This window comes from Dactylosporangium sp. NPDC050588 (genome assembly GCF_040654975.1).
Taxonomy (GTDB): domain Bacteria; phylum Actinomycetota; class Actinomycetes; order Mycobacteriales; family Micromonosporaceae; genus Dactylosporangium; species Dactylosporangium maewongense.
Genome location: NZ_JBFAJA010000015.1, coordinates 111,092 through 154,763, shown reverse-complemented (window position 1 = coordinate 154,763; position 43,672 = coordinate 111,092). Strand labels below are relative to the sequence as shown.

Genomic DNA, 43,672 nt, shown 5'->3' with positions numbered 1-43,672 from the left:
GGCGGCGGGCCGCCGGGCCCCCCGCCTCCGCCGCGGCCCGCAAGCCTTGGCGGTCGGCGCCGACCTCGACATCCGCGGCCTCGTCCGGCAACGATGGGCGCAGGGCATCCGCGTGGACTACCTCATCTGCGACGAGGCGAGCTTCTACACCGTCGCGCAGATCGAACAGCTCGCCGACCTCGTCGACACCTCCGACGTCGACGTGTACGCGTTCGGGCTCGCCACCGACTTCCGCACCAGCCTGTTCCCGGCCGCGCAGCGGCTGTTCGAGCTCGCCGACGAGGTGACCCGCGTCCAGGTGGAGGTGCTGTGCTGGTGCGGCCGGCCGGGGCTGCTCAACGCCCGGGTCGTCAACGGCGGCATCGCCCGCGAAGGCGACCAGGTCGTCATCGGCGACACCGACACCACCAGCACCGACGAGCACCCCGCGGAAGGGTCCCCGGAGGTCGACGTCCGCTACCAGGTGCTGTGCCGCCGCCACCACCGCGTCGGTGACCTCGGCCCCGCCGCCCGCGCCGAAGGGCAGCTCCGGCTCGTGTGAGCGGCCTCGACCCCGACGATTACCGGACGGTAACCTTCGGGGTATGACGCGTTTCGTGCAGACCCGGCCGGCGTTGCGGGACCCGTACACCAGCGACTGGCAGCTGCAAGGCTGGCTGGACCGGCTCCTCGGCCCGGGCGGGCACGCCGCCGCCAAGGCCCGCCTCGCCGCCGTGTCCGCCGACGTCCTCGGCCCGCTCCGCGCCGCCCACCACGACGCCGAAACCCACCCGCCGACCCTGACCCGGTTCGACGCGTGGGGCGCCCGCATCGACCGCGTCGACACCGCCACCGGCTGGCAGACGCTCCGCGCGTCCGCCGCCCGGCACGCGGTCGTCGCCCTGCCCTACACCAGCGACGCCCGAACGACGTGGGGCGCCGGCACCCGCGTCGTGCAACACGCGCTGCTGCACCTGTGGGGACCGGAGTCCGCGACGTTCTCCTGCCCGGTCGCGATGGCCGACGGCGCCGCCGCCCTCCTCACCGCCTGCGACCCCACCTCACCGTGGCTGGCCCGCCTCACCAGCACCAACCCCGACCACGCCGTCACCAGCGGCCAGTGGATGACCGAGTCACAGGGCGGCTCCGACATCGCCCGGTCCACCACCACCGCCCGCCGGCTCCCCGACGGCCGGTGGGTCCTCACCGGCGACAAATGGTTCTGCTCCGCGATCGACGCCGACATGGCGATCGCCCTCGCCCGCCCCGAAGGCGCCGGACCCGGCAGCCGGAACCTCGCACCGTTCCTCGTCCCCCGCTACACCCCCGGCACCGCCCTGCCCGCCGACGGGCTGCAGGTCCTGCGGCTCAAGGACAAGCTCGGCACCCGCGCCGTCCCCACCGGCGAGGTCCGCCTCGACGACGTCCCCGCGATCCCCGTCGGCGACCCCGCCGTCCCCGGCCTGGCCCGCATGATGACCCTCGTCGTCGTCACCCGCCTCCACAACGCCGCGGCCGCCGCCGGCGGGATGCGCCGCGGCCTCGAATACGCCCTCAGCCACGCCGCGAACCGGCAGGTCGCCGGCGGGACCCTCACCGGGAACCCGCTGCACCGCGCCACCCTCGGCGGCCTCGCCGTCGACGCCGCCGGCGCCTACGCCCTCGCCGCCCACGCGTTCGCGCTCCTCGGCACCGCCACCACCGACCCCGGCAGCAGCCCGGCCTCCTCCGCCGCCGACGAGCTGCGGCTCGTCGCGCCCCTCGCGAAACTGCTCACCGGCCGGCTCGCCGTCGCCTCCGCCAGCGAATACCTCGAAGCGTTCGGCGGCGCCGGCTACGTCGAGGACACCGGCATCCCCAGACTGCTCCGCGACGCGCAGGTCCTGCCGATCTGGGAAGGCACCACCAACGTCCTGTCCGTCGACGTGCTCCGCGCCCTCACCACCGGCGACGGCGCCCGGCCACTGCTGCACCGCGCGGAGACCGCCGCCGACACCGCCGTGCACCGGCTCCCCGGCGTCGCCGACACCGTCATCGCCGCCACCCGCCGCCTCACCGCCGACGTCGAAACCGCCGCCGCCGACCCCCGCAACGACCGGGTCTTCGCCGGGGCGCGGGAACTGGCGCTGCGGCTCGGCACCACCCTCACCGCCGCGCTGCTGCTCGAGCACGCCGCCTGGGCCGCCGACCGCGGCGACGACCGGCCGGCGCTGCTCGCGTCGCTGTGGACGCTGCGCCGGCTCGGCAACACCGACGTGTCAGCGGACCTCCACACCCACTTCGACCAGCTCGTCTAGCTGATCTGAGCGTCCGCCCACACGATCCGGTGCTTGCGTGGGGTGCCCTGCAACCGGCCCGGCACCCCACCCGCCGCCGTCACGTCCACCGTCCCGGCGTGGACCCCGCCACGCGCCGCGTAGAACCGCTGCGCCGCCGTGTTCTGCGCCAGGACCCACAGGTACAGCCGCGACGTGACCGCCCGGTCGACGACGGCCCCGGCCGCGGCCCGCAGCAGCCGCGTGCCGACACCACCGTGCCGGCGGCCGTCCGCGACATGCAGGTTGTCGACGAGACTGCCCCACTCCACGTCGTCGTCCAGCTTCACGTGCGCGAACCCGACCAGCCCACCGTCACCCCCACCATCGTCTTCAGCCACGAACGTGACCGTTCCCGCCCGGTCCTGGAGGCGGTCCCGCCACACCACCAACCGGTCCGCGACCACGTCACCGTCCAGGAACGCGTCGCTGTACGCACCCCGGTAATGCCGCCGCCAACTGTCCGCGTGCAACCGCGCGATCCCGTCCACGTCGCCGCCGGTCGCCGCCCTGATCCTCACGAACCGCCCCCGTCCCCGCGGCGGGCCCGCGCCGCCGCGATCGTGTAAGCCGGATCCCGGTCCAGGTTGTGCCGGTCCCGGTCATACCGGCGCGTCGTACGCGGATCCGCGTGCCCCATCGCGTCCTGCACATCCTCCAGGGGGACACCCTCGTCCCGGGCCGCGGTCGCGAACGCGTGCCGCAGCGAATGCGGCGACAACCGCTCCCACGCCGGCACCCCAGCCTCCCGCGCCAACCGCCGCACCAGCCGGAACACCGCGTGCCGGTCCACCCGCGCCCCCGTCGCCGTCGTGAACAGCGGCCCGTCACCGCCGGTACCGACGCCGACATAACCATCAAGCGCAGCCGTCACCGCCGGCGTCAGCGCCCGCCGCCGCGGCTTGCCACCCTTCCCGACGAACCGGACCGTCCGGTGGCCACGCTCCACCCCGAGATCCGCATGATCCAGGGCGACGACCTCACCGACCCGCAACCCCAGATCCGCCAGCAACGCCAGGATCGCCAGATCCCGCGCCGCCGTCACCCCCGTCTGCCGCGCCGCCGCGGCCAGGATCGCGTCGACCTCACCGGCCGTCAACCCCACCGTCGAGGACGTGTCCCGGTCGATCCGCGGCCGGTCCGCACCCCCGACGGGGTTCACCGCCACCGCCTGCAACCGCAGCAGAAACCCGTACCAGCTCGACAACGCCGACAGCTTCCGCGCCACGCTCGCCGGCGCCAGGACCTTCCCGGACCTGACGTCCACCGTCGACTCCAGATCCCGCGCATACGCGTTCACCTGCAGAAACGACACCCGCAACGGATCCAGGTCACGGCCCGCGCACCAGCCGAGGAACTGCTGCACATCCCGCCGGTACGCCGCCCGCGTGTGCGCCGACAACCGCCGGTTCGCCAGCCACGCCTCGGTGAAGTCCCCCGACGCCCGCTCCAGCTCCCCCCGTACGGGCGTTACAGGCTGGACGGGCTTTACAGGGTCGGCCGCCACACCGTCGTCCGTTTCACCGGCGTGTCCTCCAACGTCTGCGGCACCGGCACGTCATACACCGCGACCAGCTCCAGATGCTCCTTCGGCAGATACGCCCGCCCCGGATCCCCGACCAGGCACCCCGCGCCCCGCTTCGCCACCCGCCGCAGGAAGTCCAGGACCTGACCGGTCATCTCCCGGCTGTAGAACACATCCCCGGCGAGGACCACGTCGGCGTCGCCGCCGTCACCCGGCAGCACGTCCTCCAGCCGCGCGTCGACCGTCACATCGTTCGCGGCCGCGTTCACCGCCATCGCCGTCACCGCGAGAGGATCGATCTCCACCGCCGTCACGTGCGCCGCGCCGGCCTTCACCGCCGCGATCGCCACCAGCCCCGACCCCGCCGCCACATCCAGCACCCGCTTCCCCACCACCAGGCCCGGATTGTCCAGAATGTACCGGGCGAGGGCCTGACCACCCGCCCACGCGAACGCCCAGAACGGCGGCGGCAACTGCACCCCACCCGCAAACTTCTCCGTGTACTGCCACAACTCGATCGCCTCATCCGCCAACCGCAACCGGACCTCCGGCACGAGCGGAACCGGGGCCAGACTGGTATGCGCGAGAACGAATGCGGTGGACATCGGCTCGGACCCTATGTCACTCGTGCGTGCGACGCCCCGCCGGGGCCGACCTCGGTACCGTCACAACCATGGGGGTCGGACTCTGGGTCATCCTCGGCACGGCCGTCGCCGTGCTCGTCCTCATCACGCTCTACGTCGACTCGATGCGCCGCTGACTATCGTCGACCCCGTGACCGTCCCGCACATCTCAGACGCCCAACGCCGCGCCCGCCTCTACTGGCGGCACGGGTTCACCGCCACCGACCCCGTCGCCGCCGCCACCGACCTGGTGACCCTTCACGCCACCGACGCCGCGACCGTCCACCTCTCGGTCGCCGCCCGCATCCCCGACGCGCCGCTGCTCGACCACGCCCTCTACGAACAGCGGACCCTCCTACGGATGCTCGGCATGCGCCGCACCATGTACGTCGTCCCCACCACCACCGCACCCGTCGTCCACGCCGCCGCGTCCCTCACCATCGCCGCCGAACAACGCCGGCTCCTCATCAAACACCTCGGCGGCGACGCCGCCTTCCTCACCGACGTCGAAACCGCCACCTACGACGCGCTCGCCGCCCGCGGCGGCGCCGCCACCGCCGCGCAACTCGCCGCCGACGAACCCCGCCTCCGCACCGTCCTGCACTTCCCGCAAGGCAACCAGTACATCACCAGCCGCGTCCTGCTCCTCCTCGCCGCACAAGGCCGCATCATCCGCGGCCGCCCCAGCGGCACCTGGACCAGCACCCAGTACACCTGGCACACCCACACCAACTGGACCCCGGCCTACGACACCCTCGACCCCGCCACCGCCCGCACCGAACTCGCCCGACTGTGGCTCGCCCGCTACGGCCCCGGCACCATCAACGACCTCAAATGGTGGACCGGCTGGACCATGACCCACACCCGCGCCGCCGTCGCCGCCCTCGACACCACCACCGTCACCCTCGACAACGGCGACACCGGCATCGTCCTCGCCGACGACACCGACCCCGTCCCCGAACCCGACCGGTGGGTCGCGCTCCTCCCCGCCCTCGACCCCACCATGATGGGCTGGACCAGCCGCGACTTCTACCTCGGCCCCCACGCACCCGCCCTCTTCGACCGCACCGGCAACCCCGGCCCCACCATCTGGATCAACGGCCGCGTCGTCGGCGGCTGGGCCCACACCCCCACCGGCCACATCGCCACCGAACTCCTCGAACCAGCCGACGCCACCGGTGTCCGCGAAACCGCCGACCGGCTCACCGACTGGATCGGCGACATCCGCGTCACACCCAAATTCCGCACCCCACTCGAACGGCGCCTCACCGAAACCGTCGCACCCCGCGGATAACCTGACCCTCGTGTCCCGCATCACCATCGTCGGCGCCAGACAGAACAACCTCCGCGACATCACCGTCGACATCCCCAAACACGCCATCACCGTCTTCACCGGCGTCTCCGGCTCCGGCAAAACCTCCCTCGTCTTCGACACCATCGCCGCCGAAGCCCAACGCCAGCTCAACGAAACCTTCACCGCCTTCGCCCGCACCCGCACCCCCCGATACGACCGACCCGACGTCGACGCCATCCACAACCTGTCACCCGCCGTCATCGTCGACCAGAAACGCCTCGGCGGCACCGCCCGCTCCACCGTCGGCACCGCCACCGACATCAACCCCACCCTCCGCCACCTCTACGCCGCCCACGCCCACCCCCGACCCGCCAACGCCCGCAGCCTCTCCTTCAACGACCCCCAAGGCATGTGCCCCACCTGCCACGGCCTCGGCTGCCCCACCTGCCACCACACCCGCCTCAACGACACCGCCCGCGCCAGCCGCATCAACGGCTACACCATCGCCGACCTCACCGCCATGGAAACCACCGAACTCGACGCCGTCCTCCGCCTCCTCACCGACGACACCAACACCCACCACATCACCGCCGTCCGCGACCGCCTCGACCACCTCATCGACATCGGCCTCGGCCACCTCACCCTCGACCGCCAGACCAGCACCCTCTCCGGCGGCGAGTCCCAACGCGTCAAACTCGTCCGCCACCTCGGCAGCAGCCTCGTCGACATGCTCTACATCCTCGACGAACCCAGCATCGGCCTCCACGCCCACGACATCACCCGCCTCCTCGAACTGCTCCGCAGACTCCGCGACAAAGGCAACACCGTCCTCGTCGTCGAACACGACCGCGACGTCATCGAAACCGCCGACCACATCATCGACCTCGGCCCCGAAGCCGGCACCCACGGCGGCCGCATCGTCTACCAGGGCACCCTCGAAGCCCTCCCATACGCCCGCACCCTCACCGGCCGGCACCTCCGCCACCGGCTCGCCCTCAACACCAACCCCCGCACCCCCACCGGCACCCTCACCATCACCGACGCCCACACCAACAACCTCAAACACATCACCGTCGACATCCCCACCGGCGTCCTCACCGCCATCACCGGCATCGCCGGCTCCGGCAAAACCACCCTCATCACCAGCGACTTCCTCACCCAACACCCCGCCGCCACCGTCATCGACCAGACCGCCCCCGCCACCTCAGCCCGATCCACCCCCGCCACCTACACCCGCATCATGGACCCCCTCCGGACCCTCTTCGCCCACGCCACCGGCGCACCCGCCGCCCTCTTCAGCCCCAACTCCAAAGGCGCCTGCCCCACCTGCCACGGCACCGGCACCACCCACACCACCCTCGCCTTCCTCGAAACCCTCAAAACCACCTGCACCGACTGCCACGGACACCGGTTCCGACCCGAAACCCTCCACCACCGGCTCCGCGGCAAAACCATCGCCGACGTCCTCGCCATGACCGTCGAACAAGCCACCGACTTCCTCACCGAACCCACCATCCAACCCACCCTCCACGCACTCACCGACGTCGGCCTCGACTACCTCACCCTCGGCCAACCCCTCAACACCCTCTCCGGCGGCGAATGCCAACGCCTCAAACTCGCCACCCACCTCAACACCGCCAACACCACCTACGTCATGGACGAACCAACCACCGGCCTGCACATGTCCGACATCACCCACCTCCTCAACCTCATGGACCACCTCGTCGACCACGGCAACACCGTCATCGTCATCGAACACCACCTCGACGTCATCAAAAGCGCCGACTGGGTCATCGACCTCGGCCCCGACGCCGGCCACCGCGGCGGCATGGTCATCTTCGAAGGCACCCCCGAACAACTCACCCACACCACCGGCTCCCACACCGCCGACGCCCTCCGCCGCGACCTCGCCACCACCTGACCGCCCGGCTCACCAACCACGCCAGCCGCGGCGCGAACGCCAGGCAGACCCAGACCCGCACGACGGAGCTGGAACAGCAGTTCGGCACCGCTTCGTCGATGCAGAGCAGGTCGACGCGACCGTAACGGGTGATGGCCTTGGCGCAGCCCTTCTTGACCCAGTCGCATGTGGCGAGGGTGTGGACAACGGCAGGATCGGCGGGGTTGCGGCGACCATCGGGCCCGGAGGAGCCGGACAGGAGCAGCTCTCGTCAGCCGAGGCGTACTTCCCGCTGCGAATGGGCCGTGGTGTTGGATCATTCAGTGATCGACTGGACTGCAGTGCGCGATGCGCGGGGTGATTCGGGCGTCATCGTCGGCGAGCTACTCGACCGGCTTGCGCACGAGCCGGATGACGCCCTGTGGACGGAGCTCGACAGGCGTCTGGTTGTCGAGGCCGAATGCTTCTGCTCGGCCGGTTTCGCTGCTCTGCCCGCACTCAGCCGGCTTGCGCAATCCGGCGACACCGAGCAGCGTGACCGCGCGCTGGATCTCGCCGGGGTGATCACACGGACGCTGCACCGAAACCACGAGGACGACCCTCTGGTCCGGGCCAGCTCGCAGGGCGCTGGCAGCGCTGCACCACGTCGCCCAATCACGCCTCGCCTCAGCCGCCGGGCCCGCGACAGTCCAGCAGTTGCAGGACACGCTGGCCTTCGCCGGTTACACGTTCTGGGCTTCCATCAGCATGGACTTCACCGACGAGCACCATCACCTCGATTGCCCTCACTGCTCCACCCGCCTGGCGATCGTCATCGGCGACTACGGGTACTACTCGGCGATCCGCGACCACAACGACGGCGACATCCATCGAGTTCCGCTCCAGCCGATCACCCCTGCCGAACTAGGAGGAATACGTCGATGGATGCACGACACCGCGGCCGCCGGCGGCGAAACGACCTTGGCTGGCGGGCTCACATACCTATTCGGCCGAGCGGGATGCGGCGCATGCGGGAGCACGTTCGACCTGGCCGACTGGTTCGAAGCAGAGAACAGCCCCACCCAACCGATAGATCCCATCGTGCCGAGAACCCACCGCTCAAGCTGACACCAGCAACCCTGCTCAGCTCAGCCCACCCGCTACCGATTGAGCCGGACACTCAGCTGGGAACCCAGCTCCACGAACCCGAGCGCTCGTGCCACCCGGCGCGACGGCTCCGGGCGGGCCCGCCACTGCGGCAGCAGACCCGCGTCCAGCGCCGCGGCGACCGCCGCGCCGGCCACCAGACGCGCCAGGCCCCGGCCGCGCTCGGCTGGGGCCGTCAGCACACTCACGTGCGCGACAGCACCCTCCCACACCCGGTAACCGGCGGCCGCGACGACACCGTCGGCGGTGCGGAACACGTACGCCGGTGACGTGATCTCGTCCAGGCCCGCCTCGCCGGCGTCCGCGGCCGGCACCCGGCCCAGCAACCCGCGCACACCCGCGTCACCCGCACCCACCGCCACCACCCCGCCGGACCCGGCGCCGGCGGGGCGGAACCGGGCCGCGTCACAGAACGCCAACGTCGCCGGGCCCAGCACCGCATCGACCGGCAGCCTGCCCGACACCGCCACCGGGTCGGTCATCGCCGGCACCGGCAGACCAGCCAACGCCCACCGCACCAACTCCGCCGCACCCTCATCAGGAGCAGTCGCCACCGCCGCACCGCCCAGCGCGACGACACCCACCCAACCCGGCGGGCACAGCAACGACGCCGCGGACACCGCCACATCCAACCCCGACGACGCGAACGTCACCGGCGCACCGGCCAAGGCGGCCCACACCCGCCGGGCACGACCCAGCACCGCGTCATCAGTCACGCACGCAGGATCGCAACCCAACGGACCGGACCGCCACCCGAATCACACCGAACCGGCCCACCACCGACGTTGCCGGGGCCGGCCGGCCCCGGCAACCAGCAGCTCAGATCGCCGGACGGTAGAAGAACGTGCGACGACCGCTGATCCGGCCGTCACGCAGCTCGAACCAGTCCGCGAACGTCTCCACCAACGGCACACCAGCGTGCGACATGCCCTCGAAACGGCCCCAGCAGAACGCCTGGTCCGGCAGCTCCACACACCGCTGCACCGCATGCCGGCCCGACATCACGATGCACCGCCGCTCATAGAACTCCACGAACGCCGACACACCCTCGATCGGAGGACACCCCGGCCGGTGGTACACCACATCATCCGTCACCAGATCCACCAGACCGGCCCAGTCCCGCCGGTCGATCACCGCCAGCAACGACGGGACCAACCCAGACCGCACCGACGACGCTGTCAGCACTGCATCAATAGCCATACACCCATGGAAAAACGCCGGCCACCCACCGTCAACACGCCGCGACGCCTTCTTACAGCCGGAAACCCGACCGTAACCCGCATCAACCCATCCGCGCCGCCACCGACGTCCCGAAGCGATCCGCCACCAAACGCTTCAAACCATGCGGAAACTCCGACTTCGCCGCCACATGCGCCGCCGTCAACCGCAACTGCGCCGCCGCGTCACCCTCCCACGCCGCCACACAATCCTCCGGCGCCACATTCGCCACCGCCAGAATCGCCCCCGCCGCACCCAACATCCCCGCCGTCGACACCAACGCCGACGAACCCACATACACCGCCCCGTCCCACTCCGACAACAACCGCAGCAACCGCTCCGGATCCCCCGTCGAATCCTTCAACCCCGCCACCGGCAACGACGGCAACACCTCCAACGGCACCGCACCACCCGCCACCCCCGGGAAGTGATACGCCAGCACCGGCCGGCGGTCCGCCGCCGCGACCACCCGCTCGAAGAACGCCCGCAGATCCCCAGCCCGCCGCGGCGGCGCCACCAACACCGCATCCGCACCCACCGCCACCGACGCCGCCGTCAACTCCGCCGCCGGACCCGCCCACGCACCACTCGCACCAGCCACCACCGGCACCCCCGGACACGCCCGACGCACCGCCGACACCAACGCCACCCGCTCACCATCACTGAGCGCGTCCGCCTCACCCGTCGAACCAGCGACCAGCACGGCTCGTACACCCGCAGCCACCAACCGCTCCGCATGCGCCGCGGTGCCGGCGACATCCACCGAACCGTCCTCCGCGAACAGCGTCACCAACGCGACCGCGACACCCCGCCACAACACAACCGGCTCCTGAGTCATACCCAGAACCCTAAGCTGGATCCGGGTGCGCGGGCCGTCGGCGTGCCAGCGCACCCACCCGGACACCAGAAGCGCCGCCGGTCAACACTGGCCGGCGGCGCACGTCTCAAGCGGGGCGGACACCCCGGCGATGGCCACGAACCGCAGCCCACCGCATCGTGACCCGCCCGCGACCGCCGACCGCCTGCGCCACCCACTGCGCCTGCAACCGCACCGCCGTCGCGACCACGCCACCACGAACACCCGACATCGCCAACTCCAACCGTCGCACCAGGTCACCTACACCCAGCACCACGGCGCTCCCGACGCCGGCGTTCACGCCAGCTGTTCTTACACCGTCACGTCGACGTGCTCGACGCGGGACACGTCCTTCGCCGGCTCCGTGTCCTCCACCGGCTGCACCGCCGTCCGCGACGCCGCGAACGCCATGATGAACGACCACGGCGGCATCCCACCGACGTTCGTCACCGCACCCGTCGGCGACAGGTGATACCCCGTCAACCCCGAGATCGCCGCACGATCACCCGGCGTCAGCTGGCTCAACACCTGTTGCGACGCCGGCAGCCCACCTTTAGGGGGCGGCGCGACCGGCTCGACCGCGGGTGTGTTCGTCGCCTTGACCGGCACAGCGGCGTGCGTGGCCGACGACAACTGTCGAATCTCCATGTGGTGCCTCCCGAAGCGTCCGTGCTCCACGCTTGATCCTCCTGTACATGACAGCATCACCGCAGGTGAACGGGCAGCCCGATGACCGCCGCGACAAGTCCGACCGATCGGACGACGCGACTCCCAACCGCCACTTCCGCCCCGCTCTCCCCTGTCGGAGACAGGGGTTTGAAAGGCGTGCCGTCAGGCACGTCGCCTAAGGCGTCCTAGGATGCTAGGATTTGAGAGTGGAAGCGCTGGTGGCACCGGACGAGACGACGACGCTGCGCGTACTGCGCGAAATCCGGCCGGACCTGGTCGAGGCCTACCTGCGGGTGCTGCCGGCGGCACGGGCCGGCGTGCTGCGACGGCTGTGGGGCGCCCTGTGGCGGGAGGGCATCGTCGACCCGCGGCAGCTGGGCTCGTCGCCGCCGCGGCACCTGTACGACGCCGCGCCCGCCGAGGTGGTCGCCGGCGGCGTCGCGTACACCCACCCCGCACGCCTCCTCGAGGCGCTGCGCCCGGCAGGCCACGCCGACCGGCTCGCCCGCGAGCTCGACAACAGCGTCGCCAACCTCGCCCTGGCCCTGGCCGCCCCCTGGGCCCGGGGGGCGGCGCACGACCTCGTCTCGCTGGAGCAGTCCGTCGTCGACGGGCACCCGCTGCACCCGTGCTGCCGCACCAGAATCGGCATGAGCACCGCCGACGTGCTCGCGTACGCGCCGGAGCACCACCCGACCGTCCGGCTCCGCATCGTCGAGGTCGACCCCGCCAGATGGCACACCAACGGCGTTCCCCGCCCGCCGCTGCTGCCCGTGCACCCGTGGCAGCTCGACCGGGCGCTCGCCACCGGCCTCGTCCGCGACACCGGCCGCGAGCTGCCCGCCGCACCCCTCATGTCGCTGCGGACCCTCGCCCCGCACGACACCCCCGGCGAGCACCTCAAGACCGCGGTCGAGGTCCAGATGACCAGCGCCGTGCGGACGCTGTCCGCGGCCGCCGTCCACAACGGGCCCCTGGCATCCGACCTCGTCGCCACCCTCGCCGCCCGCACCACCGGCCTGCGGGTGCTGCGCGAAACCACCGCCGCGACCGTCCTCGACGACCACGGCGACCCGCAGCGCGCGCTCGGTGCCGTCTGGCGTCAGGCCCCACCACCCGACGCGTTCGTCGTGCCCCTCGCCGTCCTGCCGCACCGCCCCGACCTGCTCACCCTCACCTTCTTCGGCCACTTGGTCCGGCTGATGCTGCCACCGCTCTTCGCCCTGCTCCGCGACGGCGTCGCCCTCGAGGCCCACGGCCAGAACACCCTCGTCGAGCTCCGCGACGGCCGCCCCACCACCATCTGGTACCGCGACCTCGGCGGCCTCCACGTCCACCAGCCCCGCCTCGACCGCGCCGGGCTCCCCATGCCCCCGCTCATCGGCGCCCTGCCCACCGGCGACGAGGACGAGCTGCGCACCAAGCTCTTCGCCGCCGCCCTGTCCACCGTCCTCACCGAACTCGTCCACGCCCTCGGCGCCGAACACACCACCGCCGCCTGGGACACTGTCGCCGCGACCCTCCATGCCACCGTCACCGACCCCGACGACCGCAAGGCCTGCTTCGCCGACACCTGGCCCCTGAAAGCCACCACCGCGATGCGCCTCGCCGACGACCCCCTGCACGACCTGTGGTGCCACATCCCCAACCCGCTGCGCTGACCCCGGCCCGCCGCGCCCGGCGACCAGGGTCGAAATGCGCTTGGTCGGGGGAGGGTGGGGCGCTACCGTCCCGCTGCGTGCGGACGAAGACTCTGGTGGTGGTACTGGTGCTGGCCGTTGCCGGCGCGGTGTTCCTGTGGTGGCGGGAGACGGGTGGTGAGGGCGGGCTCGGATGCTACACGGCGCCTGCCGCCGCGGGGATCCTGCCTGACACGGGTGCGGTGCGGGCGGTCGGTTGTGACGAGCCGCACGACTACGAGGCGATCGCGATCCTGACCGGGGCCGGCGCCGAGGAGCGCTGCCGGGAGGAGGCCGAGTCGTTCCTCGGTGGGCCGTGGGAGCAGTCGCGCACCGACTACGGGCTGCTGCGTGACAAGGACCCTGTGCGCGGGCGGCTGCTGTGCGCGCTCGCGGAGACCGCCGGCACCGGCGGGCGTCCCGTCGGCAGCACCCGCAGCATGAAGGACGGCATGCGGGGCGACCGGCGGCTGGCCATCACGTGCCTCGTCACAGACACAGACACAGGCACAGACAAAGGCACAGGCACAGACGGGGACGACGAGGAGGAGCAGGAGTACCTGTTCGGCGAGTGCACGCAGAGCCACGCCGCGGAGTTCGTCGGCACCGTCGCACCCGGTGACGACACCGACGCGGACTGCCGGGAGGTCGCCGCCGCGTACCTCGGTCTGCCCGACCTCCGGCAGCGCGCCGACCTGCGGGTCGCCTGGCTGTCGCGGGAGAACGAGCTGTGCCTGGTCACCGAGGTGCCCGATCCGGCCGGGCGGCACGACACGCTCCGCGGCAGCGTGCAAGGGCTCGGCGGCGGGCCGTTGCCGCGGTGATCAGCGCCAGTCGGGGTGCTGGCCGGTGTCGACGAGTTTCCAGTCGCCGTTGTCGTACAGGACGTTGTCGTAGTAGAAGACCGTCGGCGGGAGCAGGTCCTGCGCGGTGAAGGCCTCGCGGGCCACGGCGTGCAGGGCGGCCGGCGGGACCTGCCACAGCGACGACGCGAGGGCGGCGACGTAGGACAGGGCGTGGTGGCCCATGAAGCTGTCGTACGTCAGGCTGAACACCTCGTCCGCGGCCATCGGCACGTCGCGGGGGATGACGTTCGTCGGCGGCAGCGGGTCGGTCAGGCCGAGGCGGGCGCGGTGGGCGGCGTCGACGTAGATGGCGCAGTCGCGGTACAGGATGCGGGTCTCGTCGCCGGCGGCGTCGAACGCGAACAGCGTGTTCTGGCCGTGGGTCTCCAGCGGGCAGCCGGTTGTGCGGGCCACCTCCGACCACAGCCGGACCATCGGCGCCACGATCCGGGACGCGACGTAGGTCAGCGGGTCCTCGCCGGAGCGGACGACAAGCTGCTCCAGCAGGGTCGGGTCCGACGGGTGGTGCAGGTCGCGACCGTACAGCGCGAACAGCGGCACCGTCCACGCCGGGGCGGGCGCGAGCGGGCGGGCCGCCCGCAGCAGATAGCCCCAGGCATGCTCATCAGCGTCGCCGCCGGTGCCGAACCAGCCGCCGGCGACCTCCGGCAGGATCGGGGTGCCGGCGGCGGCGAGGTGGTCGGACACCCACAGCTGCAGCTCGATGATCGGGCGGCGCAGCCGGCGGGTGAAGCGGGACAGGCGCCGCGGGTAGTGCAGCTTCACGAAGTGCGGCTCGACCGGGCGGCCGTCGACGGCGGTGACGAAGACGGTGCGGGCGTTCGCGGACGGGACCGCGGTCAGCGACGGGCCGCGCGGCGACCCGAGCAGCTCGGCGCGTCCCACCAGGTCGGGGGCGTCCAGGGCGTCCGGATGGACCGGCAGCAGACCCTCGTACAGCAGCGGCAACGACGACTCGACCAGCCCGGACGCCGCGGTCCGCAGCGACGGGACCTGGAACGTCGGCAGCTGGAAGGACTCCGCGCCGAGCTGGGGGTGGTGGACGTCGGAGATGTCGAGGTCGCCGGCGTAGGGGCTGTAGGTCCGGGTCCCGACGCCGAGATACCGTTCCGCGTACTGCCACAGGGCGATCGGGTCGCGGGAGTCGAGCTGCATCGCCGGCCAGCCTACCGGTGCGTGAACTGGAGTCGAAGCGTGGTTCCCCCCAACGTGGCCGCCGCCATACGCGGCGCCGGACGTCCCGTCTGCGTCTACGTCTACGACCGGGAGCGGCTGCGGGCAAACGTGGCCGCGCTCCGCGACGCGCTGCCGCCGGGGACCCGGATCGCGTACGCGATGAAGGCCAACGGCAACGAGGACGTCGTCGCGGCGTTGCGAGGACACGTCGACGCGTTCGAGGTCGCCTCCGGCGGCGAGCTGCGCGCGGCGGCCGGGCTACCGGCGATCTTCAGCGGGCCCGCGAAGACCGACGCCGACCTGCGCGCCGCGGTGGAGGCGGGCGCGACCGTGAACGTCGAGAGTCTCCACGAGTTGCGGCGGCTGCAGGTGTACGGCGGTGCGAAGGTGTGCCTGCGGGTCAACCGGACGCACCCGGCGCTGCCGGGCACCCACGCGATGGCGGGCGTCCCGACGGCGTTCGGCATCGACGAGGCGCTCCTGCCCGAAGCATTCGCGATCGCCCGGAATGTCCAGGGCTTCCATCTGCACGCGGTGTCCAACAACCTGGACGCGGCCGCGCACGCCGCGTTCATCCGTGACGCGGTCGCCTGGGCCGGTGACGCGGCCCGCAGGTGGGGCGTGCCGGCGCCGGTCATCAACGTCGGCGGCGGGTTCGGCGTCGACGTCGCCGGTGACGGCCGCTTCGACCTGGAAGTGTTCAAGGCCGGTCTGGCCGGACTGGAGCTGCCGGACGGGGCGACCCTCGTCGTGGAGCCCGGACGGTTCGTCGCGGCGACCGCCGGCTGGTACGCCACCGAGGTCGTCGACGTGAAACGCACCCACGGCCAGTGGTTCGTCGTCGTCCGCGGCGGCACCCACCACTTCCGGCTGCCGGCGTCGTGGGGGTACAGCCACCCGTTCACGGTGCTGCCCGTCGACGCGTGGCCCTACCCGTTCGAACGGCCCGGCGTGCGGGACGCGACGGTCACGGTCGCCGGGGAGCAGTGCAACCCGCGCGACGTCCTCGCCCGGGACGCGCCGGTCGCGTCGGTGCGGGCCGGCGACGTCCTCGTCTTCGCCGGGACCGGCGCCTACGGGTGGGAGGTGGCGCACCACGACTTCCTGCGCCACGCCCACCCGCAGTTCATCACCGTGTGACGCGTGGCGCGAACTGGGACCGGACCGCGCGCAGCGCCTGCCGGCGGGCGTCGCCCTTGAGGGTGTCGACGTACAGGACGCCGTCGAGGTGGCCGGTCTCGTGCTGCAGCGCCCGGGCGAGCAGGCCGCTGCCGGACACGGTGACCGGCTCGCCGTGCTCGTCGAACCCTTCGACGGTGGCGTGCATCGCCCGTGGGGTCGGGAACCACAGCCCCGGGATCGACAGGCAGCCCTCCTCGCCGTCCTGGGCGCCGTCCAGCGCCGTGATCGTCGGGTTGACGAGGTAGCCGACCTGCTTGTTCGCCGCGTACGAGAACACCCGCAGCCCCACCCCGATCTGCGGCGCGGCGACCCCGGCACGGCCCGGTTCACCGGTCACCGTGTCGAGCAGGTCACGCACGAGCGCACGCAGCTCGGCATCGAACGAGGTCACAGTCTCGCAGGGGGTGCGGAGCACGGGATCGCCCAGCACACGGATCGGTCGGATCGTCACGCGTCACAGGCTACTTCGGGGCGGCGTGAACGATCGTTGACGAGGGCCTAAACTGTGCCGACTTCCCACCCCCGGAGGCACACCCATGGCCTACCAGGCCGACAGGGCGGACGTGCGGTCACACCGCAAGAGCCCAGCTCAGCGCCGATCACGACGCCGGTTAGTGATCATCGGCGCGGTCGTCGCCGCGCTCGTCGCCGGCGGCGCCGCGTACGGCGGCGTCCGGCTGCTGCAACCGTCCTGTAACGGGACGGTCACCGCGAAGATCGTCGCGTCGCCGAGCACCGCGCCACTGCTGCAGTCCCTCGCCAAGTCGTGGACGGACAGCGACCCGGCGGTCGCGGGGCGTTGCGGCCGCGTCGAGGTCACCGCCCGGGAGACCGCGTCGATGGCGCAGGCGCTCGGCACCGACTGGGACACCAAGACCGGCGCCCCGCCGGACGTGTGGGTGCCGGACTCGACCGCGTGGGTGCGGCGGGCCTCGACGGCGGCGATCGCCGAGCGGATGATGCCGGACCTGCAGCCGATGCTGGCCCGGACCCCGTCGGTCCTGGCCATGCCGAAGCCGATGGCGGAGGCGCTCGGCTGGCCCGGCGGCGAGCTGTCGTGGCAGGACGTCATCAACAAGGTCGCCGCCGACCCGCAGGGCTGGGCGAAGTACGGCAAGGGCGACTGGGGCAAGTTCAAGTTCGGGATGAGCGACCCGCTGCAGTCGACCGCGGGCCTGCTCGCCCTGATGGCGATCCTCGACGGCAACGACGACGGTGAGGTCACCGCCGACGAGCAGGCGACCCTCGCCAAGCTCAAGCAGGAACGCGCCGTCTACACCCCGACCACCGCCGCGCTGCTCGCCGACCTGGCCAAGGCCGACGGTCAGGGCGACACCGCCGCGCTGCGGTACGTGTCGGCGTTCCCCGCCCTCGAGCAGGACGTCCTCGCCTACAACAAGACCAACCCGAAGGTGCCGCTGGTCGCGGTGTACCCGTCCAACGGCAGCGCCGACGCCGACAACCCGTACCTGATCCTCGACGCACCGTGGGCGGAGAAGGACAAACAGGACACGGCGCGGCAGTTCCTCGCGTACCTGCGCGGCCCGCAGGGGCGCAAGGCGTTCCTCGACGCCGGGTTCCGCGACCCGAACCGCGACGCCGGCACCGCGCTGAGCGCCGACAACGCGTTCAGCGCGAAGATCAAGACGGTGCCGCGGGCGGTGCTGCTGCCGGAGTCGGTCAAGCAGTCGATGGACTCGTGGACGGCGCTGACCCGCCCCACCAACGTCCTGCTCGTCCTGGACATCTCCGGCTCCATGGCCGAGCAGGTCCCCGGCACCGGCCGCAACCGCATGCAGCTGGCGAAGGACGCCGCCCGGGAGGCCGTGCAGCTGTTCGACGGCGACGTCGACGCCGGCCTGTGGGTGTTCTCCACCCGGCAGAACGGCCAGCAGGACTACAAGTCGCTGATCCCGATCGGCCGGGTCGGCGACCAGCTCAGCGGCAAGTCCCGCCGGGAGCAGATGGTCGCCGCGATCGACAAGCTGACCCCGGTCGGCGACACCGGCCTGTACGACACGGCCGCCGCCGCCCAGCAGGCCGTGGTCGACGCGTACCAGCCCGGCGCCACGAACCTGGTGGTGCTGATGACCGACGGGAAGAACGACGACCCGACCGGCGGCCTCAGCCTCGACCAGCTGCGCCCGAAGCTCGAGGCGAACGCGGCGTCGGACAAGAAGGTGCCGATCGTGACCGTCGGGTACGGCAACGACGCGGACTTCGCGGCGCTGCAGGAGATCTCCCGGGTCAGCGGCGGCACCCTCTACACGTCGAAGACCGCGTTCGACATCAACGAGGTCCTCCTCACCGCCATCTTCGGCAAGGTCTGACGCTCGGGGCCGGTCCGCTCACCATGGTGAGCGGACCGCCCGCCGTCAGGCGCTCAGGGCGGCCTTGATCGGGGCGGTCTTCGCGGCGGCCTCCGCGACCTCGGCGACCGGGTCGCTGTCCCAGACGATGCCGCCACCCGCCCACACGTGCGCGAGACCGTCGGCGACGGCGACGGTGCGGATCGTCAGGCCCAGGTCGACGCGGAGCCTGCCGTCGGCGCCGTGGCCGATCCAGCCGGCGGCGCCCATGCTCGGGCCGCGCCCGACCGGCTCCAGCGCACTGACGACGTCGATCGCGGCGAGCTTCGGCGCGCCGGTCACCGAACCACCCGGCCACACCGCGCCCAGCAGCCCGGCGAGGCCGACGCCGGGCGCCAGGTCGGCGCTGACCGTCGACTCCGCCTGCCACAGCCGCGACCAGCGGCGGATCGCGAACAGCTCGTCGACGCGGACGCTGCCGGTCCGGGCGACCCGGCCCAGGTCGTTGCGCTCCAGGTCGACGATCATGACGTGTTCGGCGCGTTCCTTCGCCGACGCGAGCAGCTCCGCGCGGCCCTGCGCGGTCGCGGGGCGGGTGCCTTTGATCGGGCGGGTCACCGCGCGGCCGCCGGCGACCTCGACCAGCGTCTCCGGCGACGCGCACGCCACCCACCAGCCGCCGTCCGCGCCGGACAGCACCCCGCCGTAGCGGGCACCCGGCAGCGCCGCGACCCTGGCGAGCGCGGCGCGCGGGTCGCCCGCCAACGGGGCGCTCGCGTGGCCGACGACGTTGGCCTGGTAGACGTCGCCGCGGGCGATCGCCGCCCGGACCGCCTCGACCGCGGCGGCGTGCTCCCCCGGGGTCCAGCTCGGCGTCCACGGGCCCACCCGGGCGTCGCCGGGCACGGCCGGCCCCGCGAACGCGTACGGCGGCGGGGTGTGGGCGTAGACGACCGCGACGAGATCCGGCACGCCCGGCGCCGGCGACGCCACGGCCGACGGCGGCGCCAGGAGCACCGCCGCGCCACACACCCCGTCCGTCACCGTCCGTGACCGGGACACGTCGGAGACGGGCAATCCGGCGTCGACGAGGAACGCCTCCAGCAGTTGCAGAGGGTCACCGCCGTCGCGCGAACGCCACTCCAGCCGGGAACGCTCCCAAACGTGTGGCCGGCACGCCGGTTCCGACCCGGGAGGGTGCAGATCCACCGTCCCGGGCCAATACCCGACGACCGGTCCTAATGGGCTCATACGAATGGCGGATTATCCCCAAGTTGTGCCGTCACATGTGCGGATTCGTGTCGTTGGCCGTAGTAGCGTGCATCACTGGTCATGTGAACCACCCCACAGGCCCCACCTGAACCTCTCAAACGGAGACCCCGGATGCTCTGCCAGCACCAACCAGCGTGCCCCTCGGCCCACGACTCCGACCACGAAGCGGCCAGGATCCTGGCCTCGCACCCCGAACAGGGGTGGAGCCTCCTGTGCAACGGAGTGATCGTCTTCGAGGACACCGGAGAGCTACTTCCTGACTGCAGCGTGATCGAACCGCACCGCGGCCCGGCCATGCACGTCCTCGTCAAAGCCGCCTGAGCGGTCACACTCCGTAGCCACTCACTCCTCGAAGGCTGACGCCGGCGGGCACGAGCAGACCAGGTTCCGGTCGCCGTAACTGTCGTCGATCCGCCGCACCGGCGGCCAGTACTTCGCCACCGTCACACCGGCCGGGTAGGCGGCGAGCGACCTCGGGTAGGCGTGCGCCCACTCGTCTGCGGTGACGACCGCCGCCGTGTGCGGCGCGCCCGCGAGGGGGTTGTCCCCCGCCGGCCACTCCCCGGACGCCACCCGGTCGATCTCCTCACGGATCGCGATCATCGCGTCACAGAACCGGTCCAGCTCCGCCAGGTCCTCGCTCTCGGTCGGCTCCACCATCAGCGTGCCCGACACCGGGAACGACATCGTCGGCGCGTGGAACCCGTAGTCGATGAGCCGCTTCGCGACGTCCGCCACGCTCACACCGGTCGTCTTCGTGATCGCGCGCAGGTCCAGGATGCACTCGTGCGCGACGAGACCCTCGCTGCCGCTGTACAGCACCGGGTAGTGCTCCCGCAGCCGCGCCGCCACGTAGTTCGCCGCGAGGACCGCCGTCGCCGTCGCCTTCGTCAGCCCGTCCGGGCCCATCAGCCGCAGGTACGCCCACGGGATCGGCAGGATTCCCGCGGACCCCCACGGCGCCGCCGACACCGGCCCGACCGGCGCCGTCACACCGTCCTGCGCGCCGTCCTGCTCGAAGACCGGGTGCGACGGCAGGAACTGCGCCAGGTGGGCACGGACCGCGACCGGGCCGACACCCGGGCCGCCGCCGCCGTGCGGGATGCAGAACGTCTTGTGCAGGTTCAGGTGCGACACGTCCGCCCCGAACTGCCCCGGCTTCGCGTAGCCGAGCAGCGCGTTGAGGTTCGCCCCGTCGACGTACACCTGGCCGCCCGCCTCGTGCACCTTCGCGCACAGGTCGGAGATTCCCGCCTCGTACACCCCGTGCGTCGACGGATACGTCACCATGATCGCGGCCAGCCGGTCCCGGTGCAGCTCGATCTTCGCCTCGAGGTCACCGAGATCGACGTTGCCCAGCTCGTCACACGCCACCACCGCGACCCGCATGCCCGCCATCACGGCGCTCGCCGCGTTCGTGCCGTGGGCGCTCGACGGGATCAGGCACATGTCCCGCCCGGTGTCGCCCCGCGAGTGGTGGTAGGCACGGATCGCGAGCAGGCCCGCCAGCTCGCCCTGCGACCCCGCGTTCGGCTGCAGCGACACCGCGTCGTAGCCGGTGACCTCCGCCAGCCACCGCTCCAGGTCACCGATCAGCTTCCGGTAGCCCTGCGTCTGCGCCGCCGGCGCGAACGGGTGCACGTTGGCGAACTCCGGCCAGGTGATCGGCTCCATCTCCACGGTCGCGTTGAGCTTCATCGTGCACGACCCGAGCGGGATCATCCCCCGGTCGAGCGCGTAGTCCATGTCGGAGAGCCGCTTCAGATACCGCAGCATCGCCGTCTCCGACCGGTGCGTGGAGAACACCGGGTGGCTCAGGTAGTCGCTGGTGCGGCGCAGCTCGGCCGGCACCACGTCCGCCGTGTCCAGCGCGGTCACGTCGACGTGCGCGAGACCGAACGCGGCCAGGACGTCACGCAGGTGCCCGAACGTCGTCGTCTCGTCGCACGCGATGCCGACCCGGTCCGCGTCGACCTGCCGCAGGTTGATCCCCCGGTCCGCGGCCGCGCCGACGACGTCCTTCGCCTTCCCCGGTACGACGGCCGTCACCGTGTCGAAGAACGCCTCGTGCTCGGTGGTGACACCGCCGGCCCGCAGCCCCGCCGCGAGCCGCACCGCCATGTCGTGCGTGCGGGACGCGATCTCCCGCAGCCCGTCGGGGCCGTGGTAGACGGCGTACATGCTGGCCGTGACCGCGAGGAGCACCTGCGCGGTGCAGATGTTGCTGGTCGCCTTCTCCCGCCGGATGTGCTGCTCACGGGTCTGCAGGGCGAGCCGGTAGGCGGGGGCGCCGTCCGCGTCCTTGGACACGCCGACGAGCCGCCCCGGCAGGGTCCGCTCCAGGCCCTTGCGGACCGACATGTAGCCGGCGTGCGGACCGCCGAAGCCCATCGGCACGCCGAACCGCTGCGCGCTGCCGACCGCGACGTCCGCGCCGAACGCCGCCGGCTCCTGCAGCAGGCACAGCGCGAGCAGGTCCGCGGCGAACGTGACGATCGCGCCCTTGTCGTGCGCCTGCCTGGTGATGTCCGCCAGGTCACGGACCGCGCCGGACGCGCCGGGGTACTGCAGGTGCAGGCCGAAGAACTCCGCCGGCAGCTCCTCGGTCCGCAGGTTCACCGTCCGCACGTCGATGCCGAGCGGCTCCGCCCTGGTCCGGATGACGGCAAGGGTCTGCGGCAGGACGTCGCTGTCCACGACGTACACGTCGGGCTTGACCTTCGACGAGCGCCGCGCCAGGGTCATCGCCTCAGCGGCGGCGGTCGCCTCGTCCAGCAGCGACGCGCCCGCGACCGGCAGCCCCGTCAGGTCCGTGATCACCGTCTGGAAGTTGAGCAGCGCCTCGAGCCGGCCCTGGCTGATCTCCGGCTGGTACGGCGTGTACGCCGTGTACCACGACGGGTCCTCCAGGACGTTGCGCAGGATGACCGGCGGCGTGTGCGTGCCGTAGTAGCCGAGGCCGATCATGCTGACGAGCGTCCGGTTCGCCGCCGCGAGGGCGCGCAGCTCCCCCAGCACCTCGGCCTCGGACGCGGCAAGGGGCAGCTGGAGCGGCTGGTGCCAGCGGATCGAGCCGGGGATGGCCGCCGTCATCAACGCCTCGACGGAGTCGTGCCCGACGGTCTTCAGCATCGTCGTCTGCTCGTCCGGCGACGGTCCGATGTGCCTGCTCGCGAAACTGGTCATTGGCCACACTCTTTCGGATCCGGGGGTCGGGGCTGCGCACGTCCCTCCCCCTCTGTCGTGTGGCCTCCAGAGGTGCCAACCCGTCGCGGTCCTTCTGCCTGAGAGGTTCCGGGGAGGATTTGCCCCTTCGGCGTCGCCCTGAATGCAGACGATCTCTCCCGCGCGGGTATTGCCGGCGATGCCTAATCTACCGGTTCTTTGACCATGGTCACGCGCCCGTGGTCCACACCACAGCGCGTAGCGCATCCTAGGACGCTAGGTTTATGGCTTACAGCGGGCTGAATTCGCGTCGACCATCAGGAGGCTGGCGTCCACCGCCTCGAAGTCGCTGCCCTTCAGCCCCTTGAGCGCGTTGAGCTGATCGTTGCTCCACCGGTCGTCCTGCGTGCCGGAGAAGAACCACGGCGAGCCGTTGTCGGCGAGAACGGCTCCGTACTGCTTGAGCGCCTGCGCCACCACTCGCGCCTGCGCCGGGAACTTCGAGATGTCGACGGACGCCTTCAGCCGGAACCGGGCACCCATCGGCGGTAGGTTCGCGTCGGTGCTGCTGGACGCCGCGTGCCGGGCGGGCCACACGTACGCGTTCCTCGTGCGCGGCGCGGTGAACCGGATCGCGTGGTCGATCCTGCCCTTGGCGACCTCGTCAGCGCGCGGCAGCCCGGCCAGGATCGACAGGCCCGCGGCGTCCGCCGACGTCCAGCCGGCCTTGCGCAGGTCGTTGCGGCGCAGGTCGAACACCGCCCCGGACCCGGCCTTCCACGACCCGTCCGCGTTCGGGCGGGCGGCGTACAGCTCGTACACCTTGCAGGCCGCCGTGTCGTGCACGATGACGTGCCGGTCCCCGTCGGCGTTCGGGCCGCCCTCGATCCTGGCGTTGCGCGGGATCGGGTACGGGCCCTTGTCGCTCTCGTCCGCGTACTCGAAGCTGACCTTCACGCCGGCCTGCCCCTGCCCGACCGTCGTGACCGGGATGCCGAACGGCGCGCCGTCGATGAGCCCCGAGCCGAAGTCCGGGTGCGCGTGCGCCTGCGCCCCGATGCTGCCGACCCACGCCGCCGAGTCCCGGTGCACCGGCAGCCTCGACACGTCGGCGTGCCACACGTTGTCCGCGGGGAAGATCGTGCACGCCCCGCTCGGCGCGGACGCGGACTGGCTCGCGGCGCCCAGGCCGCCGGCGCCGGACCCACCCGTCGCGCCCGGGGCGCTCGGCGTCATAGCGGCGGGTGCGGCGCTGCCCTTGCTCGGCGAGCTGCATCCGCTGACCGCCAGGACGGCGACGACGGCCAGCGCGGCACTGCGCTTCAATGATCCTCCTCGGGTCGGCCCCCGATCCTCACGGACCTGCGCGCACAGTACGCGCACCCTGTGTCCGACCCGCGGCGCACCATCGCCGCGCAGCGCCGCCGGGCCGGGTCAGTCCGCCGCGTCTGCGGCCAGCTCCGCCGGTGCCAGTCCTACCCGTGCCGCTCGACGAGGCTCAGGAGCTCGTCGACGGGCCACTGGTCGTAGGCGTGCTCGCCGTACTTCGCGGCGAGGACCGTGCCGTCGGGGGTGATGAGGAAGTCGGCCGGGAGGCCGAAGCGGCCGCCGGCCGGGGTGAGCGACGGCGGGCGTTCGCGGCCGCGGAGCAGGGCCCAGGTGCTGCGGGCCACGGCGCGCAGGATCGTGGGCCAGACGCGGGGGTCGAGCAGGGCCCGGCGGGAGGACTCGACGCCGAACTCTCGGTACAGGCGCTTCTGCGGGTCGGGCACGACCGGGAACGGCAGGTCCGTCACGTGCTCGCGCAGCGCCGCCGCGGTGGAGTGGAACACGACGACCTCGCGGACGCCGGCCGCGGTGATCTCGTCGTGGCGGCGGACGATCGAGCGCAGGTGCAGGTTGCAGACCGGGCAGCCGGCGAAGCGGCGGAACTGCAGGTGCACCAGCAGCGACGGGTCCGGCACGGCGACCGGCTCCCCCACGACGACCTGCAGGCGCCGGGAATCGACGACGAGCATGACACCTCCGCGTGATCGTAAGCGTACAACGTACTCTTACCGGCAAGCGTAGGCGTATGACGTACGCTGTCAAGTGCCATGCCTCGACCGCGATCACTCACATCCGCGCAGATCGCCGCGGCGGCGCTCGCGGTGCTCGACCGTGACGGGCCGGCCGGGCTGACCATGCGCGCCGTCGCCCAGCAGCTCGGCATGGGCACGATGAGCCTGTACCGCTACGTCGACGACCGCGAGGCGCTCGAAGGCCTCGTCGTCGAGCTGGTGCTCGGCGCCGTGGACCCCACACCACCGCAGGGCGGCGACTGGCCCGGACGGATCACCGTCATGGTGGAGCGGGTCCGCGTCGCGGTCGGCGCCCACCCGGCCGTCGTCCCGCTGACCATGACGCACCGGCACCGGTCGCCCGCCATCCTGCGCTGGTCGGAGACGGTCGCCGGCATCCTGGCCGAGACCGTCACCGACCCGGAGCGCAGGGTCGTCGCGCTGCGGGGGCTGCTGTCGTACCTCGTCGGCGCGATCCAGCTCGAGCACCTCGGCCCGCTGTCCGGCCCCGGCACGGCCGCCATCGCCGGGCTCGACCCCGCCGCGTTCCCACACATGCGGCAGCTCGGCGCGGCGGCCCGTCAGGTCGGCACCGACGAGGAGTTCCGCGGCGGTCTCGCCCTCCTGCTCGCCGGCATCAGCGGCGGGCCAGGGCCAGCTCGTACGAGGACGGCGTGACGTTCGGGAAGATGCCCGTCAGCGACCCGACGCCGCAGCGGCGCTGGAGCAGCTCACCGATCACCGACCGGTAGTCGGTGGTGGACGTCAGGTCACCGGCGGTGAGCTTGGCCGGGGCGAGGCCGGGCCAGATGCCGTGCACGCGGCCGCCGCGGACGTTGCCGCCGAGCAGGAGCATGGCGTTGCCGTTGCCGTGGTCGACGCCGCGGGAGCCGTTCTCCGCGACGCGCCGGCCGAACTCGCTGAGCGTGACCAGGGTGACGCGGTTGAAGGCGTCGCCGAGGTCGGTCGCGAACGCCGCCAGCGCCAGGGCGAGCTCCGTCAGGTGGTCGTGCATCCGCTGGCCCTTCACGGGGCCGCCGAGGCCCTCGTGCATGTCCCAGTCGCCGAAGTCGACGGTGGCCGCCATCAGGCCGACGTTCGACTTCACCAGGCGCGCGACGTCGCACAGCGCCCTGCCGAGGGCGGTCGACGGGTAGGTCGCCGCCGGGGTGTACGCGCCGAGCGCGGCGACGGTGCCCAGGGTGGCGTTGACGGCGCGGGCCGGGTCGGCCATGACCGCCGGGGCGCCGTCGAACAGCTTGGCGATGGTCGCGGCCATCGGGGTCCTGGCGTCGTTGCCGGAGAGCTTGAAGCCGTCGACGGACGACATCGACACGTCCGGGGACGGGCCGGCGAACGCGCGGGCCGGGGACGTCGCGCCCATCGCGACGCCCGCGGTCGGGGCGGAGGCGCCGGTGACGCCGAGCATCCGGTCGAGCCAGCCGGTGCGCACGGAGGTGCCGGCGGCGGCCCGCTCCATCTCCTCCATCGCCTGGAAGTGCGACCGGGACGGGTTGGGCTGGCCGACGGCGTGGACCGCGCCGAACGTGCCGGCGGTCCAGCGCGGCAGCAGCGGCGCGAACGCCGGGTGCAGGCCGAACATCCCGTCCCCGGCGATCACCGACGCCTTCGGCACGGCGATGGTGGGGCGGGCGGTGTAGTAGTCGGGGTCGCCGATCGGGACGACGGCGGACAGCCCGTCGAACCCGCCGCGCAACGACAGCACGACGATGGTGTCGCCGGTGTACGGTGTGCCGGCGAACGCCAGCCGGGTCGCGAGGCCCTCCCCGACGAGCCCGGTGAGCGCGGCGCCCGCCCCGATCACGGCGGCCCGGCCCAGCAGCCCGCGCCGCGAAATACCGTTGTCGGTAATACAGCAATCCATCATGACGGTCACCTGGCCAGGTAGTAGGGCGAGTCGAGGATCAGGGCGATGAGGTGCGGCAGCCGGCCGGCGACGGCGGGGTCGGTCGCCTTCAGCGGGCTCGACGCCGACTTGTTCAGGAAGCCGAGCAGCGCCGCGCTGTGCGCCACCTGCAGGGGCTGCCCGACGAGGCGGGTGGCCAGGGCGTCGAGGAACGCGCCGTGCGTGGCCGGCAGCGTCGGCACCAGCGTCGCGAGCATCGACGCCGGGCGCACGAGCTGCTTGGGGTACCAGCCGGCGGCGAGGTTCAGGTGTGCGTTCCAGCGGATCAGCAGGCCCGAGGGGGCGGTCCAGGCGGCGGCGACGTCCGGGTAGCCGTTCGGCGGCGCCCAGCGCATCGGGGCGTGGCCGGCGGCGACGAGGTAGTTGTACAGGGCGCGGACCCCTTCGGTGCCGGACGCCTCCGGCTGCAGGCCCAGCAGGCGGACCGTGCCGATGAGGTCCTCCAGCGGGGTGCGGACCTTCGCGCCGACGGACGCGGCGAACTCCGGTGACGTGAACAGCGCCCGCAGGACCGGCGCGATTGCCGATTTCTGTTGCAGGTACACCTCGCGCAGCCGCTGCACGAGGGCCGCCGGCGGGTCGTCGGAGACGAAGCGGACGCAGAGCTTGCGGGCCACGCGCTCGGCGGTGGCCGGGTGCTGGGCGAGCATGTCCACGAACGCGAGCGCGGCCGCTTCCCCGCCGCCGGCGGTCGCGTTGTCGTGCCGCCAGCCGAGGATGGTGACGGCGCCGGTCGCGTGCTGGGTCGCGTCGAACTTGTACAGGCCGGTGGTCTTGTCGACGGTGAGCCCGGTGAGCAGCCGCGCGGCGTCCTTCACGTCGGCCTCGGTGTAGATCAGCCCGACGGTGTGCAGCTCCATCAGCTCGCGGGCGTAGTTCTCGTTGGGTTTCGCCTTCGTGGAGCTGCGGTTGTCGAGGTACGACAGCATCGCCGGTGACGTGGCGGACGCCTTCAGCAGGTCGGCGAACGTCCCGAGGGCGTGCCGGCGGATCAGGGAGTCGTAGGCGCCGCGGCTGTCCCAGACGTCGCTGGACGGGCAGGTGACGTTGAGGTGGTTGGACCACACGTCGACCATGACCTCGAGCAGCTGCCGGTTGCTCCACGCGGCGCGCGCGACGGCGGCGGAGCCGAGCTGCTGCATGGCGTCCCAGCCCCCGGACTTCATGGCGCCGGCCTTCACCTTGGCACGCACCCCGGCGATGTCGAGGTTGGCCATCGGGTACCGCGTGAGCAGCTTCGTGCACGCGGCGTCGTCGATGGTCGCCGGGGCGAGCTGCCGGTCCAGCCACGCGACGGCACCGAGCTTGCGCAGCTCGGCCTCGCTCGCGGACGTCGGCCCGAACGTGGCGCGGCGCAGCAGATGCAGAACCGGGTCCTGAGGGGTGAAGGCGGTCACGCAGTCCAACGTCGACACCGACACGGCCGGCCTGACCGACGCCCCCACCACGCTCCCACCCGGCAACCGCTCCGCACCACCGCGTTACCGGATTACCCAACCCAACAATCCGGTGGGCAGGCGGGTGTGTCCGTGGTTGCGTCGAGCGCCGTGTCGGTCTCGGCGTGGGCCCGGTCGAGTGGCACGCCGGCTGCGGTTCTCTTGGCCAGCGGACTGCCGGATTACCGCACCCAACAATCCCGCCACGCCGACAACAGAACGGTCCGACCAAGAAGACCGCGGCGACCGAGACGGCGACCGACTGGCCGCACCGACCCCAAGCCAGCAATGACGGGACCGCGAACACGCCCACCCAATTACCGAATTGCCGCACCCAACAATCCGATCGCAGCGACCAGCAGACGGCACGACCAGCAGGACAGCGCGACCAGCAGACGGCACGACCAAGCGAACCACAGCGGAGGCGGCAGTCGACCGAGCCCGCGCCGGGAACGACACGGCAATCGACGGGTCCGCGTAGATGCCCGGACACCCGCCCAACGGATGGCCGGACGCCCGCCCAACGGATGGCCGGAATACTGGACTTCCGCAACTGGCAATCCGGTTGCAGCGACCGGCAGGACGGGGCGAGAAGACCGCAGCGGCCCGAGAGTCACAGTGGGCGCAGTGCTCGACCCAGGGGCAGCGCCGGAACTGGCATGGCGGTCGACGGGAGCGCGAAGATGACCGAACGGCCGTCCGGCGGATTATCGGATTGCCGCACCCGGCAATCCGGTTCCAGGGATCGACAGGACGGTCCGGGCGAGAAGACCACGGCGGCCGGAGAACCGCAGTGAGCGCGGTGCTCGGCCAAGGGCCACGCCGGGACTGGCATGGCGATCTGCGCGGGACGCAACGATGGCGCGCGCATGCCTGGCGGATTATCGGATTGTCGGGGTTGGCAATCCGGTGGCGGCGACCGAGCGGACGGTGGTGATGAACTCGGCGATTGACGGGTGTGCGCCGGCGCCCGAGCGGTAGGCGAATCTCGTCCGGCGTCTCATTGCGAGCGGGGTCAGCACGACGCCGGCTGAGGGTGCTGGGGGGTGCAAGGCTAGCTCGGGGACGACGGCGACGCCCTGGCCGGCGGCGACGAGGGTCAGGACGGTCACGAAGTCGTCGGCGTGGTGGCGGGCGCGGGGCAAGAACCCGGCGGCCTCGCACGCCCGGAGTGTCATCGTGTGGCACAGCGTCCCGGGGCCGGCGAGAATCCATGGCTCGTCGCGGCACTGGGCGAGATCGAGGGGGCGGGTCGCCGCGAGGTACATCGTCTCGTCCAGCAGCGGGGCCGTGTCCAGCGCCGGGTCGGGGGCGATCGGCACGAGGTCGTAGTCGTGCACCAGTGCGACGTCGAGGGTGCCGTCGCGCAGGCGGGGCGGGACGAGCGCCGGGTCCAGCTCGTCGACGGTGAGGTCGAGCGCCGGGTGCTCCCCCGCCAGGGCGACCAGCGCCGCCGGCAGCAGCGTCCGCATCGCGGTCGGGAACGCCCCGATCCGCAGCGGGCCCGACAGGCCGGTGCGGGTCGCGGCGAGTGCGGCGGTGGCGCGCTCGAGGGCGGCGAGGACCTCCTCGGCGTGGGCCGCGAGGACCGTGCCGGCGGCGGTGAGCGTGACGCCGCGGCCGGTGCGGGCCAGCAGCGCCGTGCCGGCCTCCCGCTCCAGCGCGGCGAGCTGCTGCGACACCGCGGACGGCGTGTAGTTGTGGGCGGCGGCGACGGCGACGATGGTGCCGCGGTCGGCGAGGTCGCGCAGGAGGCGCAGCTTGCGCACGTCGAGCATCAGTTCAGCTTATGCTCGGCGCCACGAATGTGAACTGGACCTTCCGCTCGCGTGGCGGCGACCCTGAGTACATGGAGCTTGAAGGGATCTTCGTGCCGCTCGTGACGCCGTTCGCCGCTGACGGGTCGGTGGATCTCGCCGCGCTCGACGGGCTGGCCCGGCGGGTGCTCGACGAGGGGGCCGCGGGGCTGGTCGCGCTGGGCACCACCGGGGAGCCGGCGACGCTGACCGGGGCCGAGCGGGCCGCGGTCGTGGCCACCTGCCGGGAGGTTTCCGCGGTGTACGGCACGCCGCTGCTCGTCGGGGTCGGTGACAGCTCGACGGCGGCGACCGTGGAGGCGGTCCGGCACGTGCGCGGGGACGCCGCGATGGTGGTCGTGCCGCCGTACACCCGTCCGGGCGCGGCCGGTGTGCTCGCCCATCTGCGGGCCGTCGCCGCCGCGTCGCCGCTGCCGGTCGTGGTGTACCACGTGCCGTACCGGACGGGACAGCCCCTGGACGTCGACACCCTGCTCGCGGTCGCGGCGATCCCGGGAGTGGCCGGCATGAAGCTGTCCGACGGCCCGGTCAGCGGCGACACGGTGACGCTGCTCGGCGCGCTGCCGGCCGGGTTCGCGGTGCTCGGCGGCGACGACACGGTCGTCGGCCCGCTGCTCGCCATCGGCGCCGCCGGCGGGATCCTCGCGTCCGCGCACGTGGCGACGGACCGGTTCGTGGCCCTCGCGCGAGCCTGGCGGGAGGGGGACGTCGCCACCGCCAGGCGGCTCGGGTCCGCCCTCGCCGCACTGTCGGCGGCGCTGTTCGCGGAGCCGAACCCGGCCGTGATCAAGGCAGTGCTGCACGCCGCCGGCCGGATCCCCACCCCGGACGTCCGGCTGCCGCTGCTGCCCGCGTCCCGGGCCGCCCTGACGAACGCCGAGGCCGCTTTCGCGGCGCTCCAGCACATACCGGACGGTTCGACCAGCTTGCCACGGTGGCACGTTCGGGGGATTCCAGGCGGCGGGACAGGCCGTACCGTCGATGTCGTCACCAAGCGTTAGCAATTGAAGGGGATCTCCCATGAGCGACTTCGACACCGGCGCCGACTACGGCCACGTCGAGGCTGGTCAGGACCATGAGTCGCTGAACCAGCTGCACCAGGTCGACGCGAGCGACAGCAACTACGACTCGCAGTTCGGCGTCTTCGAGCAGGACCACGCGTCCGCCGAGTCCACCAGCTTCGACCAGGGCCACCACGTGTCGTACACCGACCCGAGCGGCGCGCAGTACGAGGAGTCGGACTTCACGTCCTACGACCACTCCGCCGCCGAGACGGACCACGTGTTCGCCGCCGAGGGCTCCGAGTCGGCCTCCTCCAGCGAGTTCCACGAGCTCGAGGCCCTGCAGGCCCGCCTGGACTCGTCGTTCGCCTCCGCCACGGAGCTGCACACCGACGGTGGCGGCCAGCTGGGCGTCGCCTCCAACTGAGCAGCAACCGAGCATCACCTGAGCACCGACAGGCGCCCACTGGGCACCGAACAAGCACCACCCGGCGCCGGTCAGCCCCGCAGCTGACCGGCGCCGGTGTCTGTCCGAGACACGACGGCGGCACAGTGGCGGTGCTTACAACCACCCGGCGCCGATTGGACCGCGCCGCCGCTCTTGTACCGGCCTAGCGTCGGGTGCATGGAAATCCTTCGGTACAGCGCGTTCACCACGGACCCCAAGGGCGGCAACCCGGCCGGGGTGGTGCTCGACGCCGCCGGACTCGACGACGCCGCGATGCAGGCCATCGCCGCCGACGTCGGATACTCCGAGACCGCGTTCCTGTTCCACGAGGACGGGCGGGTCCGGGTGCGGTACTTCAGCCCGCTGGCGGAGGTACCGTTCTGCGGGCACGCGACGATCGCGACCGCCGCGGCGTACGCGGAACGCTTCGGGCTCGGGCCGCTGCGCTTCGAGTCCCGGGTCGGCGCGATCGAGGTGGAGACGCGGGTCGGCGTGGACGGGCTGACCGCGACGCTGCGCAGCGTGCCGCCGCACACCACACCGCTGGCCGACGCGACGGTGCGGGAGCTGCTGGCCGCGCTGCGCTGGGACGCCGCCGACCTCGACCCGGCGCTGCCGGTGCGGGTGGCGTACGCGGGAGCCAGCCACCCGGTCGTCGCGGCCGGCACCCGGCGGCGGCTCGCCGACCTCGACTACGACGTGCCCGCGCTCACCGCGCTGATGGCGCGGCACGACTGGACCACGGTCGACCTGGTGTGGCGGGAGTCGGCGACGGTGTTCCACGCCCGCAACCCGTTCCCGCCCGGCGGCGTGTACGAGGACCCGGCGACCGGCGCCGCCGCGGCCGCGCTCGGTGGCTACCTGCGCGAGCTGGGCCTGGTCGAGGTGCCGGCGACGCTGCGGGTGCACCAGGGCGACGACATGGGCCGGCCGAGCCTGGTCACCGTCGAGCTGGCCGCCGACCCCGGCAGTGGCGTCGCGGTCACCGGCACCGCGGTGCCGATCGACTGACGAAAGCAGCGTTGGCCGGTGTACCGCGGGGAGGGCTGATCCACCGCGGCCATCGGCCAACGCTCTACGATCCGAGGCAGGCGGCGCCTCTGCGGCTCAGCAGCTGGACGCGAACCCGATCAGGGCGACCGAGTTGCACGACACGTTGATCGGCATCTGGACGGTGGTCGAGGACTGGTTGCCGTTGAAGAACCCGGCGTTGTAGCCCGTGGTCCAGTCGCCGTTGCTGTTGTAGGCGTACGCCCCGCCGCCACCACCGTTACCACCGTTGGAGTTGCCGTTGCCGTACGAGCTGTTGTGGTACGAGTTGCTGTTCGCGGAGTGCCGCTTGTGCTTCTTCTTGTGGCTGTTGGCGTTCGCGTTGGCATTGCCGTTGCCGTTGTGGCTGTGGTAGCCGTTCGAGCTGCCGGCGCCGCTGTAGCTGCCGCCGCTGCCGTTGACGGCGTAGGCGCCGCCGTCGCAGTTGGCGTTCGCGAAGCCGACGATCGCCACTGCGTTGCCGCAGATGTTCACCGGAACCTGGACCGTGGTCGAGGACTGGTTGCCGTTGAAGATACCGACGTTGGGGCCGCTGTCCCAGTCGGCGTGTGCGGCGGTGCCGGTGAGCGCGAGGCCACCCAAGGACAGCGCGGCGATCTGCACCGACCGGATGAGCCAGCGATTCATGATGACGACCTTTCGACGAGTGATCGACGGTGAACGTCCGTCGCGACCCCCACTTAACCGGAAATGCGAGTCCTGGACGGATATTTCACGAAAAACAGTCACGCAATGCACCCGCAAGGTTACGTAATGTAGTCGCCATCGGCGTGGCGTCTTGGTGTCAGCGACGCTTGCCGATCTCCGCCACACTGGGCACCATGCCCGCCGCCCGCACGGCAGCACGTCTGGTCTCCCGTGCCGCCGCCGCCACGATCACCGCCGCGCTCGTCGCCGGCTCGCTCGCCGCGTGCACCCCTGGGGACGAGCCGCTCCTCGCCGTCGGCCGCGACACCGGCGGCCGCCCGGTCGCCCACCTGTACCTGTGCGGCGACAGGCACAGGTCCCACAACGCCACCCTCTACCTCAACCCCTGGCCGCCGCCGCCGAGCGCCGCCACCACACCGAGCGCCGCCGCGACATCGGGCGCCGCCGCCACACCGCCCTCCTCGCCGGCATCCAGTGGATCCGGCAGGGTCTCGATGGGCGACCTCTGGTCGATCCAGAACAGCACCGGCATCGGCAATCTGTGGGCCATCCCATTGGGCACCACCCCGGACGGCTGGCGCGACGAGCTCGACCCACCCCGCCCGCTCGCACTCACCACCACGGGCCGCTACGTCCTCGGAGCGTGGACCGGCACGCCACAACCCAGGCCGGTCTTCTTCACCCTCGCGGACCTGGACAAGCTCAAGGACGGCGAGGTCTGGGGCTACCCCGGCCACCGGGGCGACGCGCTGGTCATCACCCTGAAAGCGTTCCGCGACAAGGCCGCCGACTCCTGCTGAACGCGGCCCGGGTCAGGGGACGATCACGACACCGCCGCGGACGCCGCCCCGGGCCAGCCGCTCGTGGGCGGCCGCCGCGTCGGCGAAGCGGTACACGCCGGCGACCCGCAACGGGATGTCGCCGCCGGCGACGAGCGCCGCCAGCTCGCCGAGCCGGGTGCCGTCCGGCTGGACCTCCAGCGCGAAGGTCCGGATGCCCCGGACCGGCTCCGGGCGCAGCGGGGGCGACGCGGCCACGTAGCCGCCGCCGTCGCGGACGAGGTCCAGCAGCGAGGGCCCGACCACCGCGAGATCGACGACCGCGTCGAACGGCCCTGCCGGGTCCTCGGAGCGTGGCACGAACGTCGCGCCGAGGGACTCGACGAACTCGCGGTCGCCGGCGCCGGCGAGTCCGGTGGCGTGCAGGCCGGTCGCGCGGGCCAGCGCCAGGACGAACCCGCCGACCTGCCCGGCGGCCCCGGTGACGAGCACGGTCGAGCCCTCCGGGAGCGCGAGCAGGTCGAGGGCCTGGGCGGCGGCGAGGCCGTTGGTCGGCAGGGTCGCCGCCTCGGTGGCGGGGACGCCGGCAGGTGCCGGAGCCAGCCAGGCGGCGTCGAGCACGACGTACTCCGCGTGGGCACCGGCCGTCGTCCGCAGCCACGGCGAGAAGCCGATGACCTCGGCACCGACGGCGAGCCGCGAGACGGACGGGCCGAGGTCATCGACGGCGGGCTGCGAGACGGACGGGCCGAGCGCGTCGACGGTGCCGGCGACGTCCCAGCCGGGTGTGTACGGCAGTCCGGTCGGTAGCGGTGCCGGGAACCGGCCGGAGCGGATCATCAGGTCGACCGGGTGCAGCACCGACGCGGCGACCCGCACCCGGACCTGTCCCGGCCCGGGCTCGGGCACCGGCACCTCGGCGACGTGCAGGACCTCCGGCCCGCCGAACTCTGCATAGCTGACAGCGCGCATCGCCGTCTCCTCCAAGAAGTGCGGTGAAGTGATCACCACGACCGTATGGACCGGCGGGCACCATCGGTAAGTAGGTACCGTGAAGTGCCTGAGGCACCGGAGGGGAACACTATGGCGACGACGAGCGCGGCCCAACGCCGCGAACAGGCCAAACGTGATTACGACGCGTTCCTGGCGGGCTGCCCGACCCGGGAGCTGCTGAGCAGGCTCACCGACAAGTGGGTCGCGCTGGTGATCCCGGCGCTCGCGGGCGGCCCGCAGCGGCACGGCGAGCTCGCCCACCGCATCGCCGGCGTCAGCCAGAAGATGCTCACCCAGACCCTGCGGACCCTGGAGCGCGACGGACTGGTCACCCGCACGGTCACCCCCTCGATCCCGCCCCGCGTCGACTACGAGCTCACCCCGCTCGGCCACGAGCTGTTCCCGGTCATGATCTCGATCAAGGACTGGGCGGAGACGCACATGGACCGTGTCTTCGAGGCCCGCGCCCAGTTCGACGCGCGTCCCTGAGCAGTGGCGGACCCGGCACTCAGTCGTGGGTGGCACGGCGTCGGCGGCGCCACAGGTACAGCAGCGCCAACGACACCAGGAGCACCGCGCCGGCGATGAGGGCGGGAAGCTCGTAACGGTGCAGGAAGGCGCGGACGCGGTCGAGGTTGCCGCCGGCGAAGGCGCCGACCGAGACCCACAGCGCGGTCCACAGCGCGCCGCCGATCGCGTCGCGGATCGTGTACTGGCGCCAGGGCAGCGCGATCGCGCCGGCGATGAGGCCGTTGGTCTGGCGGAGGCCGTCGATGAACCGGGCGACGACCACGATGTTGCGGCCGCGGCGGGCGAAGAAGTCCTCGGCGCGGGTCAGCCGCCGCTCGGTCAGCCCGACCCGCCGGCCCCACCGCAGGATCACCGGGCGGCCGGCCCGGCGGCCGAGCCAGAAGCCGAGGTTGTCGCCAGCGACCGCGGCGGTGAAGGTGATCACGACGACGAGCGGCAGGCTCATCGAGCCGTGCCCGGCGAGCACCGCGGCCGCCACGACCACGCTCACCGCCGGCGTGGGGATGCCGATCCCCTCCAGCAGCACGAGCAGGGCGAGGGCGGGATAGCCGTAGCGCTGCAGTACCTCCACGGGACAATGAGATCATGTCGAGTTGGTACGAGTCACACATCGACCGGCAGATCCGCGAGGCACAGGAGCAGGGGCAGTTCGACAACCTGCCGGGTGCCGGGAAGCCGCTGCCGGACCGCGGCGAGCTCTACGACGAGGACTGGTGGATCAAGGATCTCGCCAGGCGCGAGGGGCTGCCCGGCGGGGTGCCGCCGACGCTGCGGCTGCGGCGTGAGGTCGAGGACCTGCCGGAGCGGCTGCCGACCCTGCGCACCGAGGAGCGGGTCCGCGCGGTCGTCGAGGACCTCAACAAGCGCATCGAGCAGGCCCGACGCGGACTGATGGACGGTCCGGCGACGATCCTGCCGCCGCTGGACGTGGAGGCGGTGCTCGCCGACTGGCGAGCCAGCCGGCGAGCCGGTTAGGGACCGCCCGTTGACAGGGTGGCGTGGCGGCGCTTACGTTTTCCCCGCGACTGTTAGTCAATCTGCCTATTAGTTGGAGGAGGCAGCAAATGCCGCTCGGGGGCTCCTCCAAGCTGCTCAAGGCGCTCAACGAGGCGGCCGCGCTCGGCCACCTCCTCGACCACGGGCAGCTCACCCGGGCCGAGCTGCGCGCCCTGACCGGCCTGTCCAAGCCGACGATCTCCGAGGCGATCCGCCGCCTCGCCGACGCCGACCTGGTCGTCGGCGCCGGACACGAGACCGGCCGCCCCGGCCCCAACGCGGAGGTGTACGCGGTCAACCCCGACGCCGCCTACGCCGTCGCCATGTCGGTGCGCGACGACGCACCGTCGCTGACCGCGTCGCTGCACGACCTGCGCGGCGCCCAGCGGGCCAGGCTGGCCGTCCCGGTCGACTTCGCCCGCACCGACCCGGCCACCGCGGTCACCGACACCGTCGACGCGCTGTGCGCGGCTGCCGGCGTCGCCCGCGGCCCGGTGGCGCACGTGCAGCTGGCCGTCGCCGGCGCGTTCGACCCGCGGGACCGGGTCATCCACCACGTGGACGTCCCGGGCTGGAGCCGGCGCGGGCTCGTCGACGACCTGGCCGCGGCGGCCGGCGTACCGGTGGAGGTCGACAACGACGTCAACCTCGCCGCGCTCGCCGAACGCGCCCACGGCGCCGCGCGGGGCCTGCCGGACGCCGACGGGTTCGTGCTGCTGTGGCTCGGCCAGACCGGTCTCGGCCTGGCGATCGACCTCGGCGGCGGCACGCTGCTGCGCGGTGCCCGCGGCGGCGCCGGCGAGATCGGCTACATGCCGGTCGCCGCCGACGGCGCCCGGGACTTCCACGACCTGGTCAGCGGCGACGCCGTCCGGGAGCTGGCCGCCGGGCGCGGGCTGCGGATCACCGACACGGCACTGCTGCGGGAGCTCGCCGGGCGGATCGTGATCGGGCTCGCCGCGGTCGTCGCGGTGCTCGACCCCCAGCTCGTGGTGCTCGGCGGCGAGATCGGCCGGGCCGGCGGGGCAGCGCTCGGCGAGGCGGTCGCGAAGGCCATGTCGCGGGCGGCGCCGCTGTCGACCGACATCGCCGTGAGCACCGTCGAGGACGACGCTCCCCTGCTCGGCGCCGCGGACGCCGCCCTGTCCGCGGTGCGCCACAGGCTGATCGAGAGCCTGCGTACGCCCGGAACCTGACGGGCCCATGAACCGCGGACGCCGGCCGATCTGGCGGCATCGACCGGCGTCCGCGCGCTGCACACACCATCCCCCATGCAAGTGACGTTGGTCAATGCCCTATTGACCGGCTGCTTCCGCACGCCCACCCCCAGGAGGAATCCCGTGCGTCGCATCGTCTCTCTGCTCGCTGCCGTGGCGCTGCTCGCCACCGCCTGCACCCCAGGACCGAAGGACAAACCGATCGCCGACCCCGGCGCCGACGTCTCCGGCACCGTGGAGTTCTGGCACTTCTTCACCGACCGCGAGGCCGCCGCCATCGACGGCGTCGTCGCCGACTTCCAGGCGTCCCACCCGAAGATCAAGGTCGTGGTCAAGTCCGGGCAGGACGACTCGAAGATGACCCAGGCCATCGGCGGCGGGCAGGGTCCCGACGTCGGCCTGTCCTACTCCACCGACATCGTCGGGCAGTTCTGCTCCAGCGGCGCCTGGCTGGACCTCGGCCAGTACATCGCCCGCGACAAGGTGTCCCTCGACGGCTTCCCGCAGACCGTCAAGGAGTACACGCAGTACAAGGGCAAACGCTGCGCCATGCCGGTCCTCGCCGACGCGTACGGCCTGTACTACAACAAGAAGCTCTTCACCGAGGCCGGGATCGCCGGCCCGCCGAAGACCCTCGAGGAGTTCGCCGACGCGGCGAAGAAGCTCACCAAGCGCTCCGCCGACGGCACCATCCAGGTCGCCGGGTTCCTGCCGCTGTGGGGCTTCTACGAGAACGCCCCGTCGCACCTCGGGCCGATGGTCGGCGGGCAGTGGCTCAAGGGCGACGGCAGCTCCGCGATCGGCGGCGACCCCGCCTGGCAGACGCTGCTGAAGTGGCAGAAGGACCTCGTCGACTGGTTCGGCTACGACAAGCTCGAGGCCTTCCGCGCCTCCCTCGGCGACGAGTACTCCGACGCGAACGCCTTCCAGAAGGGCCAGGTCGCGATGAACTTCGACGGCGAGTACCGCATCGCGTTCGCCAAGGACCAGGCGCCCGACCTCCAGTTCGGGGTCGCGCCGATGCCGACGTCCAGCCCCGACCGCTATGGCGCCGGCTACGTCACCGGCAACGTCATCGGCATCTCCCGCACCGCGAAGAACCCCGAGGCGGCGTGGGAGTTCATCAAGTACCTGACCACCGACACCAAGACGATCGTCAAGCTCGCCAACAGCCTCAAGAACATCCCGTCCACCAAGGAGGCGCTCGCCTCGCCGGACCTGCACCTGGACGCGGAGTTCAAGACGTTCGTCGACATCTTCAACCACCCGAAGACCAGCACCACCCCGCCGTCGTCGGCCGGCCCCGCCTACCAGGAGACGTTTCAGACCTTCTGCGACACCTGGCAGAGCGGCGGCGCCGCCGACCTCGGCAAGGGGCTGTCCGACGTGGACAAGCAGGTCGACTCGCTGCTGAAGCTCGGCGGCTGACCGTGCCCTACAAGCTCCGCCACGCGCTGACCGTCGCCTCGTTCATGGCGCCGGCGACGGTCGGCATCGTGGTCTTCTTCCTCTACCCGCTGCTGAGTGCCGTCTACTTCTCGTTCACGAAGTTCGACCTGCTCAGCACGCCGGAATGGGTCGGGCTGCGCAACTACCGGCACCTGTTCGACGACCCGTTCCTGACCCGCGCCGCGCAGAACACGCTGTGGCTGTGCGCGATCCTGGTGCCCGCCCGGATGCTCGGCGGGCTCGCCACCGCGATGCTGCTCACCACCGTCAGGCGCGGCGCCGGGATCGTGCGCACCATCTTCTACCTGCCGGCGCTCGCCCCGCCGGTCGCGGCCACCCTCGCGTTCGTCTACCTGCTCAAACCCGGCGTCGGCCCGGTCAACACCGCCCTGGCGCACGTCGGGATCGACGGACCGCTGTGGTTCAACTCCCCCGAGTGGTCCAAGCCGTCGCTGGTGCTGCTCGGCCTGTGGGGCGTCGGCGACGTCATGGTCCTGTACCTGGCGGCGCTGCTGGACGTGCCGCAGGCGCAGCTGGAGGCGGCGCAGATCGACGGCGCGAGCGCGTGGCAGCGCTTCCGGCACGTGACGCTGCCCAACATCTCCCCCGTCGTCGTGTTCACCGCCGTCATCGGTGTCATCACCACCCTGCAGTACTTCGCGCAGGCCGCCGTCGCCGCGTCCGCCGCCAGCGGGCAGGCCACCACCGGCGCCGGGATCTCCTCCACGTTCGGCTTCCCGGAGGGGTCCACGTTCACGTACCCGCTGTGGCTGTACGTCGTCGGCTTCCGCTACGGCGCCCTCGGCTACGCCAACGCGATGGCCGTCGTGCTGTTCCTCGTCGCGTTCGCCGTCTCGCTGCTGATCCTGCGCCGATCCCTGAAGGCCACATGAACCGCCCGCTGCCGACCCTGCGCCGATCCCTGAAGGTGACATGAACCGCTGGTTGTTGTGGACGGCCAGGCACAGCATCACGATCGCGCTGTGCGTCATGTTCGTCGCGCCCGTGCTCTTCCTGCTGCTGACCTCGCTGATGACCGACTCCCAGGCCCTCACCGCCGACTACTGGCCTCGGGAGTGGCGCTTCGCCAACTACGCCGACGTGTTCGCAAAGACCCCGCTGCCGCGGTACCTGCTGAACACCGTCATCTACTCGGTGGCCGCGACCACGTTCATGCTGCTGGCCAGCGTCCCGGCCGCGTACGCCCTGGCGAAGCTGCGCTGGCGGGGGCAGGGAGCGTTTCTCGTCGTCATCGTGTGCATGATGATGATCCCGCCGCAGGTGACGACCGTGCCGCTATACCTCATGTGGGCCAACTGGAACCTGACGGGCACGCTGTGGCCGCTGGTGCTGCCGATGCTGCTCGGCGACGCGTTCTCCATCTTCCTGCTGCGGCAGTTCCTGCTCACCATCCCCGGCGACTACCTCGACGCCGCCCGGGTCGACGGGTGCGGCGAGTGGCGGACCCTGCTGCGGATCGTGCTGCCGATGGCACGGCCCGGGATCGCCGCCGCCGCGCTCTTCCAGTTCTTCTACGCCTGGAACGACTACTACGGCCCGCTGCTCTACACGAGCGAGAACGAACACAACTGGACGCTGTCGCTGGGCCTGGCGTCCTTCAAGACCCTGCATCATGTGCAGTGGAACCTCGTCAGCGCCGCGACCATCCTCACGATGGTGCCGGTCGTGGTGCTGTTCTTCTTCGCCCAACGCGCGTTCGTGCAGGGTGTCACGCTGACAGGAGTCAAAGGTTGAAAATCGCCGTCGTCGGGGGTGGCTCCACGTACACCCCGGAGCTCATCGACGGGTTCGCGCGGCTGGCGCCGTTCGCCTCGGAGATCGTCCTGCTGGACCCGCACGCGGAGCGCCTCGAGGTCGTGGGCGCGTTCGCCCGGCGGCTCATGACCGCCCACGGGCACCCGGGGACGCTGCGGTGGACGTCCGACGTCGACGACGCCCTCGCCGGCGCGGCGACCGTGGTCATCCAGCTGCGGGTAGGCGGGCAGGCGGCCCGGATCAGCGACGAGACGTTCCCGCTCGCCTGCGACTGCGTCGGGCAGGAGACGACCGGCGCCGGCGGCCTCGCGAAGGCGCTGCGCACCGTGCCGGTCGTGCTGGACATCGCCCGGCGGGCCGACCCGGGCGCGTGGATCGTCAACTTCACCAACCCGGTCGGGATCGTGACGCGGGCGCTGCTCGACCACGGGTTCAAGGCCGCCGGGCTGTGCAACGTGGCGATCGGCTTCCAGCGCCGCTTCGCCGCGCAGCTCGGCGTCGACCCCTCCTCGGTGGTCCTGGACCACGTCGGGCTCAACCACCTCACGTGGGAGCGGGCGGCGTACGTCGACGGCGTCGACCGCCTGCCGGAGCTGCTTTCACAGCATATGTCGGACATTTCATCTGATGTCCAGATCCCGGTGGATGTGGTGTCCGCGCTCGGCAACGTGCCGTCGTACTACCTGCGGTACTTCTACTGCCACGACGAAGTGGTCGCGGAGGAGCGCGGACGGCCGACCCGCGGCGCGAAGGTCGCCGAGATCGAGTCGGAGCTGTTGCGCATGTACGCCGACCCGGCGCTGACGCAGAAGCCGGAGCTGCTCGGGCAGCGCGGCGGCGCGTTCTACTCCGAGGCGGCCGTCGGGCTCATCGCCTCCCTGCAGCACGACGACGGCGGCATCCACGCCGTCAACGTCCGCAACGGCGGCACCATGCCGTTCCTGCCCGACGACGCCGTCATCGAGGTCACCTGCCGGGTCGGCGCCGCCGGAGCCACCCCGCTGCCGGCCCCGCCGCTCGCCCCGCACCTGCGCGGCCTGGTCTCGGCGGTCAGCGCCTACGAGGAGCTCGCCGTCGACGCCGCGGTGCACGGCGGGCGGGACCGCGTCTACCAGGCGCTGCTCGCCCACCCCCTCGTCGGCCAGCACGAGCAGGCGACCAGGCTCACCGACGACCTGCTCGCCGCCAACCGCGAACACCTCGCGTGGCTGTCGTGACCGCACAACTGTTCGCCGCGGCCGACGGCGGCAACTCCAAGACCGACGTCGTCCTCGGCGACTCCGACGGCCGGATCCTCGCCCGCGTCTCCGGTCCGACCTCGTCGCCGCACAACATCGGGCTGCCCGCCTGCCTGAAGCTGCTCGGCGACCTGGTCGGCCAGGCGCGGGCCGCCGCGGCCGTGCCCGCGGACCTGCGGCTCAGCCGGCTGCAGGTGTACCTCGCCGGCGCCGACCTGCCCATCGAGGTCGAGCGGCTCAACGAGGGCGTCGCCGCCCTGGGGCTCGCCGACGCGGTCACCGTCGACAACGACCTGTTCGCCCTGCTGCGCGCCGGCACCGCGGCCGCCGACGCGGTCGGAGTCGTCTGCGGTGCCGGCATCAACGCCGTGGGCCGCGCCCGCGACGGGCGGACGTCGCGCTTCCCGGCGCTCGGGCAGCTGTCCGGCGACTGGGGCGGCGGGCAGCACCTCGCCGCGCTCGCCCTCTACCACGCGGTGCGCGGCGAGGACGGCCGCGGACCCGCCACCGCGCTCACCGGCGCGGTCACCGCCGCGTACGGGCTGCCGACCGCGGAGGACGTCAGCGTCGCCCTGCACCTCGGCGACCTGCCGGCGGCGCGGCTGGACGAGCTGAGCGAGGTGCTGTTCGCCGTGGCCGCCGACGGAGACGCGGTCGCCGGCCGGGTCGTGACGCGGCTCGCCGCGGAGATCGAGGCCCTGGTGAAGGTCGCCGCCGGCCGGCTGTCGCTGCTGGACACCGCGTACACCGTCGTGCTCGGCGGCGGCGTGCTGACCGCGCGCCACCCGCAGCTGCACGGCGACATCCTGGCGCGGATCGCCGCGCTGTCGCCGCGCGCGACGGTGACGGTGCTGTCCTCCCTGCCGGTCGCGGGCGCGGCACTGCTCGCCCTGGACGACCTGCACGGCGGCCACGTCCCCGCAACCGTGGAGGCCGCCGTCCGGCAGGGCCTCTGACCGTTCAGGGTCTGCCACTATCGTGTCCCGCGAAACGGGGGAACGAACATGCGGGCCTGGACAAGGATCGTGACACTGGTACTGATCGCGGGCGCGGTCGTGGCGGTGGCATGGGTGCTGAGCGCCCCGTCCACGACCCGGACCCCGATCGGTGGTGCCGTGCCCGACGAGCACGG

At 72.1% G+C, this 43,672-nt stretch carries 44 protein-coding genes, 1 pseudogene and 1 riboswitch (1 of these 46 only partly in view); of the genes and pseudogenes, 25 read left to right on the top strand and 20 right to left on the bottom strand.

Annotated features, from left to right (window positions below):
• Window positions 1-541, top strand: a pseudogene (locus AB0I21_RS12905) (hypothetical protein); the annotation flags it as partial.
• A gap of 43 nt (window positions 542-584) precedes the next feature.
• Window positions 585-2,276 carry an acyl-CoA dehydrogenase family protein gene (locus AB0I21_RS12900; RefSeq protein ID WP_360560749.1) on the top strand — a complete coding sequence of 564 codons (1,692 nt, stop codon included), beginning with the start codon at window positions 585-587 and terminating at the stop codon, window positions 2,274-2,276.
• On the opposite strand, the gene AB0I21_RS12895 is transcribed toward AB0I21_RS12900, so the two are convergent.
• From AB0I21_RS12895 to AB0I21_RS12885, 3 genes are read right to left on the bottom strand one after another with little or no spacing between them, the layout of a single operon-like run.
• Window positions 2,273-2,815 carry a GNAT family N-acetyltransferase gene (locus tag AB0I21_RS12895; RefSeq protein WP_360560747.1) on the bottom strand — a complete coding sequence of 181 codons (543 nt, stop codon included), beginning with the start codon at window positions 2,813-2,815 and terminating at the stop codon, window positions 2,273-2,275. The genes AB0I21_RS12900 and AB0I21_RS12895 overlap by 4 nt on opposite strands.
• Entirely contained in the window at window positions 2,812-3,747 is a 936-nt protein-coding gene (locus AB0I21_RS12890) for a tyrosine-type recombinase/integrase (RefSeq protein WP_360560759.1), read from the bottom strand. Before AB0I21_RS12890 ends, AB0I21_RS12895 begins: the two co-directional genes overlap by 4 nt.
• A 35-nt stretch (window positions 3,748-3,782) precedes the next feature.
• A complete protein-coding gene (locus tag AB0I21_RS12885) occupies window positions 3,783-4,424 on the bottom strand; it encodes a 50S ribosomal protein L11 methyltransferase (RefSeq protein ID WP_360560746.1) in 642 nt (213 codons plus the stop codon).
• Window positions 4,425-4,450: 26 nt separating this feature from the next.
• Between AB0I21_RS12885 and AB0I21_RS12880 the strand changes: the two genes are divergently transcribed.
• Genes AB0I21_RS12880 through AB0I21_RS12870 form a run of 3 tightly spaced genes read left to right on the top strand, consistent with a single transcriptional unit; the run spans window position 4,451 to window position 7,657 of the window.
• Window positions 4,451-4,579: a hypothetical protein gene (locus tag AB0I21_RS12880; RefSeq protein WP_360560744.1), complete on the top strand. Its 129-nt coding sequence runs from the start codon at window positions 4,451-4,453 to the stop codon at window positions 4,577-4,579.
• A 14-nt stretch (window positions 4,580-4,593) separates the two neighbouring features.
• A complete protein-coding gene (locus AB0I21_RS12875) occupies window positions 4,594-5,736 on the top strand; it encodes a winged helix DNA-binding domain-containing protein (protein WP_360560742.1) in 1,143 nt (380 codons plus the stop codon).
• A gap of 10 nt (window positions 5,737-5,746) precedes the next feature.
• On the top strand, window positions 5,747-7,657 hold the full coding sequence (locus AB0I21_RS12870; protein WP_360560741.1) for an excinuclease ABC subunit UvrA: 1,911 nt from the start codon (window positions 5,747-5,749) through the stop codon (window positions 7,655-7,657).
• A gap of 362 nt (window positions 7,658-8,019) precedes the next feature.
• On the opposite strand, the gene AB0I21_RS12865 is transcribed toward AB0I21_RS12870, so the two are convergent.
• Entirely contained in the window at window positions 8,020-8,226 is a 207-nt protein-coding gene (locus AB0I21_RS12865) for a hypothetical protein (RefSeq protein ID WP_360560739.1), read from the bottom strand.
• A gap of 106 nt (window positions 8,227-8,332) precedes the next feature.
• Here AB0I21_RS12865 and AB0I21_RS12860 point away from each other — a divergent pair, with 106 nt between their 5' ends.
• Complete coding sequence (locus tag AB0I21_RS12860) at window positions 8,333-8,743, top strand: hypothetical protein (RefSeq protein ID WP_360560737.1); 411 nt, start codon at window positions 8,333-8,335, stop codon at window positions 8,741-8,743.
• Between the two features lie 32 nt (window positions 8,744-8,775).
• Here the strand turns inward: AB0I21_RS12860 and AB0I21_RS12855 are convergent, their stop codons facing one another.
• From AB0I21_RS12855 to AB0I21_RS12840, 4 genes are all read right to left on the bottom strand, one after another.
• Window positions 8,776-9,498: a GNAT family N-acetyltransferase gene (locus tag AB0I21_RS12855; RefSeq protein ID WP_360560735.1), complete on the bottom strand. Its 723-nt coding sequence runs from the start codon at window positions 9,496-9,498 to the stop codon at window positions 8,776-8,778.
• Window positions 9,499-9,601: 103 nt separating this feature from the next.
• On the bottom strand, window positions 9,602-9,949 hold the full coding sequence (locus tag AB0I21_RS12850) for a nuclear transport factor 2 family protein (protein ID WP_360560734.1): 348 nt from the start codon (window positions 9,947-9,949) through the stop codon (window positions 9,602-9,604).
• 115 nt (window positions 9,950-10,064) lie between these two features.
• On the bottom strand, window positions 10,065-10,838 hold the full coding sequence (locus AB0I21_RS12845) for a dihydrodipicolinate synthase family protein (protein ID WP_360560733.1): 774 nt from the start codon (window positions 10,836-10,838) through the stop codon (window positions 10,065-10,067).
• A 330-nt stretch (window positions 10,839-11,168) separates the two neighbouring features.
• A complete protein-coding gene (locus AB0I21_RS12840) occupies window positions 11,169-11,504 on the bottom strand; it encodes a hypothetical protein (protein WP_360560732.1) in 336 nt (111 codons plus the stop codon).
• Window positions 11,505-11,731: 227 nt separating this feature from the next.
• Between AB0I21_RS12840 and AB0I21_RS12835 the strand changes: the two genes are divergently transcribed.
• Together AB0I21_RS12835 and AB0I21_RS12830 are read left to right on the top strand one after the other, a co-directional pair.
• A complete protein-coding gene (locus AB0I21_RS12835) occupies window positions 11,732-13,186 on the top strand; it encodes an IucA/IucC family protein (RefSeq protein WP_360560730.1) in 1,455 nt (484 codons plus the stop codon).
• Between the two features lie 77 nt (window positions 13,187-13,263).
• Complete coding sequence (locus tag AB0I21_RS12830) at window positions 13,264-14,028, top strand: septum formation family protein (protein WP_360560728.1); 765 nt, start codon at window positions 13,264-13,266, stop codon at window positions 14,026-14,028.
• Here AB0I21_RS12830 and AB0I21_RS12825 read toward each other — a convergent pair whose 3' ends face one another.
• Window positions 14,029-15,225 (bottom strand): IucA/IucC family C-terminal-domain containing protein, encoded by a 1,197-nt coding sequence (locus tag AB0I21_RS12825; protein WP_360560727.1) that lies wholly within the window; start codon window positions 15,223-15,225, stop codon window positions 14,029-14,031.
• Window positions 15,226-15,264: 39 nt separating this feature from the next.
• On the opposite strand from AB0I21_RS12825, the gene AB0I21_RS12820 reads away from it, so the two are divergent.
• Complete coding sequence (locus AB0I21_RS12820; protein ID WP_360560725.1) at window positions 15,265-16,386, top strand: alanine racemase; 1,122 nt, start codon at window positions 15,265-15,267, stop codon at window positions 16,384-16,386.
• Here AB0I21_RS12820 and AB0I21_RS12815 read toward each other — a convergent pair.
• Window positions 16,376-16,879: a peptide deformylase gene (locus tag AB0I21_RS12815; RefSeq protein WP_354890589.1), complete on the bottom strand. Its 504-nt coding sequence runs from the start codon at window positions 16,877-16,879 to the stop codon at window positions 16,376-16,378. The two genes, AB0I21_RS12820 and AB0I21_RS12815, sit on opposite strands and share 11 nt — an antisense overlap.
• A gap of 163 nt (window positions 16,880-17,042) precedes the next feature.
• Here AB0I21_RS12815 and AB0I21_RS12810 point away from each other — a divergent pair, with 163 nt between their 5' ends.
• A complete protein-coding gene (locus tag AB0I21_RS12810) occupies window positions 17,043-18,758 on the top strand; it encodes a substrate-binding and VWA domain-containing protein (RefSeq protein WP_360560722.1) in 1,716 nt (571 codons plus the stop codon).
• A 45-nt stretch (window positions 18,759-18,803) separates the two neighbouring features.
• Here the strand turns inward: AB0I21_RS12810 and AB0I21_RS12805 are convergent, their stop codons facing one another.
• Window positions 18,804-19,988: a chorismate-binding protein gene (locus AB0I21_RS12805; RefSeq protein WP_360560721.1), complete on the bottom strand. Its 1,185-nt coding sequence runs from the start codon at window positions 19,986-19,988 to the stop codon at window positions 18,804-18,806.
• Between the two features lie 132 nt (window positions 19,989-20,120).
• Here AB0I21_RS12805 and AB0I21_RS12800 point away from each other — a divergent pair, with 132 nt between their 5' ends.
• Window positions 20,121-20,330 (top strand): DUF5999 family protein, encoded by a 210-nt coding sequence (locus AB0I21_RS12800; protein ID WP_360560719.1) that lies wholly within the window; start codon window positions 20,121-20,123, stop codon window positions 20,328-20,330.
• A 21-nt stretch (window positions 20,331-20,351) separates the two neighbouring features.
• Here AB0I21_RS12800 and gcvP read toward each other — a convergent pair whose 3' ends face one another.
• The 3 genes from gcvP to AB0I21_RS12785 all read right to left on the bottom strand — a co-directional run bounded on the left by gcvP (window position 20,352) and on the right by AB0I21_RS12785 (window position 25,192).
• Window positions 20,352-23,195: an aminomethyl-transferring glycine dehydrogenase gene (gcvP, locus tag AB0I21_RS12795; protein ID WP_360560718.1), complete on the bottom strand. Its 2,844-nt coding sequence runs from the start codon at window positions 23,193-23,195 to the stop codon at window positions 20,352-20,354.
• A 76-nt stretch (window positions 23,196-23,271) separates the two neighbouring features.
• Window positions 23,272-23,366, bottom strand: a riboswitch (glycine riboswitch).
• Window positions 23,367-23,456: 90 nt separating this feature from the next.
• A complete protein-coding gene (locus tag AB0I21_RS12790; protein ID WP_360560717.1) occupies window positions 23,457-24,500 on the bottom strand; it encodes a hypothetical protein in 1,044 nt (347 codons plus the stop codon).
• Between the two features lie 149 nt (window positions 24,501-24,649).
• Window positions 24,650-25,192 (bottom strand): peroxiredoxin-like family protein, encoded by a 543-nt coding sequence (locus tag AB0I21_RS12785; RefSeq protein WP_360560715.1) that lies wholly within the window; start codon window positions 25,190-25,192, stop codon window positions 24,650-24,652.
• Between the two features lie 78 nt (window positions 25,193-25,270).
• On the opposite strand from AB0I21_RS12785, the gene AB0I21_RS12780 reads away from it, so the two are divergent.
• Window positions 25,271-25,912: a TetR/AcrR family transcriptional regulator C-terminal domain-containing protein gene (locus AB0I21_RS12780; protein ID WP_360560713.1), complete on the top strand. Its 642-nt coding sequence runs from the start codon at window positions 25,271-25,273 to the stop codon at window positions 25,910-25,912.
• Here AB0I21_RS12780 and AB0I21_RS12775 read toward each other — a convergent pair.
• The 3 genes from AB0I21_RS12775 to AB0I21_RS12765 all read right to left on the bottom strand — a co-directional run bounded on the left by AB0I21_RS12775 (window position 25,872) and on the right by AB0I21_RS12765 (window position 30,375).
• Window positions 25,872-27,122 (bottom strand): DUF1501 domain-containing protein, encoded by a 1,251-nt coding sequence (locus AB0I21_RS12775; RefSeq protein ID WP_360560711.1) that lies wholly within the window; start codon window positions 27,120-27,122, stop codon window positions 25,872-25,874. The two genes, AB0I21_RS12780 and AB0I21_RS12775, sit on opposite strands and share 41 nt — an antisense overlap.
• A gap of 5 nt (window positions 27,123-27,127) precedes the next feature.
• Window positions 27,128-28,558, bottom strand: a complete 1,431-nt coding sequence (locus AB0I21_RS12770; RefSeq protein ID WP_360560709.1) for a DUF1800 domain-containing protein — start codon at window positions 28,556-28,558, stop codon at window positions 27,128-27,130.
• A gap of 920 nt (window positions 28,559-29,478) precedes the next feature.
• Window positions 29,479-30,375: a LysR family transcriptional regulator gene (locus AB0I21_RS12765; RefSeq protein WP_360560707.1), complete on the bottom strand. Its 897-nt coding sequence runs from the start codon at window positions 30,373-30,375 to the stop codon at window positions 29,479-29,481.
• A 71-nt stretch (window positions 30,376-30,446) separates the two neighbouring features.
• On the opposite strand from AB0I21_RS12765, the gene AB0I21_RS12760 reads away from it, so the two are divergent.
• The 3 genes from AB0I21_RS12760 to AB0I21_RS12750 all read left to right on the top strand — a co-directional run bounded on the left by AB0I21_RS12760 (window position 30,447) and on the right by AB0I21_RS12750 (window position 32,874).
• Window positions 30,447-31,415 (top strand): dihydrodipicolinate synthase family protein, encoded by a 969-nt coding sequence (locus tag AB0I21_RS12760; protein ID WP_360560705.1) that lies wholly within the window; start codon window positions 30,447-30,449, stop codon window positions 31,413-31,415.
• 19 nt (window positions 31,416-31,434) lie between these two features.
• Window positions 31,435-31,842: a hypothetical protein gene (locus AB0I21_RS12755; protein ID WP_360560703.1), complete on the top strand. Its 408-nt coding sequence runs from the start codon at window positions 31,435-31,437 to the stop codon at window positions 31,840-31,842.
• A 198-nt stretch (window positions 31,843-32,040) separates the two neighbouring features.
• Window positions 32,041-32,874: a PhzF family phenazine biosynthesis isomerase gene (locus AB0I21_RS12750; RefSeq protein ID WP_360560701.1), complete on the top strand. Its 834-nt coding sequence runs from the start codon at window positions 32,041-32,043 to the stop codon at window positions 32,872-32,874.
• Window positions 32,875-32,970: 96 nt separating this feature from the next.
• On the opposite strand, the gene AB0I21_RS12745 is transcribed toward AB0I21_RS12750, so the two are convergent.
• Complete coding sequence (locus tag AB0I21_RS12745) at window positions 32,971-33,540, bottom strand: chaplin family protein (RefSeq protein WP_360560699.1); 570 nt, start codon at window positions 33,538-33,540, stop codon at window positions 32,971-32,973.
• Between the two features lie 194 nt (window positions 33,541-33,734).
• Here AB0I21_RS12745 and AB0I21_RS12740 point away from each other — a divergent pair, with 194 nt between their 5' ends.
• Window positions 33,735-34,361, top strand: a complete 627-nt coding sequence (locus AB0I21_RS12740; protein ID WP_360560697.1) for a hypothetical protein — start codon at window positions 33,735-33,737, stop codon at window positions 34,359-34,361.
• Between the two features lie 12 nt (window positions 34,362-34,373).
• Here AB0I21_RS12740 and AB0I21_RS12735 read toward each other — a convergent pair whose 3' ends face one another.
• Window positions 34,374-35,312, bottom strand: a complete 939-nt coding sequence (locus AB0I21_RS12735; protein ID WP_360560695.1) for an NADP-dependent oxidoreductase — start codon at window positions 35,310-35,312, stop codon at window positions 34,374-34,376.
• A 111-nt stretch (window positions 35,313-35,423) separates the two neighbouring features.
• Here AB0I21_RS12735 and AB0I21_RS12730 point away from each other — a divergent pair, with 111 nt between their 5' ends.
• The gene (locus tag AB0I21_RS12730) at window positions 35,424-35,822 is read left to right on the top strand and encodes a helix-turn-helix domain-containing protein (RefSeq protein ID WP_360560693.1); all 399 of its coding nucleotides are present in this window, start codon (window positions 35,424-35,426) and stop codon (window positions 35,820-35,822) included.
• A gap of 19 nt (window positions 35,823-35,841) precedes the next feature.
• Here AB0I21_RS12730 and AB0I21_RS12725 read toward each other — a convergent pair whose 3' ends face one another.
• Window positions 35,842-36,435, bottom strand: a complete 594-nt coding sequence (locus AB0I21_RS12725; RefSeq protein WP_360560691.1) for a DedA family protein — start codon at window positions 36,433-36,435, stop codon at window positions 35,842-35,844.
• 14 nt (window positions 36,436-36,449) lie between these two features.
• Between AB0I21_RS12725 and AB0I21_RS12720 the strand changes: the two genes are divergently transcribed.
• From AB0I21_RS12720 to AB0I21_RS12685, 8 genes are all read left to right on the top strand, one after another.
• Entirely contained in the window at window positions 36,450-36,839 is a 390-nt protein-coding gene (locus AB0I21_RS12720) for a DUF1992 domain-containing protein (RefSeq protein WP_360560689.1), read from the top strand.
• Window positions 36,840-36,928: 89 nt separating this feature from the next.
• Entirely contained in the window at window positions 36,929-38,056 is a 1,128-nt protein-coding gene (locus tag AB0I21_RS12715) for an ROK family transcriptional regulator (RefSeq protein WP_360560687.1), read from the top strand.
• Window positions 38,057-38,200: 144 nt separating this feature from the next.
• Window positions 38,201-39,505, top strand: coding sequence for an ABC transporter substrate-binding protein (locus AB0I21_RS12710; protein ID WP_360560686.1), 1,305 nt, complete (start codon window positions 38,201-38,203; stop codon window positions 39,503-39,505).
• Between the two features lie 2 nt (window positions 39,506-39,507).
• Window positions 39,508-40,419 (top strand): sugar ABC transporter permease, encoded by a 912-nt coding sequence (locus AB0I21_RS12705; protein ID WP_360560684.1) that lies wholly within the window; start codon window positions 39,508-39,510, stop codon window positions 40,417-40,419.
• A gap of 40 nt (window positions 40,420-40,459) precedes the next feature.
• The gene (locus AB0I21_RS12700) at window positions 40,460-41,281 is read left to right on the top strand and encodes a carbohydrate ABC transporter permease (RefSeq protein ID WP_360560682.1); all 822 of its coding nucleotides are present in this window, start codon (window positions 40,460-40,462) and stop codon (window positions 41,279-41,281) included.
• A complete protein-coding gene (locus AB0I21_RS12695) occupies window positions 41,278-42,519 on the top strand; it encodes a 6-phospho-beta-glucosidase (RefSeq protein WP_360560680.1) in 1,242 nt (413 codons plus the stop codon). Before AB0I21_RS12700 ends, AB0I21_RS12695 begins: the two co-directional genes overlap by 4 nt.
• On the top strand, window positions 42,516-43,496 hold the full coding sequence (locus AB0I21_RS12690; RefSeq protein ID WP_360560678.1) for a BadF/BadG/BcrA/BcrD ATPase family protein: 981 nt from the start codon (window positions 42,516-42,518) through the stop codon (window positions 43,494-43,496). The genes AB0I21_RS12695 and AB0I21_RS12690 overlap by 4 nt, the downstream gene beginning before the upstream one ends.
• Before the next feature lie 69 nt (window positions 43,497-43,565).
• Window positions 43,566-43,672 carry the 5' end (the start) of a hypothetical protein gene (locus tag AB0I21_RS12685; RefSeq protein WP_360560676.1) on the top strand. It continues 217 nt past the right edge of the window, so only the first 107 of its 324 coding nucleotides appear in the window; its start codon is at window positions 43,566-43,568; its stop codon lies off the right edge, out of view.

Excerpts from the sequence above, each read along its gene's own strand:
- AB0I21_RS12840 (WP_360560732.1), bottom strand. The coding sequence starts at position 11,504 with ATGGAGATTCGACAGTTGTCGTCGGCCACGCACGCCGCTGTGCCGGTC.
- AB0I21_RS12715 (WP_360560687.1), top strand. The coding sequence starts at position 36,929 with ATGCCGCTCGGGGGCTCCTCCAAGCTGCTCAAGGCGCTCAACGAGGCG.
- AB0I21_RS12780 (WP_360560713.1), top strand. The coding sequence starts at position 25,271 with ATGCCTCGACCGCGATCACTCACATCCGCGCAGATCGCCGCGGCGGCG.
- AB0I21_RS12730 (WP_360560693.1), top strand. The coding sequence starts at position 35,424 with ATGGCGACGACGAGCGCGGCCCAACGCCGCGAACAGGCCAAACGTGAT.
- AB0I21_RS12735 (WP_360560695.1), bottom strand. The coding sequence starts at position 35,312 with ATGCGCGCTGTCAGCTATGCAGAGTTCGGCGGGCCGGAGGTCCTGCAC.
- AB0I21_RS12800 (WP_360560719.1), top strand. The coding sequence starts at position 20,121 with ATGCTCTGCCAGCACCAACCAGCGTGCCCCTCGGCCCACGACTCCGAC.
- AB0I21_RS12700 (WP_360560682.1), top strand. The coding sequence starts at position 40,460 with ATGAACCGCTGGTTGTTGTGGACGGCCAGGCACAGCATCACGATCGCG.
- AB0I21_RS12775 (WP_360560711.1), bottom strand. The coding sequence starts at position 27,122 with ATGATGGATTGCTGTATTACCGACAACGGTATTTCGCGGCGCGGGCTG.
- AB0I21_RS12745 (WP_360560699.1), bottom strand. The coding sequence starts at position 33,540 with ATGAATCGCTGGCTCATCCGGTCGGTGCAGATCGCCGCGCTGTCCTTG.
- AB0I21_RS12805 (WP_360560721.1), bottom strand. The coding sequence starts at position 19,988 with ATGAGCCCATTAGGACCGGTCGTCGGGTATTGGCCCGGGACGGTGGAT.
- AB0I21_RS12760 (WP_360560705.1), top strand. The coding sequence starts at position 30,447 with ATGGAGCTTGAAGGGATCTTCGTGCCGCTCGTGACGCCGTTCGCCGCT.
- AB0I21_RS12755 (WP_360560703.1), top strand. The coding sequence starts at position 31,435 with ATGAGCGACTTCGACACCGGCGCCGACTACGGCCACGTCGAGGCTGGT.
- AB0I21_RS12900 (WP_360560749.1), top strand. The coding sequence starts at position 585 with ATGACGCGTTTCGTGCAGACCCGGCCGGCGTTGCGGGACCCGTACACC.
- AB0I21_RS12785 (WP_360560715.1), bottom strand. The coding sequence starts at position 25,192 with ATGCTCGTCGTCGATTCCCGGCGCCTGCAGGTCGTCGTGGGGGAGCCG.
- AB0I21_RS12885 (WP_360560746.1), bottom strand. The coding sequence starts at position 4,424 with ATGTCCACCGCATTCGTTCTCGCGCATACCAGTCTGGCCCCGGTTCCG.
- AB0I21_RS12750 (WP_360560701.1), top strand. The coding sequence starts at position 32,041 with ATGGAAATCCTTCGGTACAGCGCGTTCACCACGGACCCCAAGGGCGGC.
- gcvP (WP_360560718.1), bottom strand. The coding sequence starts at position 23,195 with ATGACCAGTTTCGCGAGCAGGCACATCGGACCGTCGCCGGACGAGCAG.
- AB0I21_RS12845 (WP_360560733.1), bottom strand. The coding sequence starts at position 10,838 with ATGACTCAGGAGCCGGTTGTGTTGTGGCGGGGTGTCGCGGTCGCGTTG.
- AB0I21_RS12740 (WP_360560697.1), top strand. The coding sequence starts at position 33,735 with ATGCCCGCCGCCCGCACGGCAGCACGTCTGGTCTCCCGTGCCGCCGCC.
- AB0I21_RS12720 (WP_360560689.1), top strand. The coding sequence starts at position 36,450 with ATGTCGAGTTGGTACGAGTCACACATCGACCGGCAGATCCGCGAGGCA.
- AB0I21_RS12825 (WP_360560727.1), bottom strand. The coding sequence starts at position 15,225 with ATGCAGCTCGACTCCCGCGACCCGATCGCCCTGTGGCAGTACGCGGAA.
- AB0I21_RS12765 (WP_360560707.1), bottom strand. The coding sequence starts at position 30,375 with ATGCTCGACGTGCGCAAGCTGCGCCTCCTGCGCGACCTCGCCGACCGC.